This is a genomic window from Streptococcus sp. SO4, assembly GCF_030440055.1.
In the GTDB taxonomy this organism is placed as follows: domain Bacteria; phylum Bacillota; class Bacilli; order Lactobacillales; family Streptococcaceae; genus Streptococcus; species Streptococcus nidrosiense.
Window position 1 is genome coordinate 1 of the sequence record NZ_JAQFJI010000002.1, and the last position, 57,671, is coordinate 57,671.

At 41.2% G+C, this 57,671-nt stretch carries 53 protein-coding genes, 1 tRNA gene, 1 rRNA gene and 1 pseudogene (1 of these 56 running past the window's edge); 10 read left to right on the forward strand and 46 right to left on the reverse strand.

Going from position 1 to position 57,671, the window contains the following annotated elements; translation table 11 throughout:
* The 10 genes from PCY08_RS01190 to PCY08_RS01235 form a co-directional block, all read right to left on the reverse strand.
* A 16S ribosomal RNA gene (locus PCY08_RS01190) occupies positions 1-79 on the reverse strand; the annotation flags it as partial.
* Between the two features lie 241 nt (positions 80-320).
* Positions 321-392, reverse strand: a tRNA-Glu gene (locus PCY08_RS01195).
* 72 nt (positions 393-464) lie between these two features.
* Positions 465-929, reverse strand: coding sequence for a sigma-70 family RNA polymerase sigma factor (locus PCY08_RS01200; RefSeq protein ID WP_301559173.1), 465 nt, complete (start codon positions 927-929; stop codon positions 465-467).
* A gap of 205 nt (positions 930-1,134) precedes the next feature.
* The gene (gene rpsD / locus PCY08_RS01205) at positions 1,135-1,746 is read right to left on the reverse strand and encodes a 30S ribosomal protein S4 (protein ID WP_000092756.1); all 612 of its coding nucleotides are present in this window, start codon (positions 1,744-1,746) and stop codon (positions 1,135-1,137) included.
* Positions 1,747-1,940: 194 nt separating this feature from the next.
* Positions 1,941-2,993, reverse strand: coding sequence for a cell wall metabolism sensor histidine kinase WalK (locus PCY08_RS01210; RefSeq protein WP_301559174.1), 1,053 nt, complete (start codon positions 2,991-2,993; stop codon positions 1,941-1,943).
* Positions 2,990-3,688 carry a response regulator transcription factor gene (locus PCY08_RS01215; protein WP_301559175.1) on the reverse strand — a complete coding sequence of 233 codons (699 nt, stop codon included), beginning with the start codon at positions 3,686-3,688 and terminating at the stop codon, positions 2,990-2,992. The genes PCY08_RS01210 and PCY08_RS01215 overlap by 4 nt, the downstream gene beginning before the upstream one ends.
* Before the next feature lie 123 nt (positions 3,689-3,811).
* Positions 3,812-6,040 (reverse strand): fibronectin-binding SSURE repeat-containing protein, encoded by a 2,229-nt coding sequence (locus PCY08_RS01220; RefSeq protein WP_301559176.1) that lies wholly within the window; start codon positions 6,038-6,040, stop codon positions 3,812-3,814.
* 157 nt (positions 6,041-6,197) lie between these two features.
* The gene (locus PCY08_RS01225; RefSeq protein ID WP_301559177.1) at positions 6,198-6,863 is read right to left on the reverse strand and encodes a TrkA family potassium uptake protein; all 666 of its coding nucleotides are present in this window, start codon (positions 6,861-6,863) and stop codon (positions 6,198-6,200) included.
* Between the two features lie 13 nt (positions 6,864-6,876).
* Positions 6,877-8,256 carry a TrkH family potassium uptake protein gene (locus PCY08_RS01230; RefSeq protein WP_045762638.1) on the reverse strand — a complete coding sequence of 460 codons (1,380 nt, stop codon included), beginning with the start codon at positions 8,254-8,256 and terminating at the stop codon, positions 6,877-6,879.
* A 32-nt stretch (positions 8,257-8,288) separates the two neighbouring features.
* Entirely contained in the window at positions 8,289-9,053 is a 765-nt protein-coding gene (locus PCY08_RS01235) for a nucleoside phosphorylase (RefSeq protein WP_301559178.1), read from the reverse strand.
* A 97-nt stretch (positions 9,054-9,150) separates the two neighbouring features.
* On the opposite strand from PCY08_RS01235, the gene PCY08_RS01240 reads away from it, so the two are divergent.
* Complete coding sequence (locus tag PCY08_RS01240; protein WP_241768466.1) at positions 9,151-9,285, forward strand: HAD family hydrolase; 135 nt, start codon at positions 9,151-9,153, stop codon at positions 9,283-9,285.
* 214 nt (positions 9,286-9,499) lie between these two features.
* On the opposite strand, the gene mprF is transcribed toward PCY08_RS01240, so the two are convergent.
* From mprF to PCY08_RS01255, 3 genes are all read right to left on the reverse strand, one after another.
* A complete protein-coding gene (gene mprF, locus PCY08_RS01245) occupies positions 9,500-12,025 on the reverse strand; it encodes a bifunctional lysylphosphatidylglycerol flippase/synthetase MprF (protein WP_080936291.1) in 2,526 nt (841 codons plus the stop codon).
* A gap of 18 nt (positions 12,026-12,043) precedes the next feature.
* A complete protein-coding gene (locus PCY08_RS01250) occupies positions 12,044-12,991 on the reverse strand; it encodes an AEC family transporter (protein ID WP_045762622.1) in 948 nt (315 codons plus the stop codon).
* A gap of 83 nt (positions 12,992-13,074) precedes the next feature.
* A complete protein-coding gene (locus PCY08_RS01255; RefSeq protein WP_045762637.1) occupies positions 13,075-14,700 on the reverse strand; it encodes a malolactic enzyme in 1,626 nt (541 codons plus the stop codon).
* A 323-nt stretch (positions 14,701-15,023) separates the two neighbouring features.
* Between PCY08_RS01255 and PCY08_RS01260 the strand changes: the two genes are divergently transcribed.
* The 3 genes from PCY08_RS01260 to PCY08_RS01270 all read left to right on the forward strand — a co-directional run bounded on the left by PCY08_RS01260 (position 15,024) and on the right by PCY08_RS01270 (position 16,808).
* Positions 15,024-15,374, forward strand: a complete 351-nt coding sequence (locus PCY08_RS01260; protein ID WP_045762636.1) for a helix-turn-helix domain-containing protein — start codon at positions 15,024-15,026, stop codon at positions 15,372-15,374.
* Positions 15,375-15,485: 111 nt separating this feature from the next.
* A complete protein-coding gene (locus PCY08_RS01265; RefSeq protein WP_045762621.1) occupies positions 15,486-16,361 on the forward strand; it encodes a LysR family transcriptional regulator in 876 nt (291 codons plus the stop codon).
* A 297-nt stretch (positions 16,362-16,658) separates the two neighbouring features.
* On the forward strand, positions 16,659-16,808 hold the full coding sequence (locus PCY08_RS01270; RefSeq protein WP_241768464.1) for a hypothetical protein: 150 nt from the start codon (positions 16,659-16,661) through the stop codon (positions 16,806-16,808).
* A gap of 39 nt (positions 16,809-16,847) precedes the next feature.
* On the opposite strand, the gene PCY08_RS01275 is transcribed toward PCY08_RS01270, so the two are convergent.
* Complete coding sequence (locus PCY08_RS01275) at positions 16,848-18,095, reverse strand: carbohydrate-binding domain-containing protein (RefSeq protein ID WP_301559179.1); 1,248 nt, start codon at positions 18,093-18,095, stop codon at positions 16,848-16,850.
* Between the two features lie 206 nt (positions 18,096-18,301).
* On the opposite strand from PCY08_RS01275, the gene PCY08_RS01280 reads away from it, so the two are divergent.
* Both PCY08_RS01280 and PCY08_RS01285 read left to right on the forward strand, forming a co-directional pair.
* Positions 18,302-19,078: a polyphosphate polymerase domain-containing protein gene (locus PCY08_RS01280; RefSeq protein WP_045762620.1), complete on the forward strand. Its 777-nt coding sequence runs from the start codon at positions 18,302-18,304 to the stop codon at positions 19,076-19,078.
* Positions 19,071-19,754, forward strand: a complete 684-nt coding sequence (locus tag PCY08_RS01285) for a DUF4956 domain-containing protein (RefSeq protein WP_301559180.1) — start codon at positions 19,071-19,073, stop codon at positions 19,752-19,754. Before PCY08_RS01280 ends, PCY08_RS01285 begins: the two co-directional genes overlap by 8 nt.
* A 137-nt stretch (positions 19,755-19,891) precedes the next feature.
* Here PCY08_RS01285 and PCY08_RS01290 read toward each other — a convergent pair whose 3' ends face one another.
* From PCY08_RS01290 to PCY08_RS01300, 3 genes are all read right to left on the reverse strand, one after another.
* Complete coding sequence (locus tag PCY08_RS01290; RefSeq protein WP_223140257.1) at positions 19,892-20,455, reverse strand: sugar O-acetyltransferase; 564 nt, start codon at positions 20,453-20,455, stop codon at positions 19,892-19,894.
* A 250-nt stretch (positions 20,456-20,705) separates the two neighbouring features.
* Complete coding sequence (gene rpoC / locus PCY08_RS01295) at positions 20,706-24,377, reverse strand: DNA-directed RNA polymerase subunit beta' (RefSeq protein WP_301559181.1); 3,672 nt, start codon at positions 24,375-24,377, stop codon at positions 20,706-20,708.
* A gap of 32 nt (positions 24,378-24,409) precedes the next feature.
* Entirely contained in the window at positions 24,410-28,012 is a 3,603-nt protein-coding gene (locus PCY08_RS01300; RefSeq protein ID WP_301559182.1) for a DNA-directed RNA polymerase subunit beta, read from the reverse strand.
* A gap of 429 nt (positions 28,013-28,441) precedes the next feature.
* On the opposite strand from PCY08_RS01300, the gene PCY08_RS01305 reads away from it, so the two are divergent.
* Positions 28,442-29,299 (forward strand): 5'-nucleotidase, lipoprotein e(P4) family, encoded by an 858-nt coding sequence (locus PCY08_RS01305; protein ID WP_045762615.1) that lies wholly within the window; start codon positions 28,442-28,444, stop codon positions 29,297-29,299.
* 142 nt (positions 29,300-29,441) lie between these two features.
* Here the strand turns inward: PCY08_RS01305 and PCY08_RS01310 are convergent, their stop codons facing one another.
* The 10 genes from PCY08_RS01310 to PCY08_RS01355 all read right to left on the reverse strand — a co-directional run bounded on the left by PCY08_RS01310 (position 29,442) and on the right by PCY08_RS01355 (position 39,822).
* A complete protein-coding gene (locus tag PCY08_RS01310) occupies positions 29,442-30,944 on the reverse strand; it encodes a zinc ABC transporter substrate-binding protein AdcA (RefSeq protein ID WP_223140260.1) in 1,503 nt (500 codons plus the stop codon).
* Positions 30,945-30,953: 9 nt separating this feature from the next.
* Positions 30,954-31,760, reverse strand: a complete 807-nt coding sequence (locus PCY08_RS01315; protein WP_223140261.1) for a metal ABC transporter permease — start codon at positions 31,758-31,760, stop codon at positions 30,954-30,956.
* Positions 31,753-32,457, reverse strand: a complete 705-nt coding sequence (locus PCY08_RS01320) for a metal ABC transporter ATP-binding protein (RefSeq protein ID WP_045762612.1) — start codon at positions 32,455-32,457, stop codon at positions 31,753-31,755. Before PCY08_RS01320 ends, PCY08_RS01315 begins: the two co-directional genes overlap by 8 nt.
* On the reverse strand, positions 32,457-32,897 hold the full coding sequence (gene adcR / locus PCY08_RS01325) for a zinc-dependent transcriptional regulator AdcR (protein WP_001249315.1): 441 nt from the start codon (positions 32,895-32,897) through the stop codon (positions 32,457-32,459). Before adcR ends, PCY08_RS01320 begins: the two co-directional genes overlap by 1 nt.
* 138 nt (positions 32,898-33,035) lie before the next feature.
* A complete protein-coding gene (nt5e, locus tag PCY08_RS01330) occupies positions 33,036-35,225 on the reverse strand; it encodes a cell surface ecto-5'-nucleotidase Nt5e (RefSeq protein ID WP_301559183.1) in 2,190 nt (729 codons plus the stop codon).
* A gap of 139 nt (positions 35,226-35,364) precedes the next feature.
* Entirely contained in the window at positions 35,365-36,633 is a 1,269-nt protein-coding gene (gene dltD / locus PCY08_RS01335) for a D-alanyl-lipoteichoic acid biosynthesis protein DltD (protein WP_045762610.1), read from the reverse strand.
* Entirely contained in the window at positions 36,626-36,865 is a 240-nt protein-coding gene (gene dltC / locus PCY08_RS01340) for a D-alanine--poly(phosphoribitol) ligase subunit DltC (RefSeq protein WP_036757952.1), read from the reverse strand. Before dltC ends, dltD begins: the two co-directional genes overlap by 8 nt.
* Positions 36,866-36,878: 13 nt before the next feature.
* Positions 36,879-38,123, reverse strand: a complete 1,245-nt coding sequence (gene dltB, locus PCY08_RS01345; RefSeq protein WP_045762609.1) for a D-alanyl-lipoteichoic acid biosynthesis protein DltB — start codon at positions 38,121-38,123, stop codon at positions 36,879-36,881.
* Positions 38,120-39,670, reverse strand: a complete 1,551-nt coding sequence (dltA, locus tag PCY08_RS01350) for a D-alanine--poly(phosphoribitol) ligase subunit DltA (RefSeq protein ID WP_301559184.1) — start codon at positions 39,668-39,670, stop codon at positions 38,120-38,122. The genes dltB and dltA overlap by 4 nt, the downstream gene beginning before the upstream one ends.
* Positions 39,671-39,690: 20 nt before the next feature.
* Positions 39,691-39,822 carry a teichoic acid D-Ala incorporation-associated protein DltX gene (locus PCY08_RS01355; RefSeq protein WP_000358457.1) on the reverse strand — a complete coding sequence of 44 codons (132 nt, stop codon included), beginning with the start codon at positions 39,820-39,822 and terminating at the stop codon, positions 39,691-39,693.
* Positions 39,823-40,060: 238 nt separating this feature from the next.
* On the opposite strand from PCY08_RS01355, the gene hslO reads away from it, so the two are divergent.
* Positions 40,061-40,933 carry an Hsp33 family molecular chaperone HslO gene (gene hslO / locus PCY08_RS01360; RefSeq protein ID WP_301559185.1) on the forward strand — a complete coding sequence of 291 codons (873 nt, stop codon included), beginning with the start codon at positions 40,061-40,063 and terminating at the stop codon, positions 40,931-40,933.
* Entirely contained in the window at positions 40,920-41,900 is a 981-nt protein-coding gene (gene dusB / locus PCY08_RS01365; RefSeq protein ID WP_000183319.1) for a tRNA dihydrouridine synthase DusB, read from the forward strand. Before hslO ends, dusB begins: the two co-directional genes overlap by 14 nt.
* A gap of 247 nt (positions 41,901-42,147) precedes the next feature.
* Here dusB and tnpA read toward each other — a convergent pair.
* The 17 genes and pseudogenes from tnpA to PCY08_RS01450 form a co-directional block, all read right to left on the reverse strand.
* A pseudogene (gene tnpA / locus PCY08_RS01370) lies at positions 42,148-42,662 on the reverse strand (IS200/IS605 family transposase).
* 205 nt (positions 42,663-42,867) lie between these two features.
* Positions 42,868-43,467, reverse strand: a complete 600-nt coding sequence (locus tag PCY08_RS01375; protein WP_000866708.1) for a response regulator transcription factor — start codon at positions 43,465-43,467, stop codon at positions 42,868-42,870.
* Positions 43,468-44,565 carry a sensor histidine kinase gene (locus PCY08_RS01380; protein ID WP_301559186.1) on the reverse strand — a complete coding sequence of 366 codons (1,098 nt, stop codon included), beginning with the start codon at positions 44,563-44,565 and terminating at the stop codon, positions 43,468-43,470.
* Complete coding sequence (locus PCY08_RS01385) at positions 44,565-45,302, reverse strand: ABC transporter permease (protein ID WP_301559187.1); 738 nt, start codon at positions 45,300-45,302, stop codon at positions 44,565-44,567. The genes PCY08_RS01380 and PCY08_RS01385 overlap by 1 nt, the downstream gene beginning before the upstream one ends.
* A gap of 1 nt (position 45,303) precedes the next feature.
* A complete protein-coding gene (locus tag PCY08_RS01390; protein WP_301559188.1) occupies positions 45,304-46,188 on the reverse strand; it encodes an ABC transporter ATP-binding protein in 885 nt (294 codons plus the stop codon).
* Complete coding sequence (locus tag PCY08_RS01395; RefSeq protein ID WP_301559189.1) at positions 46,175-46,369, reverse strand: hypothetical protein; 195 nt, start codon at positions 46,367-46,369, stop codon at positions 46,175-46,177. Before PCY08_RS01395 ends, PCY08_RS01390 begins: the two co-directional genes overlap by 14 nt.
* A complete protein-coding gene (locus tag PCY08_RS01400) occupies positions 46,366-46,572 on the reverse strand; it encodes a hypothetical protein (RefSeq protein WP_025170070.1) in 207 nt (68 codons plus the stop codon). The genes PCY08_RS01395 and PCY08_RS01400 overlap by 4 nt, the downstream gene beginning before the upstream one ends.
* Positions 46,573-46,736: 164 nt before the next feature.
* Positions 46,737-48,404 carry a DAK2 domain-containing protein gene (locus PCY08_RS01405; RefSeq protein WP_301559190.1) on the reverse strand — a complete coding sequence of 556 codons (1,668 nt, stop codon included), beginning with the start codon at positions 48,402-48,404 and terminating at the stop codon, positions 46,737-46,739.
* 2 nt (positions 48,405-48,406) lie between these two features.
* Positions 48,407-48,772: an Asp23/Gls24 family envelope stress response protein gene (locus PCY08_RS01410; protein ID WP_000216431.1), complete on the reverse strand. Its 366-nt coding sequence runs from the start codon at positions 48,770-48,772 to the stop codon at positions 48,407-48,409.
* 150 nt (positions 48,773-48,922) lie between these two features.
* On the reverse strand, positions 48,923-49,111 hold the full coding sequence (rpmB, locus tag PCY08_RS01415) for a 50S ribosomal protein L28 (RefSeq protein WP_001140948.1): 189 nt from the start codon (positions 49,109-49,111) through the stop codon (positions 48,923-48,925).
* A gap of 106 nt (positions 49,112-49,217) precedes the next feature.
* Positions 49,218-49,892 (reverse strand): hypothetical protein, encoded by a 675-nt coding sequence (locus tag PCY08_RS01420; protein WP_301559191.1) that lies wholly within the window; start codon positions 49,890-49,892, stop codon positions 49,218-49,220.
* A gap of 4 nt (positions 49,893-49,896) precedes the next feature.
* The gene (locus PCY08_RS01425; RefSeq protein ID WP_301559192.1) at positions 49,897-50,343 is read right to left on the reverse strand and encodes a LytTR family DNA-binding domain-containing protein; all 447 of its coding nucleotides are present in this window, start codon (positions 50,341-50,343) and stop codon (positions 49,897-49,899) included.
* A gap of 118 nt (positions 50,344-50,461) precedes the next feature.
* Positions 50,462-50,965, reverse strand: coding sequence for a phosphatase PAP2 family protein (locus tag PCY08_RS01430; RefSeq protein ID WP_301559193.1), 504 nt, complete (start codon positions 50,963-50,965; stop codon positions 50,462-50,464).
* A 2-nt stretch (positions 50,966-50,967) separates the two neighbouring features.
* The gene (locus PCY08_RS01435; RefSeq protein ID WP_301559194.1) at positions 50,968-51,324 is read right to left on the reverse strand and encodes a DUF2200 family protein; all 357 of its coding nucleotides are present in this window, start codon (positions 51,322-51,324) and stop codon (positions 50,968-50,970) included.
* A gap of 67 nt (positions 51,325-51,391) precedes the next feature.
* Positions 51,392-53,152, reverse strand: coding sequence for an ABC transporter ATP-binding protein (locus PCY08_RS01440; protein WP_301559195.1), 1,761 nt, complete (start codon positions 53,150-53,152; stop codon positions 51,392-51,394).
* Positions 53,142-54,911: an ABC transporter ATP-binding protein gene (locus PCY08_RS01445; protein ID WP_301559196.1), complete on the reverse strand. Its 1,770-nt coding sequence runs from the start codon at positions 54,909-54,911 to the stop codon at positions 53,142-53,144. The genes PCY08_RS01440 and PCY08_RS01445 overlap by 11 nt, the downstream gene beginning before the upstream one ends.
* A complete protein-coding gene (locus PCY08_RS01450; protein ID WP_301559197.1) occupies positions 54,895-55,356 on the reverse strand; it encodes a MarR family winged helix-turn-helix transcriptional regulator in 462 nt (153 codons plus the stop codon). Before PCY08_RS01450 ends, PCY08_RS01445 begins: the two co-directional genes overlap by 17 nt.
* Before the next feature lie 207 nt (positions 55,357-55,563).
* Between PCY08_RS01450 and PCY08_RS01455 the strand changes: the two genes are divergently transcribed.
* Positions 55,564-56,238, forward strand: a complete 675-nt coding sequence (locus tag PCY08_RS01455) for a CD20-like domain-containing protein (RefSeq protein ID WP_301559198.1) — start codon at positions 55,564-55,566, stop codon at positions 56,236-56,238.
* Positions 56,239-56,459: 221 nt separating this feature from the next.
* On the opposite strand, the gene PCY08_RS01460 is transcribed toward PCY08_RS01455, so the two are convergent.
* Both PCY08_RS01460 and PCY08_RS01465 read right to left on the reverse strand, forming a co-directional pair.
* A complete protein-coding gene (locus tag PCY08_RS01460) occupies positions 56,460-57,176 on the reverse strand; it encodes a YebC/PmpR family DNA-binding transcriptional regulator (protein ID WP_045762594.1) in 717 nt (238 codons plus the stop codon).
* Between the two features lie 96 nt (positions 57,177-57,272).
* Positions 57,273-57,671, reverse strand: partial view of an MATE family efflux transporter gene (locus PCY08_RS01465; protein WP_301559199.1) — the 3' end only. 972 nt of this gene lie beyond the right edge of the window; 399 of the gene's 1,371 nt are visible here — the last part of the coding sequence; its start codon lies off the right edge, out of view; the stop codon is at positions 57,273-57,275.

Here is a 57,671-nt window from a genome sequence, read left to right on the forward strand (position 1 = left end):
TCCTCCTTCAGCGTTCTACTTGCATGTATTAGGCACGCCGCCAGCGTTCGTCCTGAGCCAGGATCAAACTCTCATTAAAAGTTTGAGTTCTCACTCATTTCTGTCACTGACAGATTTATTGTTTTTTCATTGTTCAGTACTACAACTTCAGTTGTAGTGCCCTGCACATTGGTTCGTCTTGTTCAGTTTTCAAAGGTCTTTGTCACTCGCTTCTCTCAAGTGACAACTATATTAGTATATCACAGCCGCTTTCGCTTGTCAACACTTTTTTGAAACTTTTTTTAATTTTTTTCATCTAGTGTTCCATCTGCTTCATACTATAGTCCGTACGGGATTCGAACCCGTGTTACCGCCGTGAAAAGGCGGTGTCTTAACCCCTTGACCAACGGACCAGAGTTGTTATTTTCAACTCTTACTATTATACCGACTTTTCTTACTTTGTCAACACCTTTTTTTAATTTTTTTTAGAAGTCTTGTAATCTTTCCTTCAGCTCTCTGAGAAGGGCTTTGCGACCTTTAAATCGTTCGTCTGCCCAGAGGCGTTCATAAGCTTCTTGCTTATCTTCTGGTAATTTTCTTCTATAAGTATTCAACAATTCATGAAGGGCGTAGTAATCATCCAACCACAATCCTCCTTCTGGTAGGCGATGGCTAATCTCCCCTACTTCTTCGTAGGCCATCCGGTCTAGGCGACGCTTTTGACTCTCTTGTTTTCTGACGCTATCAAGGATTCGATTGCGAAATTTTGTTTTGAAGTAGACGTAGAGTTTCTTTTCTTCTTCCACCAGTTCTGGATGGTGTTCTAAAAGTTCATGAAGACAGATCATGCCTTCTTGGTCCCAATCTTCTTTCTCCCACAGGTGGAGGTAGTAATCTTTTCTACATTTATGAACAATTCCTTTTACCTTCTCATAGTACTTCTCAAGCATTTGCTTTCCCCCTTTCTCTGCTTGTAGTATAGCAGAGAAAGGGGGAAAGAAGGGCCATCGTTCCTATCTTGTGTTTTTTCAAGTCTGTAATGTTATGGATTATGAGTTTGTAATTCACATAAAGCTTGCTAGTTTTTCATGGTCTAATTTTCAGACAAAGCAAAAAGCCCACCGTTGTAGGCTTTTTGTAAAACAAATCTTAAAATTAAAGCATTTTGTTGTAGAATTCAACGACAAGTGCTTCGTTGATTTCTGGGTTGATTTCATCGCGTTCTGGCAAGCGAGTCAATGAACCTTCCAATTTTTCAGCGTCGAATGATACGAATGCTGGACGTCCAAGAGTTGCTTCTACTGCTTCAAGGATAGCTGGAACTTTCAATGATTTTTCACGAACTGAGATCACTTGACCTGGGGTTACACGGTATGATGGGATATCAACGCGTTTTCCGTCAACAAGGATGTGGCCGTGGTTTACGAATTGACGAGCTTGACGACGAGTAGTCGCAAGACCAAGACGGTAAACAACGTTATCCAAACGACGTTCCAAAAGAAGCATGAAGTTGAAACCTAGGATTCCGCCTTTGATTTTTGTAGCTTGTACGAACAAGTTACGGAATTGTTTTTCACCTACACCGTAAGTGAAACGAAGTTTTTGTTTTTCAGCCAATTGCAAACCGTATTCTGACAATTTAGAACGGTTGTTTGGTCCGTGTTGTCCTGGTACGTAGTTACGACGTGCCAATTCTTTACCTGTACCTGTAAGTGAAAGGCCAAGGCGACGAGCTTGTTTCCAAGATGGTCCTGTATAACGTGACATGTGAATGTCCTCCTGATATAAATAATATTTCGGTGGAAATAGTCACTTAGAAAGCCCTGATTCGTGCAGATGCCCTTCGCCTAAACAGCCAAGGTTACTTATTATAAGACACCTGTTGACGAGCTTCATGCTTTCCTGCTGATATTTCACACAAAATCCATTTTACCATGAATCGCTGGATTTGTAAAGGGGGGTTAAGCTTTATTTTCACTACCAGAAAGGTTGAGAAGGAGGGTAAAGGTGCTTCCTAGGCCGTACTGGCTGGTAACTGTGATTTCTCCACCTAATTGATGGGCCAATTCACGCGCAATCGCAAGGCCTAAGCCATGACCACCTGTTTTCATATTACGCGAAGTTTCGACACGATAAAGGCGTTTGAAAATATTCTCCAAGTCCTCTGGGGCAATCCCCTGTCCCTCATCCTTCACACTGATTGAAAGCTGGCTCTTCTCCAGTTTAGCTACCACCTCCAGCTTGGTTCCTGGTGCAGAGTATTTAAAAGCGTTATTAACCAGATTAACCAAGATACGAGAAAGTTTGGCATAATCTCCTTCAATCCGTGCAGACTCAGGAATCACTTGCAAGTGGACATCTCTCTCCTCCTGCTCAATCAAAAATTGAAATTCACTCATGCACTCAATCAAGAGCTGATCCAGAAAAATGCTGTCTTTTCCAGTCGTCTTCTCCTGATTTCTAGTTGTATTAAGGGTTAAAAAATTCAACTCTTCAACCAGTTTATTAAGCCGTTCTGTCTGGCGTCCAATGGTTGCTAGATAATGGGCTTGTTCTCCTTCCTTGATAACCCCGTCCAAAATCCCTTCTACCGTCGCTTGGATCGAAGTGATGGGAGTCTTGATATCATGCGATAATTGGGCAATCATCAAGCCCTTTTCCCGTTCGCTTTCTTCCAAGGAATCAAAGGTCGCCTGTAAATCATGAGACATTTCATTGAAAGCTTGCCCTAACTGCTGAAATTCTACAGGCCCTTGAACCTCCAGATTTGAAGGAAAATCCTTGTCCGCTACTCGCTTAGCATGTTCCTTGAGTTTGTCCAATGAAGTAAAGACTGGTGATAGGAGAAAGAGACTAATCCCAGCACCGACAAAACTTGCCATGAGAGTCATACCCACTAGGAAATAAATCTCTCTTTCGTCAATTAACATTCGCTGGACGGCCCAAAAAACCACGATAATCGTTAGGAGTGTTGAAATGATATAACCTACTAGAATATAATTTTTTAATTTCATTGACTACCTCGTGCTTTCTCAATTTTGTAGCCCAAACCCCAGACGGTTTTGATGGTGGGCGTTTCTGGACTGGCATATTTAGCCAACTCCTGCCTCAATGCATGAATATGAACATTCAAGGTATTGGTATCATCCACATAGTCTTCTTGCCAGACCTTTTCATAGAGATCTGTCTTAGAGAAAACCCGCTTTGGATTGCTGGCTAAAAGCCATAAAAGCTCGAAGGATTTGACTGTCAAATCAAGTGCTACATCTCCGACTTGGACCTCATGACTACCGTGATTCATCCGTAAATCCCCGAGACTGACGACTTCTGTCTCACCTCCACGATGAAGGCGACGCAAGATATTGTGGACACGCAAAACCAGCTCACGAGGGCTAAAGGGCTTGGCAATAAAGTCATCTGCCCCTAAGCTCAGGCCATAAATCTTGTCCTGCTCGCTAGTCTTAGCTGTGATAAAGAGAAAAGGCTGATCTTGAGATTGATACTGGACCTCACTAATCAAATCATAACCATCCATCCGAGGCATCATGATATCTGTAATAATCAAATCAATCGCTTTTCGCTTGAAAATTTCCAAGGCCTCTACTCCATCATGAGCTACCAAAACCTGATATCCTGCCTGAACCAGATAGCGTTGATGAATATCTGTGATTTCTACCTCGTCGTCAACGAGTAAAATTGTCTTTCCCATCTGTCTCTCCTTTGAAAAAAACAGTGCTATACCACAATAGTATAACACTATTTTAATCTCTTTACGAACATTCTAATCGCTATCTGGATTTTTTAAATCCTAGATAGAAAGTCTGTAGCTAGACTAGTCATTATCCTCTTTTTTAGCTTTCAAACCGAGACCACCTAGCAGTCCGGCCAAGGCGAGTCCAAAGAAACCAAGAGTAGCCATTGAGGTTTGGGCTTCACCAGTATATGGAAGCATGTCTTTTTGCTCTTTCATTTGATCAGCCATCATTGGACTTGATACCTTATTATTAGATGCCATCTTGCCTTCATCAGACATTTTGCTTGAGGCTGCTGGAACTTTGTCTTGCTTCATACTTGGAGTTGCCATTAGCTGACTAACATTCATGGTTTTGTCTCGCTCTTTGTTAGGCATCATCTTATCCCGGCTAGCAGCTGGCATTTGAGCTTTCATATTAGAAGCACCTTGATGACTATTCATCATTGGAGTCGGCATAGCTGAACCATTAGAAGATGGAACGAAACCTGACTGCATCGGAATAAGAGACTGATGTCCATTCAAGTTCACTGTCAAATCCTTAGTCGCTACGAGGTTAGTCAAATCGGCCTTGCCATCTTTCGCACCGTACACTTTAATAGTAGCTTTATAGATTTGAGTGCCGTTTTGTTTTAACAAGTCAAGCAACTCTTTGTCAGATTTGCCTTGGGTACCTGCCAAGTCTACTTCGTAGAAGTAAAGGCCTTTGCCCAATTTCTCTACTGGTGGGATAGCAGAATTTTTGGCTGAGCCGTTGTCGGACCATGGGGCTTTGTCTGAGGCTTTCAAGATAAGGCGAGTCAACATGCCGTCGCCGGCGAAGAATTCGTATGGAATGACTTGGTTAACTCCGGCTGTGAATGGGCCTGGGAAGTTAGCCTTGTCCAAGTAAGAAGATGGGACATCTACTGTGTCTTTGGTGTTGTCGGCCACACCTTTTTGAACTTCAGTAGGGGTGGTCAAGCCGTTCAAGTTGACATCCAAATCCTTAGTCGCTACGAGGTTGCTCAAATCTGCTTTGCCATCTTTCGCACCGTACACTTTAATAGTAGCTTTATAGCTTTGAGTGCCGTTTTGTTTTAACAAATCAAGCAACTCTTTATCTGATTTACCTTGAGTACCTGCCAAGTCTACTTCATAGAAGTAAAGGCCTTTGCCCAATTTCTCTACTGGTGGAAGGGCCGGATTTTTGGCTGAGCCGTTGTCTGACCATGGGGCCTTATCGGATGCTTTTAAGATGAGGCGGGTCAACATGCCGTCGCCAGCGAAGAATTCGTATGGAATCACTTGGTTGACTCCGGCTGTGAATGGGCCAGGGAAATTAGCCTTGTCCAAGTAAGTAGCTGGAACATCAACTGTGTCTTTGGTATTATCAGTCACGCCTTTTTGAACTTCAGCCGGGGTGGTTAAGCCGTTCAAGTTGACATCCAAATTTTTAGTGGCTACAAGATTAGTTAAGTCAGCTTTGCCATCTTTCGCACCATACACTTTAATAGTTGCTTTATAGCTTTGTGTGCCGTTTTGTTTTAACAAGTCAAGCAACTCTTTGTCAGATTTGCCTTGGGTACCTGCCAAGTCTACTTCATAGAAGTAAAGGCCTTTGCCCAATTTCTCTACTGGTGGAAGAGCAGGATTTTTAGCTGAACCGTTGTCTGACCATGGAGCCTTGTCTGAGGCTTTCAAGATAAGGCGAGTCAACATGCCGTCGCCAGCGAAGAATTCGTATGGAATGACTTGGTTAACACCGGCTGTGAATGGACCAGGGAAATTGGCTTTATCCAAGTATGTAGCTGGGACGTCTACCGTGTCTTTAGTGTTGTCGGCTACACCTTTTTGCACTTCGGCTGGAGTGGTTGCTGGTTGATCTTCACTTGCTTCACGGTCTTGTCCAGTAACTGCAGGCGCAGGATTTGTCGCAGGTTTAACCACATCTTCTGTTTCTTTCTTAGATTCAGGTTTTGCTTGCACTTCTTCTTTTGGCGCTACCACTTGGTCTTTAGCAGCTACATCCGCTTTTTCTGGTGAGCTTGTAGTATCCAAGCTTGCTTTAGGTGCTGAGTCTGCCTGCTCTGAAGGAAGAGCTGTATCGACTGCTTCTTTGAGAAGTTCTGCTGGTAAGTCGCTCTTTGCACTCACCGAATCTGTATCTGGCACGACTTGAGCAGGGGTCGGATTGACCACATCGGCACGTGCAGAACTTGGTTGCCCGACTAGGACAAAGAAGCCACTGGCCACAACAACTGAGGCAACACCGACACTAAGACGGCGAATAGACCAACGAGTATATCTTTGATTTGGATTGAATTTCATAGGATTCTCCTTAGAGTTTTTCTTTATTTGATGACTCTAGTATAATCTCCTAAAATTAAAAAGGATTAAGAAAAAGTTAAAATTTTTCTTAAATCCCTCTTATAAAATACTTATATTGACTCAATAGTCATTGAAAAAAAGAATAGTCATTCCTCTTCTACTCACTGAGGCTTGCTAGGGTATCCAAATATTGGTTATTGATCACTGCCATGATATAGGAGTCAGCTTTCAATAGATCATTTGGTCCAAACTGTACATCCAAAGGAGCATTTTCGTAGTCACGAAAACCGAGGATATTGAGATTGTACCGTCCTCTAAGATTTAATTGGCTAAGGCTCTTTCCTACCCACGATACAGGAACTTTCATTTCTACAATTGAGACATTCTTGTCTAACTGAAAGACATCTACACTATTATGGAAGAGAATCGTCTGTGCCAAAGAGCGTCCCATCTCAAACTCTGGTGAAATGACTGAGTCTGCACCTATTTTTTCAAGGACTTTTTTTGCTGTATGGCTTTTAACCTTAGCAATAACAGTCGATACACCCAGACTCTTGCAATGCATGACTGCTAGAACACTAGACTCTAGATTTTCACCAGTTGCGACGACTACTGTATCACAAGTATCAATCCCCGCTGATAGCAAGAGGTCCTCATCTGTGATGTCACCAACAACGCCACGCGCTAAGACCGGTTCAAATTGATTGATTCGTTCCTCATGGTCGTCAATGGCTATGATATTTACATCATGCTTAGCGAGAGCAGCCAGAACACTACTCCCAAAAATACCCAAACCTAAAATTCCGATTGTCCGATCTGACATAGTTTATCCTTTCTTATCCTATGGTTATATCTGCTTTCATATAGTGAATCATATCTTTCTTATCTGGTCGATACTCAGCCAAACTGACTAATAGCGTCAGTGGCCCAATTCGTCCGATAAACATCAGTAGCATGACAATGCTGAGAGCTAATTTGCCTAATTCTGGTGTCAAATTAGCAGTTACTCCAACCGTGGCAAGCGCTGAAATTGTTTCAAACATCAGATAGATAAATTTCGGATTCCCTTCTGCTGTTATTCCTAGTAAAATCAAGCCAACCAGAAAAGTCAATAAAAAAATAATGAAGACACTGAATGATTTTTGGACTGTCCGAGGTTCAATCGTTCTCTGTGCTACATTGGCATGAGGTAACCCTAAAAGTTCACTGCGTGCGAATACCAACAAGACAAAGAAGGTTGTGATTTTTAGTCCCCCTGCTGTACCGCCAGGTGCCCCACCCAGAAACATCTGCAAAATATAGATCATCAAGGTAACAGGACTAGCCTGAGTAAAATCAATAGACGCAAATCCTGCCGTCCGCATGCTGACAGTTTGGAAGAAACTAACCAGCAATTTATCTGGGAAGCTGAGATTGCCAATCGTTCCCGAATTGTTCCACTCTATCAAGAGGGTTGAAACTGTTCCAGCAAATAAAATCCCCGCTGTTAAGAAGAGGACTAGCTTAGTATGGAAACGTAGACGACGCTTTTTCTTCTTTCCTAATTGGGTAGCCAAGTCGAACCAAACCATGAAACCTAGACCACCCGTAATAATCAAGCCTGCTATCACTAAATTAATCAAAGGATCAGTTTGAAAAGCTACTAAACTTGTACTTCCAAAATTATCAAATCCAGCATTACAGAAAGCTGAAATTGCTACGAAAATGGAAGTAAAAATTCCTCGGCCCCAACCAAACTCGGGGACAAAACGAAAACTCAGTAGAAAGGCTCCTAAACCTTCTACTAAAAAAGTCGTCAAAAAGATGGAACGTAGGAAATCCTTCAAAGACTGAGTTTCTTCAAAACTAAAACTCTCCAGAATCGTTTCACGACCTCGAAGACTTAGCTTTTGCTTGCTTTGAATATAGAAGACTCCTATAAAGGTCATGAGCCCCAAACCACCAATCTGAATCAAGACCATACAAATCAGCTGCCCCCAAACATTGTAGGTAGAAGCGACAGGTAAGGTAAACAGTCCTGTCACACAGACCATGGATACAGCTGTAAACAAATGATCAAAATAACCGGCATGAGATGTTGGAGCTTGTACGAGTGGTAGACTCAACAGGAGGGAACCTAGAAAAATAACCAAAGCAAAGCTTAAAAAGATTCGCCGAGCAGGTGATAAACGCCCCAAAGTGGTATTTATTTTTTCAACAATTAATTTTAATAACATAGCTACATTGTACCACAAAAAGCTGAGAATACTCACATATGACTAACGATCTCAAGACAGAGTTCTAGCGCCTTTTCAAAAGCTTCCGCACCCCAATCGCGCTGGTCATAGTTATCAAGATCTGCCAATGAATCAGCCGTAAACAGCAACTCACCCCAGATAACTCCACGAAGTTGAGCCACTGCCGCTAGAGCTGCACACTCCATCTCTACAACTGCACAGCCTTCTTCCTTGCGATAGGCAACTTTTTCAGTGGTTTCTCGGTAAAATCCGTCTGTCGACCAGGTCATGACTTCTTCGTAAGGGACACCTAGTTGTTCCAAGACTTGCTCGATGGCAGAAACAGCTTCTACATGAACATCCATATAACGAGATGGTGGCGCATAATGGTAGCTGGCTCCTTCATCACGCAATGCTCTGACTGGAACTAGAAAGGCATTTTCTTCTATATTAGTAAGCACCCCACAAGTACCGGTGGAAATGATTTTCTCCACACCGTAGCCAATCAACCAATCCATAAACTGGGCTGCTGGTGCAGAACCAACAGGAGCCTGGGCCAAACACACTTTTTCACCTTTGTAGTCCATAACATAAACAGGATAGGTTTTAGTGGCAGAAATGAACTCCCCAACGCACTCTGCTCCCACTTCCTGAGCATAGCGGTCAATTTCCTCCTCCAAAAACGCATAAATACACTTCTTTGGCAACTGTAAATCTAAACCTTCATGGTTGGGCATAATGACTGCCTGAGGATTGTCATCAAACTCTAAAATAGGAATAGCGTGTTTCTGAATCATAGAATACCTCCTCTAAATTTTTACTATTATATCAAAAGCAGAAAGAAAGTCAAAGTGAAGTCTAAATAAAAAACTTATCTTAAGGCAATGACCCCCTATGCTCAAAAAAACTGGAATTGGTGTTGCCATGGGCAACGCTCCTCAAGAATTGAAAGATGGAGTAGCCTTTGTGACAAAGACCAACAATGAAAACGGGGCTAGACAAGCTGTTGAAACCTATGTCCGGATTTAGAAACTATTTAAAATAGACACATAAAGGAAAACTGCACCCTACAGTTAAGCTAAAAATTCTAACTGTGAGGTGCAGTTTATTTTTGCAAAGGTTCAAATCATATTTGACCGAAAATCTGCTATTACTGTTTCAATAAGATTATAAAGACTTAAACTAAGTGCCTAGTCATGCAAAAAATCGAAAGTCATCATATACTGTTTAAAACTAATAGTTATTACGATAATCTCTTTACTTTTCGATTATCAACTCTATAAATGGCTAGCATATCTAGTATCAACCATGTATCACGGGGGTATGCAACATAGCGCGATTCCCAGATTGGATTAAACTTTTGTTTATATTGTCTAAGACCACTAAAGGAATAAAAGCGATTGGTAAAAGCATAGATGAGATAAGCCACTTTTTCCTGTAAGAAACTATGTTTCTCAGTTCCTACATTTGACAAGGGTGCCATACCTAAATCAAAGAAGATAACTCCTTCTTCTTTAAAATAAAGTAATAAGTTTACAAAAAGATAATCCATGATACCATCAGGGGCTGTCCTTAAGTGGTAGCGCATCAAATCAATACTGGCTTCTTCAGGTCCGTTACTTGCTAAAAAAGTAACAAAAGCCTGAACGTTATCATCCTTATCCCTTACAAGTGCGATCGGTGCTAGTTGAATATACTTTTCATCAAAGTAACCAAGTGAAAAACCTTTTTCTTGGCGGCCATCTAACCAGCTATCCGATATTTCTTTAAGGACGCTTAGCAAATCCTCATCAAAGGGAGGTTCTAAAACTTGAAATTGATATCCCTTATTCTCCAACTTATTAACAATCGTTCTAAATTTCTTCCCATGTTTCCCTTCGATTGTAAATCTCTCTAATGGCACCTGAGCAGTCTCGCCAAACTTCATAAAGTCATACCCATATTCATGAAGCAAGAGCGTCGTTTCTTGATTAACTTCATAGAAAATAACAGCTACATTTGCAGCCTCTGCATCTTCTAAAAACTGTGATAAGCCTTTTTCTAAATAGCCCGACTGCGCTAGTGGATCCGACATGACAACATACTTGTTGTTTTCAATTGCAAATTGGAACACCACTTTGTCTTGGCCATACTCTTGGTACCAATATAAGTATTTATCACCTAAAAAAGCTAAGGCCGCATCTAAATTGAGATTTGGTATTGTACTAACAAAATCTTGATAACGTTGCTTATCAAAGCTTTCTCCAATTTCCCCTTTGAATTGATTACTTTTACGAAGAAGCAACACATATAGAGACACCAAAACAAGGGACACACTAAGAAGATAAAGCCAATGTGTCATTACGTGAGAGAAATGGTTTAACTGAAACACATGATGAGGATTCAAATGCCCTAGCAAAACTAGTGTCAAAAAGAGCGTTCCACCAATATAAATAATATCTTTGCAACAATCTTCCCAAACATAGATATAATGCCTGCGAACAAATGTATCTTTCTTCCACCAAATGAGAGATAAAAGTTTGATTAAGAAAATACTACTTATTAAAGAAAAAGAACCAATATTCAAATAAACAAGGCTAACCAAACCTAGTCCAGTCGTAAGTGCTAAGGTAAATTTCAATCGTCGTTTGACTATTCTTGCTAGCAGAAAGAATAGAACACCGAGAAGGATACTAGGAAGTTGAAAAACAAACTGACCAGTACTAGTTGCAAGATCTTTAAGCAAAGGAAGATGCTCTAATTCTTGAGGAACTATAGCTGAAACGATAAAAAAGAAGCCAAAAAGTCGTAACCCCCAAACTAATACAATAGTGGATAAAGTCTCAATGACCTTGTGTGGAATTCCTAAATACTTCTCATTAAGTCGTCCACCCATATTTTTCAAGAATAGAACAACTCCTAAACCAAAAGGAAGAATATAATAGAATAACCTAAATAAAAGTAACCAACTTAGTGCCTGAGTCTTATCAATCCCAAGGCCAACTAAACCAGATACCATAATTAAATCAAAACTACCTAGACTACCAGGAATCATTGACATAATCCCGATTGTAATCGCAATCATAAAAAGGGGGATGATGTCATAAATCGGTAAATGAAACCCTAAAACAGATCCAACTAAAAGGAAAAAACCAATGATGCTAGCCCAATCAAGAGCTGAAGCCAATACTAATGATAAAATTGTTCTTCCACTCAGCTGACCAAAATAAGCCCAATTTTTTCTATTTGAAACAAATAGTACAATTGGAAGATAGAGACTAGCTCCTAAAAGAGCTGGCCAATACTGTTTAATCCCAATTGATACAGGGAATAACCCTGTTAAAACTAAGCTGATTAGAGCAAACAGTGAGAATCCACTCATGAAATAAGGAATGACACGAGAAATCCCCTGCATACTTTTTTCAGGTCGTTCTTCATCTCCATAGAAAGAATATCGTAAACCAACATCCACCAAACCGGCAAAACCAATCATATTATTCAAGCTATTAATAGTCCAGCTAGTTTCGAGTAAGTAAGAAATTTTTTGTTTTTGATGAAGCTCTTGATTTAAGATTCTATCATAGATGATCATTGGCGCAACGGCCATAAAACCAAACAATGCTAAACAGATGACATTTAGTGGAGACAGTCCTCCCAGTATTTCTTTAATCTTATCAAACGAAATTGTTTTAAAAAGTCTAGTTATCTCTACAATAACTAGACTAGTAATAGACAGAAATAAAACGAGTTTGATAAGTGTTTGCCATTTTTTAAGCCAATTCAAAAGCATTTGCAAACTCTACTCCTTTTATCCTAATAATGTCTGTAGAATCGGAACCACAATTACAAATAAAACCGTACTGAGAGTGACCACATTCGTTGAAAACTCAACATCGCCTTTTCCTTGATTGGCAAGGATAGGAAGAACCGCTAAAGCAGGTGTTGCTGATTGAATCATAAAGGTTCTAAATTCTGATGCTACCATATTTGGAGAGAAGAACTTCAAAACTAGGAGCATGATGACCGGCGCAAGGATAAAACGACCAACCAGTGTGATAATGGTATCCTTATCAAAGCGAATGGTCTTAAGTCCCGCCTTCGCTAGAACGATACCAATATAGACAAGTGATAATGGCGTTGTTAAACTACCAATATAGGTCAAGGTACTTTCCGCAAAACTTGGAACAGGCAGACGGAGCACTAAAAAGGCGAGGGCTACGAGAAAACCTAATAAAGGAGCAGGGAAGAGCTTCTTCCAATTAAATTTTTGAGTCTGTTTTGAAGCCCCTTCTTTGCTATCAGAAGTCATCAGATAGACACCTAAGGTCCAAGTAGAGATAGTATTTGTAATATAATATACCAAGAAGTAAGGAAGGGCTTGATCCCCAAACAGAGCGATATTTAAAGGCAAACCAATGAAAATAGTATTGGCATTGACAAAGGTATTAATCATGGTTCCTCGGCGTCCTGAGCGCACTTTAAAAACTTTCACCGCAATAAAGGCCGCTAGATAACCAAGAATGAAGGCGATAAACGTATAGAGCAAACCACCAGACAAGCTAATCAGCTTATCTAAGGTTAAATATTTAAGAACAGAGGTAAAAATTGCCACAGGCATAGCCACATTCATAATGAGTTTAGATAAGTCATTTCCAAAACTCTCTTGGAACCAACCACGGACTTGCAAGAAATAACCAAGAATGATGATGACGATAATGGGTACAATACTCTGAATTGACGTTATAAAGATTTCCATAGTCTCCCTTTCTTTATAATAGGACATATAGCAAAAGGGATACGAGGCATCCAGTCGCACTCGTACACCCCATTTCCATTTACTTATTTATATTCTGGATACCATTTCAAATCACGGACCGCTTTAGCCATATCTGTTTCTTGAGCACGTGCAAGACCTTGTTCTTGTGCTTTTTTAGCAACTGCTTCCGCTACTTTGATGGAAACATCGGCTACATACTTAAACGGAGGTAAGACTGGTGCTCCAGGTTGACCTGGATTGACAATCCCACTCAATGAATGTGCAGCGGCACCAATCATTTCATCTGTCAAGAGACTCGCTTCAGAGGCCAACATACCAAGTCCAAGACCTGGATAGATCAACGCATTGTTCGCTTGACCAATCACGTAGTCTACTCCTTTATAGGAAACTGTACCAGCTGGAATTCCTGTTGCAACAAACGCTTTTCCATCTGACCATTCAATCAAATCTTTGGCACTTGCTTCTGCGAGCTTCGTAGGATTAGACAATGGGAAGATCATTGGACGTTCAGTATTTTCACACATAGCCTCTACGATTTCTTTAGTGAAGGTATTTGGCTGAGTTGAAGTTCCCACAAGAATGGTTGGCTTAACCGTCTTCACTACTTCAAGAAGGTCCGTTAACTTATCCGCATTGGCAAAATCAGAGCGTTTCTTAGCAAATGGTTTTTGTTCTGGAGTTAGGTCGTCCATGTCATCAAAGAGGAGACCTTGTTTATCTACCATAAAGAAGCGTTTATAGGCTTCTTCTTCAGGCAGACCTTCACTAACCATTTCGCGAAGCACACGAGAGGCAATCCCTGCACCAGCAGTTCCACCACCATAGCAGAGGTAAACTTGATCCGTTAATTTTTCATCTGTAATATCCAGTGAACCAAAGATACCACCCAAGGTCACGATACCAGTTCCTTGGATATCATCGTTAAAGGTTGGAATTTGCTTCCGGTATTTTTCAAGAATGTTGGCAGCATTTAAGCGACCGAAATCTTCCCAGTGAAGGTAGAGTTTAGGGAAAAGACGTTCTGCAGTTTGGACAAATTGATCGATAAAATCATAGTAACGATCACCACGTACACGTTCGTGACGATTTCCTAAGTAATTAGGATTGTTACGCAATTCTTCACGGTTGGTACCTGCATCAATGACTAAAGGAAGCACCATGGAAGGATCAATTCCTGCAGCTCCAGTATAGACCATCAATTTCCCAACAGAAATATCGACACCATTTGTACCCCAGTCACCAATACCGAGAATACCTTCTGCATCTGTCACAACAATAAGACGAATTTCACGATCACCCGCTGCATTTTTCAAAGTTGTTTCGATATTTTCAGGGTGATTGATGTCAAGATAGGCCGCATATTGTGGATCTACAAAGAGGTCGCTATAACCCTCAATGGTATCAGCAATGGTTGGGTCATAGACAATGGGATTAAATTCTTCCAAATGTTGAGCAAACAGGTAATAGAAAAGGGTACGGTTGGTATTAAAAATTTCCATCAAGAATAAACGTTTTTCCAAATCGTTAACCTTTGTTTGCATTTGCGCATAAGTTTGTGCTGCTTGTTCTTCAATGGTTTGAACGTAAGGTGGCAGAAGGCCAATGAGACCTAGTTTCTGACGTTCCTCCAAGGTAAAGGCAGTTCCTTTGTTAAGGAAGGGGTTGTTTAAAATATCATGTGCAGTCATCATGTGACCTCCTTATTAGTTTATTCTATTATAACACTTTTTTGCTTTATATGACACTTTGTTCTATATATGATACAATATGAATGAGTCACTAAATGAAAATTTAGACGACGCACCCTAAAATGACGGAACTTCAAGCAATAACAAGATAATAGATTTATCCATTCCTTACTAAATCGTCCTGATCATCTTTTTAAAAAGCGAGATCCTTTCCACGTTTTTAGAAGGTTATTCCCATCAAAAATTAAAAATATGTTTCTTATAGCATACTTTGTTTTGTTTAAGGTGTTAATTTTGTTATTTAAAACTTGTATTCTGGTTACATGAAAACAAAACATTATTTACAACGGTATATAGCGCAAAAAGTCAAATATTTGCGAAATAAACAGAACATGAGTCAAGAGGAGCTGTCGGAACGGGCAGACCTTGGATTAAAATACATCAATCAATTGGAAAATCAAAATGTGAATCTGACCATTCACAGTCTTGAAAAAGTCATTTCTGCTCTTGAGTTAACTCCTGAAGAATTCTTCAATTTTGATTCACTCGAAGCATCTTCAGATCCTACCGATAGCCTTTCACTTAAGAGAGTAAATATGAAAATCAAACAACTTCCAGTTGGAAAAAGGGAGAAGTTCCTAAAGATTTTCGAAGATCTTTTAGATAGCCTTTAATTGTCCTCTGACTCACCTTAGATTGTAACAAACAAAAAATCATATAGTCAAATTAGCTATCACGGATAATTTTTTCTTATCCATTTCTGTCTATTTAGAAGAGGGAGCCCAATGAATCTTAAGGACTTTTATTATTTTTTTGATCTTAGTCAACAGCAATCCTTTACTGGGGTTGCGCAAAAACACGGGATCAGTCAACCATCCGTTTCCTATGCGATTAAACGACTAGAAAAGGAATTTCACTGCCAATTAATTGTGCACGATCCTTCTCACCGTACTTTCAAATTGACGCCCCAAGGAGAAATCTTGCTACGACATATTCAAAAGGTCTTACCTGAGATTCAAGGGGCAAAAAAAGAGATTCTACGGAGTCTCTCTCAATTCAATACGATTGGTTTCCCACCAATCATCATTGACTATCTTGTCCGAAAACAACCCGCCTTTATCAGTAATGTTGCAGCTCTTCAAAGTATCCATCCTGTTCAAGAAGGATCTGTCGAACTGTTGGAATTACTTTCCAAAGGAGAGCTAGATGCTAGTTTTTTGGGGAGTTTGGAACCGATTAAAGACCATCGCTTCCAGGTAAGAGAAATGGCCAAACGAGATCTCTTCTATATCCTTCATCACAACCATCCACTAGCCTCAAAAAAGATATTACAATTTTCAGACGTCATCAATGAAGATTTTATCATTCCAGATGAGCACTTTGTTCATTTAAAAGCCTTTGAACAGTTGAATGAGCGTTATCACCATAAGGCTACTCCCTTCTTTCAGACGGATGATATTCAGCTTCTAAAACAACTCCTTCGGAAACAAGTTGGAATTAGCTTACTAGCAGATCTTGCACTAACAGATGGTGAAGAAGAACTGATCGCGATTCCGATGGCAGAAAATGAACGGATTAGTTTTTACGTTTCATTAGTTGAACCGAAGGAAAGTAATCTCAAACCGGAGGTCATCCAATTCTTTGAAAAATTACTAAACTAGTCGCCATCTTTGTTCTTAGTGCTAATGTAGAAGCATAAATAAAGTAACTAGCTAGTATTTTTTACGTATAAAAATAAAGTAGAAACACCGATAAAATAAGGATTCCTGCAAATTTGTAGGAATCCTATTTTTTTCGTGAGTTTTGTGTATTTAAATTATTTCAGGTATATTTTTCTTGTTCGGTTTTTTATTAATAACTAGAGATATGAAAAGTCCAAAAGCCTTGATTAATATATCGTTGATAAGTTTTTAAAAACCGGTATCAGAGAAAATAGTTTATTAAAAAGGGGACGTATTTTGAAAAAATATACTATTTTACGTAAACAAACTCTAACCTTAGCTTCCGTTGTTTTAGGAACTGTCTTCACAGGAACTACTATTGCTTCTGCTGATGACGTCACACCTGCAACAACCCAAGCTGCTCCTGCAGCTTTTCCCAAAAATTGAAAAAAATCTCCCTTCTCTTTCGAGAAAGGAGATTTTCTTTTATGGGTGACCACCAGGTGCACCACCACCAGGGCCATCATTTCCTTGAGGGCCACCGCCAGGTGCTCCTCCGCCTCCAGGCATGGAATTGACGATTTCAGTTTGTTTTTCACCATTGAGGTAGATGTCTCCACCTGTGTAGGTCGCTGTTCCGTCAAAGTCAAAACCAGATTGACCTGTCATTTTGATGGTTCCTCCATTAACTGTAATATTACCGTTTGAATCAATTGGATCCGTGTCTCCTTGGCCAACTTCAACTGTTAAGTTCCCTCCATTCATGGTGAAGAAAATTTCACTTTGTTGGGCATTTTTGTTGGCTGCATTGACACCATCATCTGTCGCGTAAATAGTAATGTCCCCACCGTTGATGGTGATAGACTTACCTTCAAGCCCTTCTGTAGAGTTCTTGACTGTATAGGTTCCACTATCGATAACCAAATCACCTGAGGCATGGATACCATCATCACCTGCAGTAACGGTTATAGTGTTATCAGAGAGATACATGGTTCCAACAGATGTATCCTCATCATTGTCGACCTTGACACCATCTTCCTTAGCATCGATAGTCATTGTCGTTCCAGTAATGTTGAGTTCATCATTAACATTAAAGGCGTCTCCAACTGCTGTGATATTGTAGGTTCCGCCAGTGATGTGAAGTGTATCGTTGGCCTTAATACCATTGTTTTTCTTACCATCTACATTGAGAGTTCCTTTACCATTGATGGTCAAGTCCACTTTAGAGAAGAGGGCCGCGTCAGCCTTGTCATCACTATTTGAAGCTGAATCTGAGAGGCTATTGGTTGTCCCATCTGCTAGAGTTAAGTAAACATGGCCAGCTGATGTAGCAGAAATAGCTGCATTGGTATTGGTCATGGTGACACCATTTAGAACGATGTGTACGTCATCTGAACTTCCAGCTTCGATCTTGATTTGAACTCCATCAGATTGACCAGAAATCACATAGGTACCTGACTTAGAGATTGTAACGGTAGATCCTGATACGGCCACTCCGTCACCTGATACCGTCGCCGTTGATCCTGACAAAGTTACAGTTGCAGCTGTTTTTTCATCATAAGAAGTATCATAGTCCTTATCTGTAAAGTAACTAGATGTTTTCTTATTGGTAGTTACTGTTGTCGTTGCAGTACTATTGCTAGCTGTTGTATTTGAGGTTGACTGGGTACATGCTGTTACCAGTGCTAGAGTTGTTATACTTGTTAATAGGAATGTCCATTTTTTTGCTTTCATGCTCGTTTCCTCGTCTTTCATTTTACATGCTCTTAGTCTACGGGTCTTTCCTAAAAGAAGCCTAAACTTTTTCTGAAAGTTTTCTTAAGTTTAGTTTCAATTAAGTTAAATTTAACAAAAGTTTTAGAAACCCCCTCTAGAATTGTAGACAAGCAAGTTCACCTTGTTTAAAAATAGTATAACTGAAAGCAAGAGGAGAAAGACTTATGAAACCATTAGAAACAACTTTCAAACGGATTGAAACCAAATATATTGTCTCCAAAGATAAAATAGACAAACTCATCCAAGATTTAAAAGAATATTTAGTAGAAGACGACTATCCAATTTCAACTATTTCAAATATCTACTTTGATACGGAAGATTTTGATGTGCTCCAAGATGATGATTTTGGAAATAATCGAAAAGAAAAGGTTCGGATGCGGACCTATCTCAGTCAACCCAAAGCAGATAGTCAAGTATTTTTAGAAATCAAAACCAAGGATCAAGAAGGAGTTGGTCGCAAATTTAGACTACTCTCAACTCCTATTTCTATTCTTAATTTTATGACAAAAGGGCACCTGGATGCTAGCATTACTGATACAGTCGTCATTGAAAAAGTGAAAAAACTTCATCAGGATTACAAGCAGGCTATCCAGCCTCGTATGTACATCTACTACGATCGTTATTCATTAAAAGAAAAAAAATACATCGAGGGCTACGACTATAATAAAATTCGTATCACAATTGACCAAAATCTAGTCTATAGAGATGAAAATGTCAGTCTTTTCGCTGGAAACCATGGAGATGCTTTACTAGATGACAATACTGTAATTATGGAGATTAAGGCTCCTGGAAACAAACCCCAGTGGTTACAAAACATCCTAGACAAGTATGGTTTGATGGAGCACAAATTTTCAAAATACAGTTGTGCTTACCACAAATCTCAAGGGCTTCCTTATACACCACGTCCCAGTATAGAAAGCGCAGGTACTGCTTATGCTTAATCTATTTAATTCAATTTTCAACAATGCCACTGCAAGTGCTGATCCCTTCCAACTACTGCTGGCACTTCTAGTCAGTCTAGTCCTCGGTTTGGCACTTACTTGGACCTACAAATATCGGACCCTCTACACCAGAGAATTTGCTATCAGCTTGACTCTGCTTCCCTGCCTTATGACCTTAGTTATTTTTCTGGTCAATGGAAGCTTGGGAACTTCAATTGCTGTAGCAGGAACTTTTAGTTTGATTCGTTTCCGTTCTGCAACTAGTGGTTCAAGAGAACTGATTGCAATTTTCCTAGCCATGATTATCGGTCTGGCTTGTGGAACAGGCTATCTCTTCCTAGCAATTCTCTTCACGCTCTTTATCTTGGGCGTTTGGTTCCTTTTGGAAAATCAACAAGTCAAAACTGACAATCAACGTCGTAGACTTTTGACAATCACGGTAGCTAATCAATATAAGGTACAAGAAGCTATCCAATCAGCTCTTGACCAATTCTGCTCAGAAATTGACATGATTACGATCAATAGCACAAATGCAGGGGACAACCTTAGTATTGTCTATGAAGTCGAGCTAAAAACAGAGGTCGATGATTTCCAAGTGACTAGCTATCTTACACAAAATATTGATCAATGCGATGTGGTATTGACTAAAAAAGCTAAAAAGAGAAAGAATCTCTAAAAACGAAAAACGAGGCTGGGATAAAAATTCCGACCTCGTTTTTTGCTAGCAATAGGTTTTTGAAACTGAGACTGATTAGGCTTTCCAATTCCAAAGAGCTCTTGTGAAAAAGACTTCACTTTCTCTTTCTACAACCTTTAGTTTCCTTTAACTGGAATCTCTTTGATAACTCGTGCTGGATTTCCTGCTAGAACTACGTTGTCACCAAAGGATTTTGTAATGACCGCTCCTGCTCCTGCAACGACATTATCACCTAAAGTAACACCCGGTAGGACAATGACACCACCACCTGCCCAAAAATTCTTACCAATCGTGATGGGTTTGCCAAATTCTAGTCCCGAGTTTCGTTCGTCGGGGTCCAGTGGGTGAAGGGGTGTTAAAAATTGACAGTTGGGACCAATCATAGCATTGTCACCGATGGTTATAGGACAAACATCTAGCATAGTTAAATTCCAATTGGAATAAAAATTTTCTCCCAGATGAATATTGACCCCGTAATCTACCACCAATCGAGGATTGACATAGAGGTTTTGACCCGTAGAGCCAAACCATCCTTTGATGATTTCCATACCTTTTACTGGATCAACTTCTTCATTAAAAGCAGCTTGCTTTTGTCGCGCTGTTTGTGCTAGAGAACGGAGTTCTGGGTCGAATGGGTGATAGGGTTCCCCCACAATCATTTTTTGGTATTCAGTTTTCATATCTTGATGTCCTTGCTTTTTTAGATGATTGTAGCATAGTATTGTATCTCGAGCAAGTTAAAATAAGTCGCTCTTTATGAATTGAAAATGTGAGTAGAACGCAAACCTAACATTAAATACAAAAAGCGAGCAAAGCTAGTTTTCTGACAATCAGAATTCTGCCTTGTTCGCTTTTTTATCTAGTGGATCCTTCTTAAGAATCTATAGTGAATGATTAATCTTTTCATCTCAGATCTTAAGTAACACCTACTTATTCACTTACTTCAACAGTCTCAACGACTTCTTCTACAGTCGTATCTGTCGTATCTACTGAAGCTTCTTCTTGAGAAGATGCTAGGTAAGACTCTTCATTGATAGCTTGTGGTTCAAGGTTACGGTAACGTGCCATACCTGTACCAGCTGGGATAATCTTACCAATGATAACATTTTCCTTAAGGCCAAGGAGATGGTCTTTCTTACCACGGATAGCTGCATCTGTAAGGACACGAGTTGTTTCCTGGAAGGAAGCCGCTGATAAGAAACTATTTGTTTCAAGTGAGGCTTTGGTGATTCCCATAAGGACTGGACGACCTGTCGCTGGCACTCCACCTGCGATAAGAACATCCTTGTTAGCATCTGTAAAGTCGTTGATGTCCATAAGTGTTCCCATGAGAAGATCTGTGTCTCCTGGATCCATAACTCGAACTTTACGGATCATTTGACGAACCATTACCTCGATGTGTTTGTCACCGATTTCTACCCCTTGGCTACGGTAAACTTTTTGTACTTCACCGAGGAGGTAAGTTTCAACTGATAAGACATCACGTACAGCAAGGAGACGTTTTGGTTGGATAGAACCTTCTGTCAATGCTGCACCACGAGAGACTTGGTCCCCAACTTCAACACGCATACGAGCTGTAAATGGTACCACATATTCTCCTTCTCCAGTTTCACCTTTAACGAAGACTTTCTTAGTACGAGTTGAAGCATCTTCTTCGATAGCAGTAACTTGTCCTTTGACCTCTGTGATAACCGCTTCCCCTTTAGGATTGCGGGCTTCAAAGATTTCTTGGACACGAGGAAGACCCTGAGTGATATCGGTATTTGAGGCAACCCCACCCGTGTGGAAGGTACGCATTGTAAGCTGTGTACCAGGTTCCCCGATAGATTGAGCAGCGATTGTACCAACTGCTTCACCAACTTCAACCGCATCACCAGTCGCCAAGTTGATACCATAACAGTGACGGCAGACACCATGACGAGTGTTACATGTAAATACAGAGCGGATAGTCACTTCTTCAACACCAGCATTGACGATTTCACGTGCCTTGTCTTCTGTGATCAATTCATTTGGACCAATGATAACTGCACCAGTTTCTGGGTGTTTAACAGTTTTCTTAGTGTAACGACCATTGAGACGTTCTTCAAGAGACTCAATCATCTCTTTACCTTCAGTAATAGAACGGATCAAGAGACCACGGTCTGTTCCACAGTCATCCTCACGGATGATCACGTCTTGGGCAACGTCAACCAAACGACGAGTCAAGTAACCTGAGTCGGCTGTCTTAAGGGCCGTATCGGTCATACCTTTACGAGCACCGTGAGTTGAGAAGAACATTTCCAATACAGACAAACCTTCACGGAAGTTTGAAAGGATTGGCAATTCCATGATACGTCCATTCGGAGCAGCCATCAGACCACGCATACCGGCAAGCTGTGAGAAGTTTGAGATGTTCCCACGGGCTCCAGAGTCCATCATCATAACGATTGGGTTCTTAGGATCTTGGTTGGCAATCAAGCGTTTCTCCAATTTTTCACGGGCAGCACGCCATTCAGCTGTTACAGCATTGTAACGTTCGTCGTCTGTGATCATACCACGACGGAATTGTTTAGTGATTTGTTCTACACGTTTGTGTGATTCTTCAATGATTTCAGCCTTGTCTTCAACAACTGGGATATCGGCAATACCCACTGTCAATCCTGCAAGAGTTGAGTGGTGGTAACCGAGGTTCTTCATACGGTCAAGTAGGGCAGAAGTTTCTGTCGTACGGAAACGTTTGAAGATTTCAGCGATGATATTTCCAAGGTTTTTCTTCTTGAATGGAGGGTTAAGCTCAAGTTTGCTGATAGCTTCCTTGATATCTCCACCTAGTGGCAAGAAGTATTTGTCTGGAACACCTTCTGTCAAGTTGGCGTTATTTGGCTCTTGCAAGTAAGGTAGACCTTCTGGCATGATATCGTTGAAGAGAATCTTACCAACAGTTGTAAGCAAGACTTTATGTTTTTGCTCTTCTGTCCATGGTTTGTTGAGGCTGTCTGTTGCAATACCTACACGTGAGTGAAGGTGAACATAACCATTGCGGTAAGCCATGACAGCTTCGTCACGGTCTTTGAAGACCATGCCTTCACCTTCACGACCAGCTTCTTCCATAGTCAAGTAGTAGTTACCCAAAACCATGTCCTGAGATGGAGTAACAACTGGTTTACCATCTTTAGGGTTCAAGATGTGCTCAGCCGCAAGCATCAAGATACGCGCTTCTGCTTGAGCTTCTTCTGAAAGCGGTACGTGGATGGCCATTTGGTCCCCGTCGAAGTCGGCATTGTAGGCCTCACAGACAAGTGGGTGCAAGCGAAGAGCTTTACCGTCAATCAAGACAGGTTCAAAGGCTTGGATACCCAAACGGTGAAGGGTCGGTGCGCGGTTCAAAAGCACTGGGTGTTCTTTGATCACTTCTTCAAGGATATCCCAGATGCGTTCGTCTCCACGTTCTACCAAGCGTTTGGCCGCTTTAACGTTTTGCACGATATCACGCGCTACGATTTCACGCATAACGAATGGTTTAAAGAGCTCGATAGCCATTTCACGTGGCACACCACATTGGTACATCTTAAGAGTTGGACCAACGGCGATAACGGAACGTCCTGAGAAGTCAACACGTTTACCGAGCAAGTTTTGACGGAAGCGTCCTTGTTTACCTTTAAGCATGTGGCTCAATGATTTAAGTGGACGGCTACCTGGTCCTGTGATTGGACGACCACGACGACCATTGTCAATCAAAGCGTCAACCGCTTCTTGAAGCATACGCTTCTCATTTTGAACGATGATACCTGGTGCATTCAACTCAAGCAAGCGAGCCAAACGGTTGTTACGGTTGATAACACGACGGTAAAGGTCGTTCAAGTCAGATGAGGCAAAACGGCCACCATCCAACTGCAACATTGGACGAAGATCTGGTGGAATAACTGGAAGAATGTTAAGAATCATCCATTCAGGTTTATTTCCAGACTTGTAAAAGGCATCCAAAACATCCAAACGACGGATGGCTTTGATACGTTTTTGCCCAGTTGCTGTCTTCAATTCTTCTTTAAGCTCAGCAATTTCTTTTTCAAGATCTACTTGTTTCAAGAGGTCTTGGATAGCTTCGGCACCCATTTTAGCAACGAATGATCCGTAGCCATATTCACGCAAGCGCTCACGATATTCACGCTCTGTCATGATAGATTTGTGCTCAAGTGGTGTATCCTTTGGATCAATCACCACGTAAGCAGCAAAGTAGATTACTTCCTCGAGGGCACGAGGACTCATATCAAGGGTCAAGCCCATACGGCTTGGAATTCCCTTGAAATACCAGATATGAGATACAGGAGCTTTCAACTCGATGTGTCCCATACGTTCACGACGAACTTTTGTACGCGTTACTTCAACACCACAACGGTCACAAACAATCCCTCTGTAACGAATGCGTTTGTACTTACCACAAGCACATTCCCAGTCTTTTGTAGGACCAAAGATGACTTCGTCAAATAGTCCTTCACGTTCTGGTTTCAACGTACGGTAATTGATTGTTTCAGGTTTTTTGACTTCTCCATAAGACCATGAACGGACTTTACTTGGAGAAGCTAGTGTGATTTGCATACTTTTAAAACGATTTACGTCAACCACTATTTCTTCCCTTTCTATTCTAAGTGAGCTACTTATTCTTGTTCAGTAGCTTCTTCTGTTGCTTCCGCTTTTGCACCTTCTTCAGCTTCAAAAGCAGCTTTTGCTTCTTCAGCAGCTTTTTTACGTGCTTTTTCAAGGTCATCTACGTGGATGACATCTTCGTCCATGCCCTCATCAAGATCACGAAGTTCAACTTCTTGATCATCTTCGTCAAGGACACGCATGTCAAGACCAAGTGATTGCAATTCTTTAACAAGAACTCGGAAGGATTCTGGAACACCTGGTTTTGGAATTGGTTTTCCTTTTGTAATAGCTTCATAAGCTTTCAAACGTCCGTTGATATCGTCAGACTTGTAAGTCAAGATTTCTTGAAGGACATTTGATGCACCATAGGCTTCAAGCGCCCAAACCTCCATCTCACCGAAACGTTGTCCACCAAACTGAGCTTTACCTCCGAGTGGTTGTTGCGTAACGGTTGAGTATGGTCCGACTGAACGAGCGTGCAATTTATCATCAACCATGTGGTGGAGTTTGATCATGTACATGACACCAACTGACACACGGTTATCAAATGGTTCACCAGTACGTCCATCGTAAAGGATAGTCTTAGCATCGCTATCCATACCTGCTTCCTTAACAGTTGACCAAAGATCTTCTGAACTTGCTCCGTCAAAGACTGGTGTTGCGATGTGGATACCAAGAGTACGAGCTGCCATACCAAGGTGAAGTTCCATTACCTGACCGATATTCATACGTGACGGCACCCCAAGTGGGTTCAACATGATATCAACTGGAGTTCCGTCTGGAAGGTAAGGCATGTCTTCTACAGGAACGATACGAGAAACAACCCCTTTGTTTCCGTGACGTCCGGCCATCTTATCTCCGACCTTAATCTTACGTTTTTGAGCGATGTAAACACGAACCAGCATGTTAACACCTGATTGCAACTCATCACCGTTTGCACGTGTAAAGATCTTCACATCACGAACGACACCATCGGCACCGTGTGGTACACGAAGAGAAGTGTCACGAACTTCACGAGATTTGTCTCCGAAGATAGCGTGCAAGAGGCGTTCTTCAGCAGAAAGATCTTTTTCACCCTTAGGTGTTACTTTACCTACAAGGATATCCCCTTCTTTAACCTCAGCACCAATACGGATGATACCCATTTCGTCAAGGTCTTTAAGAGCATCTTCACCAACGTTTGGAATTTCACGAGTGATTTCTTCAGGCCCAAGCTTTGTATCGCGTGTTTCTGATTCGTATTCTTCAAGGTGGACAGATGTATAGACATCGTCTTTCACCAAGCGTTCGCTCATGATAACGGCGTCCTCGAAGTTGTAACCTTCCCATGTCATGTAGGCAACGATTGGGTTTTGTCCAAGCGCCATTTCTCCATTTTCCATAGAAGGTCCATCTGCAATAAAGTCGCCTTTTTCTACAAGATCACCAACTTTAACAAGCGTACGTTGGTTGTAGGCAGTACCTGAGTTTGAACGACGGAATTTTTGGATATGGTAAACATCCAATGAGCCGTCTTCACGACGAACTTCTACCTTGTCAGCATCGGCATAAGTAACTTTACCATCATACTGAGCAATTACAGCCGCTCCAGAGTCGTGGGCTGCTTGATATTCCATACCAGTACCAACGTAAGGTGCTTTTGGATCAATCAATGGTACAGCCTGACGTTGCATGTTGGCACCCATGAGGGCACGGTTGGAGTCATCGTTTTCCAAGAAAGGAATACATGCTGTCGCAACAGCAACTACCTGTTTAGGAGAAACGTCCATGTAATCAACACTTGAAGCTGGGTATTCTTGGTTAACCCCTTGGTGACGTCCCATGACAACTTTTTCAGCAAAAGTGCCATCTGCGTTCAATTTAGAGTTAGCCTGTGCTACTGTGTACTCATCTTCTTCATCAGCAGTCAACCAAACGATTTCGTTAGTTACTTTTCCAGTTTCACGATCAACCTTACGATATGGTGTTTGAATGAAACCATACTTATTGAGGTGTCCGTATGAAGACAAGTTGTTGATCAAACCGATGTTTGGTCCCTCAGGTGTCTCGATTGGACACATACGACCATAGTGAGTGTAGTGCACGTCACGCACTTCATATCCAGCGCGGTCACGTGTCAAACCACCAGGTCCTAAGGCAGACAAACGACGTTTGTGTGACAACTCAGAAAGCGGGTTGTGTTGGTCCATGAACTGTGACAATTGAGAAGAACCAAAGAATTCTTTGATTGCTGCAGTTACTGGACGGATATTGATAATTTGTTGTGGTGTTAGTACTTCGTTATCTTGAACAGACATACGTTCACGAACGTTACGTTCCATACGTGAAAGTCCAAGACGCACTTGGTTGGCAAGCAATTCACCAACAGCACGAATACGACGATTTCCAAGGTGGTCGATATCATCCACACGACCAATACCTTCTGCTAAGTTGAGGAAGTAGCTCATCTCAGCCAAGATATCTGCAGGCGTTACGATACGAACCTTGTCATCTGGATTTGCATTACCGATGATAGTTACAACACGGTCTGGATCAGTTGGTGCAACAACCTTGAATTTTTGAAGAACAACTGGCTCTGTTACTACAGCAGCATCATTTGGAATGTAGACAATCTTGTTCAAATCGCCATCCAAATGGCTTTCAATGCTCTCAATCACGCTACGAGTCATGATTGTTCCAGCTTCTACCAAGATTTCACCTGTTTCAGGGTCTACCAATGGTTCAGCAATAGTTTGGTTGAGCAAACGTGTTTTAACATTGAGTTTTTTATTGATCTTGTAACGACCAACTGCAGCCAAGTCATAACGACGTGGGTCAAAGAAACGAGCTACAAGCAAGCTACGTGAGCTTTCAGCAGTCTTAGGCTCACCTGGACGAAGGCGTTCGTAAATTTCCTTCAAAGCTTCGTCTGTACGAGAGTCCATTGGGTTCTTGTGAATATCTTTTTCAACAGTGTTACGAACAAGATCACTGTCACCAAAGATATCAAAGATTTCATCATCACCTGAGAAACCAAGCGCACGAACCAAGGTCGTAAATGGAATCTTACGAGTACGGTCGATACGAGTGTAGGCGATGTCTTTTGAGTCGCTTTCAAGTTCCAACCAAGCTCCACGGTTAGGGATAACAGTTGAACCGTAACCCACTTTACCATTTTTGTCTACCTTGTCATTAAAGTAAACACCTGGAGAACGCACCAACTGTGATACGATGATACGTTCACCACCGTTGATGATAAAGGTTCCCATCTCAGTCATGATTGGGAAATCACCAAAGAATACTTCCTGTGTCTTGATTTCGCCAGTTTCTTTGTTAATCAAGCGGAAGGTTACAAAGATAGGTGCTGAGTAGCTGGCATCGTGGATACGAGCTTCTTCAAGCGTATATTTAGGTTCTTTGATTTCGTAGCCAACAAATTCCAACTCCATTGTGTCTGTGAAGTTTGAAATTGGCAATACATCTTCAAACACTTCCTTCAGACCATGGTCTAGGAAATCTTTGAATGAATCAGTTTGAATTTCAATCAAATTTGGTAAGTCAAGAACTTCTTTGATTCTTGAAAAACTACGACGGGTACGATGTTTCCCGTATTGAACGTCATGTCCTGCCAAGATGATTCTCCTTTTTAAATAAAGTTCCAAGCTTAGTGATCTAAGCTAGTAATTATCGTTAGATGGTTCTAAAAACCCTATCAACTTATCCCCCTCGACTAATTTTCAGAATCTTTAAATCTTTGTTACAAAGGCCGAAAAACCTGAAAAAAAGCACAAAAAGAGCAGCTAAATCCGACTTTTTCAGGAGATTTAACTGCTGTGAGCCTTGTCCGGACAATATTTCAGACAAAACCTACGACAAATGATTATTTATATTATACCCTATTTAGCTAGATTTTTCAAGGTTTTAAAATATTTTTCTCTTCCTCTAATCCGTTAATTATCTACATCTTTCTTTGGAAAATCAAGTCCATATTTAGGAAAACGCTTGCCTTAACTATTCCCTCATGCTATACTGTTATTGAAATTATAGACAGGAGACATTTTATGAAAACAGCTAAAACCACTGTTACAATCGTTTCTGCACTTGCATCTGTCATCTTATTGACCAGCTGCGCCACAAAATCCACAGAAACACAAACATCCGCTAATAACTCATCTGACAATCAGATTACAATGACTTACGACCAACTACGGTCTAGAGAAAATACCATGTCAACTCTCTGGTATCAAAAAGCGGCCGAAACAAAAGCCTTGTATCTACAAGGTTATAATGTTGCTACAGATCGTCTAAAGGAATTACTGAAAACAGAATCAGACAAGCCTTATTCGATTGTTTTGGACTTGGACGAAACGGTCCTAGATAACAGTCCTTATCAAGTTCAAAATGTCAAAGATGGAACAGCATTCACACCTGAAAATTGGGATGTTTGGGTCCAAAAAGCTGCAGCAAAAGCCGTCCCAGGTGCTAAAGATTTTCTTCAGTTTGCCGATCAAAACGGTGTCCAAATCTACTATATTTCTGACCGTTCAGTCGACCAAGTAGATGCTACCATTAAAAATCTAGAAAGCGAAGGTATTCCTGTACAAGGACGTGATCACCTCATGTTCCTAGAAAGTGGTGTGAAATCCAAAGAAGGTCGTCGACAAGCGGTTCAAGAAAAGACAAATCTTGTGTTACTATTTGGTGATAACCTTGTAGACTTTGCAGAATTTTCTAAGACTTCTGAAGCTGATCGTGACAAACAACTTGAAGAATTGCAAAAAGAATTTGGTGAAAAATTCATCATCTTCCCAAATCCAATGTATGGATCATGGGAAACAGCAGTTTACGGTGGTAATAAACTAGATGCCAAGGGACAAGTAGAAGAACGCGAAAAGGCTTTACAAGGCTTTGACAAGTAATGAAAACTTGGTATTCAATAAGGCCATAAGTACAAGAAGAAGTGCAAAAGCTCTTTAACTGACAAAACTCAAAAAAGCGGACAAGAGAGGATTCTGATAACCAGAAAACTTTCCTGTTCGCTTTTATCATGTGAATCGTATCTTAATGAGCCAGCATTTCTTGGGCGATTTCTTGACCAGATAAGCCATCTGGATAGTAGGTTGGCCAGTTATCCATTTCTTCAAAGAGGGCTTCTTGGCTAGTACCACCAAAGAAGATATGGAAGTGCCCAGTCTTAACTGGTGCGATATTGTGGTCGCTAAATTGAACATACTTGAATTGTCCAGCATCCGCGTCTGTCGCTTCAAAGAGATAACGAACTCCTCGATTCCCTTTCTTATAAGTCAAAATTTTCTTGCCGACATACTTGTATGTATATTTCTTACTTTGGTCACCTTGGATGAATTCCATAGTATTATCCGTGATATTAATCTTAGATACATCAGTTTGATAGCCTTTTTGATAGTAGGCTTTGTATTCATCCTTGGTCATTTTGCCAGTCAATTTAGCCTTGTAGTCAAAGACTTGATCTAGAGTTCCATTTTCAAGGAAAGGATAGACTGACTGCCAGTTGCCAGCATAGTCACTCAAGGTACGATCCTTGACATCGGCATCTTCAAAGTAACCATTTTGAACGGTTTTAGTCTCCTCTGCTTTTTCTGGCTCAATTTCTGCTCCTGCTTGGTCCGTTGTTTGCTTGAGGGCCTTGAGATTTTTCTCCATGACAGAGATATAGTTTTCACCGGCCTTCATGTCCTCTTCGGTCAAGCTTTCTAGAGGATTCAGAACGTCTAACTTAACTCCTGTTTCTTTTGAAAGAGTATTAGCTAGAGCTTGAGAGGCATTTTCTTCAAAGTAGATATAAGAAATCTTGTTTTTCTTGATGTACTCGGTCAATTCTGCCAAGCGACTTGCTGAAGGCTCCGCATCTGGGGAAAGACCTGAGATAGAAACTTGATTGAGTCCGTAATCTAAAGCTAGATAACGGAAGGCCGCGTGTTGAGTCACAAAACTCTTTTGTTTAGCACTAGAAAGTCCTTCACTATAGGCCTTGTCCAAGGCTTGTAGTTTTTCGATATAGGCTGCTGCATTTTGTTCAAAAGTCGCCTTCTTATCTGGATAGTCAGCTGATAAACTGTCACGAATGTGCTCTACAAGCTTAATGGCACGCGCAGGAGACAACCATACATGAGGGTCATACTCGTGATGATGGCCTTCTTCACCATGGTCATGGTCTTCCTCTTCCTCACTACCTGGAAGAAGCAACATATCTCCAGTAGCCTTGATTGTTTTTACTTTTTTCGCATCTAGTGAATCTAAAAGCTTGGGAACCCATGTTTCCATGTTCTCATTTTCATAAACGAAGGCATCAGCGTCTTGGATTTTAGCAACTGCCTTAGGCGATGGTTCATAATCATGTGGTTCTGTCCCTGCCCCAATCAAGAGCTCGACATTGGCTGTGTCGCCTGCTACTTGTTTGGTAAATTCGTAAACAGGGTAGAATGTTGTGACGATATTTAATTTTCCGTCTGCCTGTTTTTGATTGGAACAAGCCACTAAGAATACCGTCACAAGACTTGCCAAAAGTAGGCCTAGTTTTTTCATTTTTTTCTCCTATTTGATAAAACGTTTGAGTAAGCTGACTAACAAAAAGACAACTACAAAGATAATGGTAATACTTGCACTCGGTGGTGTCTCTGCATAGTAGGAGATATAAAGCCCTGCTACCATACCTAGAAAACCAATAACGCTGGCAAGAATCATCACCGAACTAAAGTTCTTCCCTAGACGTAAAGCGATACTAGCTGGTAGGACCATGATGGTCGACACCAAGAGTGCTCCTGCAGCTGGAATCATGAGAGCGATAGCTACACCCGTTACCATGTTAAAGAGAATGGACATAGTACGCACTGGAAGGCCATCTACAAAAGCTGTATCCTCGTCAAAAGTTAAGATGTACATAGGTCTTAAAAAGAGGAAGGTTAAGACCAATACAACTGCTGCAATGATAAAGAGTCCAATTACCTGCTCTTGACTGATGGTCACAATAGAACCAAACAGATATTGATCCAAACTCATCGAACTCGAGCTCTTACCCTTACTCATAACAATTAAGGACACTGCAAGTCCTGTAGACATGAGGATGGCTGTTCCAATCTCCATAAAGCTCTTGTAAACCGTACGTAGATATTCAAGAAAGACCGCCGCAATCAAGACAATAGCAATAGTCGAGATGGTCGGAGAAATCCCTAAAACCAAACCAAAGGCCACACCTGATAGCGAGACGTGACTTAGAGTATCACTCATAAGGCTCTGACGACGCAAGATTAGGAAGGTTCCCAGTACTGGCGAAAAGAGACTCATGGCAATAACAGCCAAAAAGGCCCGCTGCATAAAATCATAAGACAATAGATTAAACATGGTCCACCTCCTGATCATTTTCATGGACATTGAAACAACGCCATGGCGAATCTTGGTCACGGACAAGGTGGATATTGCGATCTGCGTAATCCTTGACTTCTTCAGGATCGTGAGTAATCATCAAAACAGCCTTGCCATGATGGTGGGCACTATGGTGCATGAGTTCATAAAATTCATTCTTGGTACCTGCATCCATCCCTGTTGTCGGCTCATCCAAGATAAAGATATCTGGATCTGAAGCAAACATACGTGCAATGACCGCTCTTTGCTTTTGCCCACCAGAGAGAGAGCCAATGCGTTTATCCCGATGTTCCCACATGCCAACTGAGTTTAAACTAGCCTTGATGTGTTCTTCGTCGTGAGCATTCAAACGACGGAACCAGCCCTTTCTTGGGTAGCGACCTGATTTGACAAATTCATAAACGGTACTTGGAAAGCCCGCATTAAAACTGGCGATCTGCTGGGGAAGATAGGCGATTCTTAGCTTTTTCCCATGAATATTTGTCTTTGAGATGGTTACTTTCCCAATTCGTGGTTGAAGAATTCCAAGACTAGCCTTGATTAGCGTTGTCTTGGCTGCTCCATTTTCCCCAGTAAGGGTGACAAATTCCCCACTATCAACACTGTAATTGATATGCTCAAGCACAGGTTCCTTGTCATAATAGAAGGACAAATCCTCTACTGTGATGTATCTCATTACTTGATTTCTCCTACTAAAGCAGTTAAAAACCGCTGGATAATTTTTTGTTCGTTTGGTGTAAACTGAGTGGCAACCTGCTCATAAGTTGAGAGGGTATGTTCATGATGATGGTGGTGTTCCTCAGCAATAGGTCGAGCCAAGTCTGTCAATTGATAGAAGACAACGCGAGCATCCTTAGGGTCCTTAGACGTTTCTAACATTCCCTCCTTAACCAGGGATTTGATAGCCTTTGTAACGGCAGCTTGACTGACATTGAGACGACGCGCCAACTCAGAGTTGGTGAGCGACTCCTCTGATAAAAGCATGAGAATATGCTCCTGGGTATTGGTCAAGGCTACATCACTGGTACAATGACCAATGAGAATTTCATGCTGATTTTCAGCTTTTAGGATAATCTCATTTAAAAATTGATCGATATCTTTTGCCAACTGTCTCATGATTTGCTCCTTTCTCAGAACAGAATTTCTATAAATACAAGGTTTCCACACCATTCCTTTACTAGTTAAGTATATCACATCCAAGCAAGGAGTCAAGAAAAAAGATGAAAACACCTGATATGTTTTCATCTTGTAGAATTATTTTTCTTGTTTACGACTAGTCCAGAGGGCAGTCACTCCAAGAATCATACCCAATAGCATCATGAAAATAGATTGTTCACTACCCGTATTTGGAAGTAATTTTTCTGATACAACTGTCTTGTTAGCAAACTGATCTGCAACCTTATAATCAACTTTTACAGTAGATGTTTGAGCAGGAGTTGTTCCCTGATTTTTCCCTGATGGAGTTGTTTTTGTTGCTGAATCTTGCTCCGATTTAACTGGAGTTGTCTCTTGAGTTTTTCCTGGCTTAGTTGCATCATTTCCTGATTTAGCCGGAGTTGTTCCCTGATTTTTTCCTGGTTGAGTAGGAGTTATTGCTGTATCTTTTTCTGGTTTAGCTGGATCTTGCTCTTTACCTTGATCTTCTGGCAGTTTAAATGTTTTTGAATCCACAGAAATCGTGCGTGAATTTGGATTTACCTTTTCATACTGAGTCAAATCAGCTGTTTTGAGATAGTCTTCAAAGGCAGCATCCATTGAAGGACCTTCTTCTCTAGCACCACCAAGCATGGTATAACCGTCACCACCTGCTGCAAGGAAGTCATTGGTTGCTAGGTAGTAGATTTTCGCCAAATCTAGTTTTTCATAAAGACCAGTTGCACGATTCTTCACTTGAATAGCCAAGACGCGTTTACCTGCGACTAGGTTTGTATCGTAGTAGACCTTGGCTCCTGAAATCTGTAAGAATCCACCACTTGGTTCTAGCAATGGTTGACCATTTTCATCCAAGACAGTTTTTCCTGCCTTATCAACCTGCAAGATAGAGCCGAGAGATTTTTCAAACATATCCAGAACTTGCTGACCAGTTACTTGAATTTGTGAGATTGTGTTTCCAAATGGCAAGACTGCAATGACATTTCCTTTTGTAATTGGCTTATCTTTGGAAATCGTTTCACGCAAGCCACCACCATTTGTCACAGCGATATCTGTTGGATGACTAAATCCTGTTTGACCATACTGGTAGAGAGAATCCGCTACGACATTTCCAAGGTTTGTCTCGCGGACACGGACATTTTCACGATCACCGTTCAATTCAACTGGGCTATTTGAAACAACTTCTATAGCATTTTCAGCGTCATACTTTTGTTTGATATCCTTGACAAGTTTTTCAATTTTTGGATTAGCTTCCAATTTCTTAGCATCTGCAGCTGCAATGAGTGAAGGATTTCCCAATAATTGGCGAGATTTGTAAGTGATTTTACCAACGTTATGGAGATAGCTTCCTGTCTGGTTGTAGGTTACATTGTCACCATAAGTAGTCGATTCTACTGTATGAGAGTGACCATCAATAACAGTGACACGCTTACCTTTCAAAAGAGGATTTTTTGAAAGTGCTTCTGCAAGTGTTGAACCGCGCCATTCTACTGGCGTTGTTGTATCAACTCCCAAGTGAGCAAGGACAACATAGTGTTTGTAGTCTTTGCCTTCTGCCAAGGCTTTAGCTTGAATTTCTTCGATAACCTTGTTAACCTCTGCAATAGGTTCTGTAAAGGTTACACCTTTGACATTTTTAGGGTGGGTCTTGGTAGCTGTTTCAGGCGTTGTCACACCGATAACGACAAATTCATCACCTGCAACATCCTTGTTCTTATCAACAATTGTTGCCGCTTCAAATAGACGAGCGCCATTGACATAAGTGTTTGAGCTGAGCAATGGGAAGTTCAAAATTTCTTTGTATTTTTTAACTTCATCAAGTCCAAAGTCGAACTCATGATTTCCTACAGCCATAGCATCATAACCCATCTCGTTTAAGATTTTGGCACGTGCTTCACCCTTTGTAGAGTTTGAAATCGGTAAACCTTGGAAGGCATCGCCTGCATCTACTACTAGAGTCGTTTGATCGCTCTTTTCTCGCTCCTTCTCAATAACCGTTGCGAGTTTGGCATCTCCGATTACTCCCTTTTCTTCTACAATACGACCATGCACGTCATTAGTATGCAAGATAACAGTATCTGCTTCTTCTTTTTGAGGTGCAGCCTCTTCAACTGGCGTTGCCGGACTTGTAACAACCTCAGGAGTCGCTGTCACTACTGGTGCTTCTGTAGTGCTCACAACTTCTGTAGCTTCTGAAGAACTAGTATTTTCTTCAGCATAGACTTGTCCAGCTAAAAAGGCTGGAGCTAATAGGGCTGTCGATAGCACAGGCAACAAAAAACGTTTATTCATATTGAAATCCCTTTCTCTTCTTTCTTTTACCATTATACGCTATTTAGCATCATTTTTAAACTTTTAACCTTTTTGAAGGTAACCTATCCGACATTTCATAAAAAAAGTCTGAACAAAAAGTTCAAACTCCTTTTCTATATTATTGAAAATCTTGGATATTTCCGTCATAGGTTGCCCAATCTTGACTAAAGAAACGGTCATTCATTTGGTAATCAGGCGCTGTTGTTGGATTGCTCAAAAAAGGATTTACAACCTTATCAAATGCTAACCAGCCTAACCAACCGATATGAATCGTATCCTTAACAAAGTAGGGATCTCCACCGTTTTTTGAAAAGTCAGCGATATTGGTGAAGCCTTGACTTTCCAACTGGTAACGAATTTTTTCAACTGTGTGTTGATACATCTCCTCACTTAACCCGGTATAATCCATCCATTTTTTATTGACAGGTTGAAAGACAAAGAGCACATTGACCTTAGATTTTGCAAATTGATCGAGCACTAACTGCAAATCATTGTACTCAGGTGATTTGAGAAAGTTAAAATTCTTTTGAGATCCTTCCCATTTTTTCAAATCTTTCTTTAATTTAGTATTGTAAAAATGATTATCTACTCCCAAATCATTATTGGTCGTATTTTCTTCTGCATCCTTACGTGCAATATTTTCCAATTCTTCATAAGAAAATTGATCTGGGAGACTACTCAAATATTTCTCAACGTTATCTTTGTACCTTAAGCGTCCACGAATGGAGAATTGTCCAAAAAGAGCTGATTGTTTCTCATTTAATTGCGACGAAATATTAATCATACTTTGGTCGAACTCTGATAATTTTTCTCCTTTAGCTAATTTCTCAACGATGCTCTTCATAGAAACACCAGGATTTTGCTTTAAGAGTCTATTGGCAGCATACTGAGAGGCTGCATCCCCAGATTGATTCTCTAAAAAGGCAGTCAACTGGTCATTGTTAAAATAAGTTTGGAAAATAGTTGGGTCATGATCTTCTTTTGTAAACCACTGTGGAGAAATGACAAATACCGCTTGCTTATTTTCAAGTTCGGATGTAATTTGTTGTATTCCAAAATACTGACTGAGGGTAGCTGCTCCTGCCTGTCCCATAAAGTAAGGACGATAAGAACGGTCATACTTTTCAGCCAGTACTGCTGGATGCATACTATCAAAACGCATCCACTCACTAGATCCAAAAAAAGGCACAAAACGCATATCAGGATCCGTAAGAGCTCTTACTTTTTGACTTCTTTCCTTAAAGCTTTCTGCGCTTATTGAAGCGGCAGAGTATTTTTCCTCCATGAGATTATGACTTGGGCTACTTGGATAGAAACAGATAAGAAGGCACACCAACAAGCCCGCTAGAAAGACAGGCCCGAAAATCAGCCACAAGCGTTTAAGCATTCTTTAACTCCGCAATTCCTGCTACGATTTTATTAGCTGTATTCCAGTCATCACGACCAAATTCTGTAACTGGGACACGAATATCAAAGCGGTTTTCGATTTCCACGATTAATTCAACTGTCCCCATACTATCCAAGACACCTGCATCAAAAAGATCTTCATCCATCATGTCAGAAACATCTTCCATAAACAATTCATCAATAATTTCAATAACTTCTGATTTGATATCCATTTTTTAATTCCTTTTATTTTTTAAACCATAAATCATTCAAAAATCCAGAGAAGATTAAGAATGAAATCATCACGACATGGAAGGTTATCACCATGCCAAGCAACTGAACCCAGCGATTCTCAGGCAAGGGAGCTTGCCCTGCTTTCTTACGTTCTTTATTGAGCGTTTTTTTCTTTCGAACCCAAGCATCATTAATGACTAAGCCCACTCCATGAAAGAGTCCGTAGGCGATGTAAAACCAAGTTATCCCATGCCAGAACCCCATAAGGAGCATGTTCAGGATATAGGCGACACTTGAGGTCACATTTCGATTCTTAAAAAGCTTCTTTCTCGTCATCACCATGACCATGCGCATAAAGACAAAGTCACGGAACCAGAATGATAAACTCATGTGCCAACGATTCCAAAATTCCTTCAAATCCCTTGATAAAAAGGGTTTGTTGAAGTTGATCGGACTACGAATCCCCATCAGATTTGAAATAGCTAGAGCAAACATAGAGTAACCTGCAAAGTCAAAGAAGAGCTCCAAACCAAATGTGTACATGATGGCCACTACATAATAGTTAAAGACGCCACCTGTTTGTAGAGCTAAATTCTTTAGCGGTGGTAATAAAATCTCGCCTAAAATATGAGCTAGGATAAATTTATACAGAAATCCCCACATGATATACCGAACGGACTCGGCTAGCATATCTAGCAACTCATCACGCTCTGGTATCGTCTTATAATTTTCATTAAAACGTTTGAAACGATCAATAGGACCACTTGAAAATGTCGGCATAAAGAGAAGAAAACGCAAATACTCCCACATCTTCAAATCCTTAATGACTCCATCTCTAAGTTCGATGATGATTCCCACCGAACGAAATGTCAAATAAGAAATTCCGATAAAACCCAGCAAGGATTGTGTTCCGTTAATGGCTGTTTGCGCCTTTACAAATATGATTGGAAGCAAAGACAACAGACTAACGAGATAGAAAATCCATTTGCCATCTCGAATTTTTCGATACTGCTTGTAAAAAAGAACCAACAAGATTTGCCAGATTAGATAGATCCCTAAGGCAGCCAATTGATTGGTCTTGCCACCCGTCAACATGGTAACGATAAAGAAGAGACTAACCAGTATTTCATACCAGGCAAAGCGTTTTTTGAAAAAAAGTCCGATAAAGATTGGCAAGGTAGCAGTAATCACGTACAAAAAGTACTGCGGATTCCCATACGGCTCAATATGAGGCAGCTGTTTCAGGAAATCCATCATCTATTATTCACCTCGTTAATTAATCCTTTGATATCAATCTTGCCATTTGGAGTCAGTGGCAATTCCTTTCTGTAAAGGAACTTAGACGGCATCATGTAAGACATCATAATATCTTCCAAGTCTTCCTTGATAGCTTTCGTGATATCAATTTCGCGCTCAAATTGTTCTTTGACGCCATCTTTTAAGATAACATAGGCCAAGAGATTTTGGACCTTGTGGTCTTTGTTGTAACGTGGAACTGCAACAGCAGATTCAACATACTTGGATTTGTTCAAGTTTTGAGAGACATCCTCTAGTTCAATACGATAGCCATTAAACTTGATCTGGAAGTCCATCCGTCCACCGTAAAGAAGAAGACCTTCATCCGTCATGCTTCCGACATCTCCCGTATGGTAGGCTGGCAGACCTTCAAATTCGAAGAAAGCTTCAGCTGTTTTTTCAGGATTGTTCATGTAGCCTTTTGAAACAGCTGGACCAGATACGATGATCTCCCCTTGTTCTCCATTTGGCAGTTTATTGCCCTCTTCATCGATGATAAAGGTTGGTGAATCAGGTTTCGTGTAACCAATCGGAAGACGTTTCAAGGTTACCAACATCTCATCTGTAACAGCAACTGCTGACAAAGCAACTGTTGCTTCCGTTGGACCGTAAGCATTGATGATACGCGCATTTGGAAAACGCTCGCGCAATTTCTGAGCAGTTTTAACTGTCAACTCTTCCCCATCAAAGTAAAAATGGGTAATGCCTGGCAGCTTTTCAGCATTGAAATCTTCAGACAACATGGCCATATCTGCAAAAGATGGTGTTGAAGTCCAGATAGCAATCGGAAGAGAAAAGATGGTCGCAAAGAGTTGCTTAAAGTCTTGAGTAATGGCTGATGGGAGGGCAAAAAGCGTTCCTCCAAGAGCCAAGGTCGGTGCCCAATACATGACAGACAAGTCAAAAGAATAGGGTGGTTGCGCCAACATTTGTGGACGATCTGGCGTCGCAAATTCCTTGTCCGTAATCATCCAGTTGGTAAAGCTGAGCAGATTATCATGCGAAATTTGCACCCCTTTTGGTTTACCAGTTGTCCCTGAAGTAAAGATGATGTAGTAGTTATCATCCCCCTTGACCGGATGCTGTAAATCATAAGCTTTTTGAGCCGCATAAGCTTCACGCACCTGCTCCAAGGACATGATTGGAGCAGCTGGGGTTTCGATTGGAAACTCTGAAATAGCAATGATCAAGCTTGGCTCAGCCACTTCAAGAATGGCAGACACGCGCTCCAAGGCCGAATGGCTATCGATTGGAATATAGGCATGGCCAGATTTTGTCAAGGCAACAAAGGTAGCCAACATTTCATACTCCTGACCACCAAAAACGACTACTGGAGATTTTTCAGGTAATCCTAGCTGATCAATGGTTGCAGCCAAACTATCCGAATCAGCCTTCAAATCACCATAAGTGTGCTCTTGCCCTAAGACATTGTATACTGGAAAGGTAGGTTGAGTTTGGGCGAAATATTCAATCGCTTCAATCATATCTTTTATCGGCTTATTAGACACGATGATTTTTCTCCTTTAAACTAAAATTCATTGTAAATAAAGCTTCCCTGACTTTGTCCTAGGTAACTAAAAAAGTAAAGCAAACCAAGTAGAACAATAAAATACAGGACCGTTTGCCCTAAAAAAACATAGATTGGTTTCTTTTTATCCATAATTAACTTCTTTTTGTAAATTTTCAATAATTTTATGCAAATATACAATTACTATTTTTTCTTGTTCCCATTTTACCACTTTAGTCTCTTCATTTTCAACTGTTTACCATTTTTAAAGAGCACATTTTAGCCTATTTTAGTTCTTTCTTCATAATTTCACTGATGTAAACAGATCACTTTAAAACGATAGTAGACACCCCACTCCCCCTTTGGGCATTTTTATGCTAAAATAGTAGCTATGGATAAAATTATTAAAACTATATCAGAAAGCGGGGCCTTTCGTGCTTATGTTCTTGATAGCACTGAAACCGTCCGCACTGCTCAAGAAAAACATCAAACCCAAGCTAGCTCAACTGTAGCACTTGGTCGCACCCTTATTGCTAGCCAGATTCTCGCAGCCAATGAAAAAGGAAATACCAAGCTAACGGTTAAAGTTCTTGGAACTAGCTCTCTAGGTGCCATCATCACCGTAGCTGATACCAAGGGGAACGTCAAAGGTTACGTTCAAAATCCTGGTGTTGACATCAAAAAGACTGCAACTGGTGAAGTTCTAGTCGGACCTTTTATCGGCAATGGTCAATTTCTCGTTATCACAGACTACGGCACTGGAAATCCTTATAACTCTATGACTCCGCTTATCTCTGGAGAAATCGGAGAAGATCTTGCCTTCTATTTGACAGAAAGCCAGCAAACTCCGTCAGCAGTTGGACTCAATGTCCTTTTGGACGAAGAAGACAAGGTCAAAGTAGCAGGCGGTTTCCTTGTTCAAGTTTTGCCAGGAGCCAAGGAAGAAGAGATTGCTCGCTTTGAAAAACGCATCCAAGAAATGCCAGCTATCTCAACCCTTCTCGAGAGTGAAGACCATATTGAAGCTCTTCTTAAAGCCATCTATGGTGACGAGCCATACAAACGCTTGTCTGAAGAAGAGATTCGTTTTCAATGTGACTGCAGCAAAGAACGTTTTATGAAGGCTCTTTCTAGTCTTCCAAGCTCAGACTTGCAGGAAATGAAGGACCAAGACCACGGGGCAGAAATCACTTGTCAATTCTGCCAAACTACTTATAATTTTGATGAAAACGACCTGGAGGAACTCATTCGTGACAAATCTTAATACCCCCTTTATGATTGGCAATGTTGAGATTCCCAATCGTACCGTTTTAGCACCCATGGCCGGTGTGACCAACTCAGCCTTCCGTACCATTGCAAAAGAGCTTGGAGCTGGGCTCGTTGTCATGGAAATGGTCTCTGACAAGGGAATCCAATACAACAACGAAAAAACTCTTCACATGCTTCATATCGATGAAGGCGAAAACCCAGTCTCTATCCAACTTTTTGGTAGCGATGAAGACAGCCTAGCACGCGCAGCAGAATTCATCCAAGAAAACACCAAGACCGATATCGTCGATATCAACATGGGCTGTCCAGTTAACAAAATCGTGAAAAACGAAGCTGGCGCTATGTGGCTCAAGGACCCTGATAAGATCTACTCTATTATTAACAAAGTTCAATCAGTCCTTGATATCCCTCTCACTGTCAAAATGCGTACAGGCTGGTCTGATCCATCTCTAGCTGTGGAAAATGCCCTCGCTGCGGAAGCTGCAGGTGTCTCTGCTCTTGCTATGCACGGTCGTACTCGTGAACAAATGTACACTGGGCATGCAGATTTGGAGACTCTCCACAAGGTTGCACAAGCTCTGACAAAAATTCCATTTATCGCTAACGGTGACATTCGCACTGTCCAAGAAGCTAAACAACGCATCGAAGAAGTCGGTGCTGATGCCGTTATGATTGGACGCGCAGCCATGGGAAATCCTTACCTCTTCAATCAAATCAATCACTACTTTGAAACTGGAGAAATCCTTCCTGATTTAACCTTTGAAGATAAGATGAACATCGCCTACGAGCATTTGAAACGCTTAATCAACCTCAAGGGAGAAAAGGTTGCGGTCCGTGAATTCCGTGGACTCGCTCCTCACTACCTCCGTGGAACATCAGGTGCAGCTAAACTTCGTGGAGCTATCTCACAAGCAAGCACACTGGCTGAGATTGAAGCACTATTGCAATTAGATAAGGCTTAAACTTCTATACTACCTTTCGAGTAAGGGTTGATTTCTCGCCCATCTCACACCACCATACGTATCGTTCGGCATACGGCGTTTTAACGTATAGCATTCAAGGTAACAATCCAACCCCCCCGTCTAACGGGTGGTTTGCACCAGGGCTATAAGCCCAAATTACCAGCCAGCGCCTAAAGACGCTGGCTTTCACCTTGTTCAAGCCTCATTGCTCTTGACTCGTCACTTGCCTCTTAAAGAGGCGTGAGTATTACTTACCACTATCCCTAAAGGGATCCTCATATTCTTTTACACTCAATTTATCTAGTGCTATATCATGCTTTACTCGTTCTCAAATTTTTATACTCGTGAAGAAATCATCCACTGGATAATTTCTTTAATCTTGAATATATTTCTTGATTGTGGCTTCATTAAGCCCTACTGCACTAACATAATAACCTTCCGCCCAGAAATGCCGATTCCCAAACTTGTACTTGAGGTTGGCGTGTTTGTCAATCATCATAAGTGCACTTTCACCTTTTAAATACCCCATGAAACTAGGAACACTTATCCTTGGTGGGATACTTACTAACATATGTACATGGTCTGGCATTAAGTGACCCTCGATAATTTCAACTCCTTTATAACTACACAAGCGATGAAATATTTCGCCTAAACTACTTCGATATTGATTATAAATGACTTTTCGTCTATACTTAGGGGTGAACACAAAGTGATAGAACACATCCACTTTGTGTGTGATAAACTGTGAGACTTTTGTACCATGGTTTTCTCCTTTCGCTTTACAATTGGCTTGAACACCCTTATTGTATCGCGTTTGGAGTTTTTTGGGTATAACCTTCGATGCGCACCCGCAATAGCGGGTGGTTTATTTGTCTCGCACCTCACGGAGTGAGACGAACTAATAATCACATAACACCAAAAATCTCTTAGATTCATTTCTAAGAGATTTTTTCTTACTTCTCTCCCCTCACAACCAGCCTTCTTCTTCGGCGGTTTTGGCCGCTTCGGTTCGGTTGCTGGCACCTAGTTTGGAGAGGATGTTGGTCATGTAATTACGGACGGTGCCGTTTGAGAGGTAGAGCTTGTCCGCAATTTCTTGGTTGGACAGCCCCTGTGCTACTCCATGTAAAACAGCGACTTCCTGCTCGGTCAAGGGATTGGGATGAGTCATCATGACTTCCATCAGCTCTGGAGAATACTCCTTGCGTCCCTCTAACACCGTATGCAGGGTTTGCATGAGCTCAGCGATGCTTCGCTCTTTCAAGACATAGGCATCGACTCCTGCTTTGACAGCTCGTTCAAAATAGCCTGGGCGTTTAAAGGTCGTGACGATAACCACCTTTGTTTCAGGCACTTCTTGTTTGATCCACTCGAGCGCTTCTAGTCCTGTCTTTACTGGCATTTCGACGTCAAGTATGGCAATATCTACTGCTTCTTTCTCCAAAACCTCGATAGCCTCGGCTCCATTTTTCGCCTGCAGAACAGTCTCCACATCTGGTTGAAAGCTCAAGAGCTGGCACATGGCGTCTCTAAGCATACTTTGATCTTCTGCGACTAATACTTTCATCTACTTTCTCTCCTTATAAGGCAGATGCACGCGCACCTCTGTTGGATGTTTCAAACTGACCAGTTCTACTTGACCTGAGAAGGCTGCAGCACGGTCTCGAACTGTATGAAGTTCATTTCCTTTTACAGTTGCAAAACCTTTCCCATCATCTCTGACCGTCAATAGCAATTCCTGATCTGTACGTTCCAGTTTTAGATAAGTTTTATTAGCGTTGGCATGCTTGATAATATTGGTCGCCAGTTCTAACAAAATCATAGCAGCCGTCGACTCCACATCCTGAGTCAGGCTAGCCTTGTCCAATTGATTGTCAACCTCAACTTCAATTCCAGCAATCTCCAGCATCTTTTTGACAGTCTCAAGCTCTGATGCTAAAGTCCGTGATTTCAGATTTTCCACAATAGTTCGCACTTCATTCATGGAATCTTTGCTGATCTGGTGAATTTCTTTTAATTCCTTCTCCACCTGTGGATAAGCCTCCATCTGAAATAACTGCAGGGCCAGATCTGTCTTGACACTCAGCATAGCAAAGGTATGCCCCAGACTATCATGCAAATCCTGACCGATACGACTGCGTTCATTTTCAGCAAGCAATAGATTTATCTGGGCATTTTGCTTAGCCTGGGCTTCTTTCAAATCCTCCACAATCCGAATCCGAACCAAACCAAAAGTCATCAAATCCACAAAAGTAAGAATTCCAAGCAGATAGACTAGAAATTCAACTTCGATTCTCTGAATAATCAAAAGTTGACCTACAACAAGGACTTGAGTAAGGAGAAAAGTCCAGACATGTAAAGACTTTAAACTACGTACACCAAAATGATAAATTAAGAGATTGGAAAGGAAAAAGAAAAACCAGATATAATTCGCAGCAACAAAGGCAGTATACCCAGCTACATAGACCAGCATGATGCCCCAGAAAAGCCAAGAAAGGCGCTGGTTCTTAGTTATTAAAACACCCAAATATGCCACTACAAATAGAATATCAATCAATAAATGCCAGACAGGAAGCTCCCCAGTCACTACAGGAATGATGGAAAAAAACATAAAAATCAAACTGGCCCAATACATATAGTCTATGCTTTTCAGTCTTTCAAGCATTAAGCATTCTCCTTATGACCTTGAAGGTAAATGGTCAAACCAAATAAAACTGCTGAAAAAACAAGTAGATAAACTGTAGCTGATAGATTGATGCCATCCTCGTTTAAGAAGGTCTTGAGCAACTCCATCAACTGATAAGTTGGTAGGCACTTCCCGATTGCTTGCATCCAGTCTGGAAATAAAGAGATAGGCATCCAGAGTCCGCCTAAAACAGCCAATCCTAGATAGAGAAGATTGCCCACGACAGACATCAACTGACTAGAAGGCAAGAGTGTCAAGGTCAAGCCAAGCGCTACAAAAGCTACACTTCCCACAATCAGCAAGAACGCAGCCCCAATCCAGCTTCCTAGAGGCATATCCACACCTCTGACCAAGTGCCCAACTGAGAAAACAACCAGGATTGAAACCAGATAATCAACCATCATACTTGTTATCTTTGATAGATAATATTCTACCATATTTACTGGAGTATGGCGTAATGTTTTCTGCCAGTTGTTGATCTTATCGGTATGTAAAACGGCTGGGAATGAAAACATCGCTGTCGACATCATGGAAAAGGCTGTCATGGAGATGAGGTAATCACGCATAAAATTATCTGGTCCACCGGGTGTATCCTGGTACATGCCTGAAAAGAATAAATAGAAGGCTGTCGGCATCCCTACGGATAATAGATAATAGACTAATTGTCGTTTGGTCAATAGAAATTCTATCTTGTTTAGTGCGATCCATCGTTTCATCTTAGTCATCTCCCTTTTGTGTTTCTTCAAAGATTGTATCCAACAAGCTACGATTATTGACTTCAATTTCTTGTATCCTACAGCCTGCCTGAACTAACCGTTCCCAGAAAGCATCTGCTTCACGTGTGACTACTTGCAGGGCATCTTGTTTTTGTGACCAGTTTTCAACCAAGTTAGACTGTTCGACAACTTCCTTATAAGCCAGAGGTAGGATAAAATGCTTTTCAATCTCCTCACTACGCATGGCTAGAGGTGTCGTATCACGAATCAACTCTCCCTTATTTAAGACCAAAATCCGGTCCGCTGTATGCTCTACTTCCTCAATATAATGAGACGAATAGAGAATGGTGACTCCTTGGGATTTTAGATCTTGGACAATTTCCCAAAAACGTTGACGGGTTGAAGTATCCATGGCCGCAGTTGGCTCATCTAAAAAGACAAGCTTTGGTCGCCCAATCAAGGTCAAGATAAATGAAAAGAGACGCTTTTGCCCACCTGACAATTTTTCTGCCAATTGTTCTTTTTGTTGCTTGTCAAACTGCAATAGTTGATCGATCTCCTGATTGCTCAAGGGATTTGGATAAATGCTTTGAAAGAAAGCAATCAACTCTTTGACCTTTAATTTCTGAACAATGACATTTTCTTGAGGCAGATAGCCTCTAATATAGTCTAACTGAGAACTCGTCACTGGCAAACCTTGGATAGATACTTGACCGCTGGTGACTAGCTTATCTCCAAGCAAACAATCCAAGAGTGTTGTCTTACCGGCACCATTTGGACCAACCAAGGCGACACATTCACCTTCAGCCACCTCAAAGGAAATATCCTTCAAAATAGCCTTGCCCTTGATGTTTTTATTTAGGCTTTCTACCTTAATCATGTTCATGAAATTCTCCTTTCAGCCACTCCTTTCCCATCGGAAAGGCGATAAAAATCATAAATCCTAGTCCCCAGGCACCACGTATGACTTGGTGAAGAAAGGCTTGATCAAACCAACCTGTAAACATTTCTACCAACCATACCACTAGTGATAGTCCAATAAAGAGATAGAGAATCGCTTTTTTCATTTTTCAAACTCCTTTTTCACATCTGAAACCAATTTCAAACCTTCTCGGATCAACCAAGACATCATGCCAAATCCTGCAAATAACTCCCAAGGAAAATGATAGAAGCCTTCGTCCAATCCTGAAAACATGAGATAAGTCATGACTCCTGCTGCTACTAAACTCATTGCGACAATTACTTTATGTTTCATTTTTTCTTCCTCCATTTGATACATCTATTATAATTCTTTGAAGCATGTGCCACTAGAAGCTTCTGTCATGAGGAGATATGACAAATGTCACAAAAAGTCTACTCAGCTATGAAAATAGAATTCTTTCCAAAACGAAAAAGGTCGGGAAATCCCGACCTCTTTCGTTTTCTATTTAATCTTTATTCCACACTGAAAAGATATGGATATACTGGTTGTTGACCTTGGTGAATTTCTACTTCTACATCTTCGAATTCTTCTGCGATTTCTTGGGCGATTTGGTTAGCCAATTCTTCACTTCCGTCTTCTCCAATATAGAAGGTTACGATTTCACTGTCTTCATCCAACATATGTTTCAATGTTTCAGTCAGAGTTTGGTGCATATCAGGGTTTGATACGAGGATCTTACCATCTACCATACCAAGATTGTCATTTTCATGAATTTCCAAACCATCGATAGTCGTATCACGGACAGCTGTTGTTACACTACCGCTGACTACATCACCAAGAGCTGCAGTCATGCGTTCTTTATTTTCTTCGATAGACTTGCTTGGATCGAAGGCAAGAAGACTGGTCAATCCTTGAGGAAGGGTACGAGCTTCTACCACTACTGCTGGTTGTTCCAACACTTCAGCTGCAGATTGAGCTGCCATGAAGATGTTTTTGTTGTTCGGCAAGAAGATAATGTTGCGAGCATTGACTTGCTCAACGGCCTTGATAAAGTCTTCTGTTGAAGGGTTCATGGTTTGTCCACCTTCGATGACATAGTCCACACCTTGAGCACGGAAGATGTCTGCCAAGCCTTGTCCAGCTACTACTGCGATAAGGGCATATTCTTTTTCTTCAGCTGGTTTGCTGACTTGAGCTGCTTCTTTTTCCACTTGTGCTTCGTGTTGGTTACGCATGTTATCGACTTTAACCTTAACCAAGCTACCATATTTGAGACCTTCTTGCATAACAAGACCTGGATCTTCTGTATGGACGTGAACTTTAACGATTTCATCGTCATTGACAACAAGAAGTGAATCCCCAAGTTCGTTCAAGTAGTTACGGAATTCTTCGTAGTCAAACTCTTTAGCATAAGTTGGGCCTTGTTTAAGGGCAACCATGATTTCTGTACAGTAACCAAAGGTGATGTCTTCTGTTGCCACATGTCCGGCTACAGACTTATGGTGTTCAGCATTGATCATTTCACTCATGTTGGCTGGAGTCGCTACAAAGTCTTCAGAAGCGCTATATTCACCAGTAAGAGCTGAAAGGAAGCCTTCATAGATGAAGACCAAACCTTGACCACCTGAGTCTACAACTCCAACTTCCTTCAATACTGGAAGCATTTCAGGAGTTTTAGCAAGAGCCGCTTTAGCTCCATCCAAGGCTGCACGCATAACCTCGATAGCATCGTCTGTCTGCTCTGCTTTTTTCTTAGCACCGATGGCAGCACCACGTGATACAGTCAAGATTGTTCCTTCAACTGGCTTCATAACAGCCTTGTAGGCTACTTCAACTCCTGATTGGAAGGCACGAGCTAGATCTTTCCCTGTTAATTCATCTTTTTCCTTGATAGCTTGCGAAAATCCTCGGAAAAGCTGAGAAGTGATAACTCCTGAGTTCCCACGCGCACCCATCAAAAGACCTTTAGCCAAGATACTTGCGGCCTCACCAACTGTTGAAGCTGGTTTGTCTGCTACTTCTTTAGCACCATTTTCGATAGTCATTCCCATGTTTGTTCCTGTATCTCCATCTGGAACTGGGAAGACGTTCAATGAGTTGACATATTCGGCTTGCTTGTTCAAACGAGTAGATGCAGCCTGTACCATTTCTTGAAATAAGCTTGTAGTAATATTTGACACGATTATTCTCCTACAACTTTGATATTTTGAATGTAGACATTCACAGTTTGAGCAGTGATGCCAAGTTGGTTTTCCAAACTAAAGCGTACACGCTCTTGGATGTTTTTTGAGACTTCACTGATTTTTGTTCCGTAGCTCAACACGGTATATACATCAACTGCAATGCTACCATCTTCGGCCGCTTTTACAACGACACCTTTAGAATAATTTTCCTTCCCAAGGAGGGCTTGGAAATTATCTTTGAGGGCTTTCTTACTTGCCATACCGACCACACCAAAAATCTCAGTTGCTGCACCGCCTACAACGGTAGCAATCACTTCATCTGTTAGTTCGATTTGACCATCTTTTGTATTAATTTTTACAGTCATTTTTTCTACCTCAACTAGTTGATACTCTATTTTATCATATTTCAAGCCAAGTGTAAAAGCAGAATACTGTATCGGCTGATATTTGCTCCTTTGACGAGGCTTTTTGAACTCAGAGCAAAAGAAAAAGACCTGATGGCCTTTTACTCTTTATTAAACGCGTTCTACTTTACCTGATTTCAAAGCACGAGCTGAAGCCCAAACTTTTTTAGGTTTACCATCGATAAGTACAGTAACTTTTTGAAGGTTTGGTTTTACGGCACGTTTTGTTTGGTTCATCGCGTGTGAACGGTTGTTTCCTGATACAGTCTTACGACCTGTAAAGTAACATACTTTAGCCATTTGTGTTTTCCTCCTATTAGATCTAATATAGCGGATGTGCTAGCACCACATACTGTACTATGTTATCACACTTTCTCTTTTTTGGCAAGGGGATTGGAATATTTTTTTATTTAACGTAAACAACTCCTAGTTTCCCAAAAGCTACATCTCCACGGATAATCAAAGTTTTGCTGGTTGGGGCTACAGGGGCATCTGCCTTGGCTGCACCACAAAAAGTTTCCACCTTCAAGTCCACTCTCCAGTGTTGGGGCACATAGATAACTGCATTCCCAAATCCGACTTCTATCTTCAAGGTTGCGCTATCTCCTAACATCTCTGCATTGTCATAATAGATTTTGGCATTCCCAAATCCGACTTCAAACTCATCTTCTACTAATTCTTGATCTTGCTTGTAAAATGTACCCGCCCCAAAAGCGACTTCCTTGTCTGTCAGAATGGTCTTTTCACCGTCATACCACCATTTTTTTCCATTCCAAGTTCTGTTAGTATGAGTCAGCATACTTACTCCAAGCACGATGAGAACACTCGCCCAGAACAGTGATTGATTGGGAATCGGTAAAATGTCATAAAAATGATTGGCTATCATCAAAGCTACTAGAGCTGTAAAAGTGGCTGAAGTTAAGTGGCGACGCAACAAAGCCTCAACTGATTGGTAGGCAAAAAATCCAATACCGATCAAGGGCCAAATGTGCCCTCCCAGAGAAGGGATTCCAAAATTTCCCTGTAACAATACTAAAGCTGCCAATACTAGCAATACAATACCAAATGCTTTCTTTTTCATCTTCTTACCTCATGTTTCTTAGATTTTCTTTTAGGAGGGATTGGTAGTGTCGTGACACGTGTACCTCCTTGTGGGTCTGATAAAAGGAAATAGTGCCTGTACCCGAGAAGGACTTGTCCACCGAGTAAACCTGCCGGATATTGGCAATGGTCGACTTGGATACCCGACTGAAATAACGAGGGAGAATGGACTCCAACTCATAAAGCTTGAGTCGAACCTCGTAGGCGTCTTTCTGGGTATGGGCGTAAATCTTGCTACCTTCTGTCTCAAAAAAGAGAATTTCTGCCAAGTCCAGATAATACTCACCCGTCCCCTTATAAAAAATCAACCTAGGAGCTTTGATTTCTTGCAAGAGTCGTTGCAAGTCAGCTATTTCATCTGTCAGGGCTGCAGCCTTGATGACAATCTCTGTCTCAGTTAATTCACTATCAATCTCGATTCGTAACCTCATCCTATCTCCTTTCTGCATCTACTATACCAAAGGCCAGAAGACTTTACAAGGGCAAAAAAGCAAGTGGTCACTTTTGACTCGTAAGTGGTTACGAGGCCAGGCCCACTTGCTTTGCTTTTTACAAAATAAAGAAGAGAATTCCCCAGATGAGCCCACAGGCATAGCCAACCAGAACATCCTTGGGATAATGAACGCCTCCTAAGACTCGCACAAGACCGAGAAGAGCTGATAAGACCAATAAAATCAACCCTGCAGGCAGATTTGCATGCACACAAGCCATGGAAATAATGGTTGCTGAAAAGACGTGGCGACTAGGCATTGAATTCCCAGAGCTGTCCTTGTCTAATAGTGGGACAATTCCCCAAGTTTCATAGGGACGCGGTTGATTAATCCACTTACGAACTAGCGTCAATAGGACAAAGCCAGAAGCTGGCACTAAGATATAGGTGGCAAATTCTTTCCCCAATCCCTTGCTCATAAAGCTTGTCCCCAACAAGGCCATGTAGGCTAGGGGCATCAGAACTGTCATCATGCGATTAAAAACTCGCATCAATTGTAATAGCTGTGGATGTTGAAGGAGACTTGATTTCCTTTTATCGTACCACTCTTGATAGTTTTTCATGTCTATTTCTCATACTTTTCTAGGACCTGCTGGGCTGTTTTCCCCTTGGCAAGCCAGTCCACTAATTTGTCCAGACGGCGGATTTCCTGCATCAGAGGATCGTCAATTTCCTCAATACGAATCCCACAAACCTTCCCTGTTGTCGCAATCCGTTCAGGCGCATAAGACGGTGCCTGTCGAAAAAAATCTCCGTAGGTAAGGTCCCTATCCAGACAAGCAAGGATGTCAATCACCTCATAACCTGTCAGCCAACTGGTCACTTGGTGAACGGACTCTGCCCTTCCACCCTTTCGCTCAACCTTTGCAATCAAGGCTGGATAGACCGCAGAAAATTTCATATTGTATAATTTCTGACTCATACATTCCTCTTTCTATTATACCAGTATAAAGAAGAAAAAGAAGGCCGTCAAGCCTTCTTTGGGTTTATTATTCTTCTGCTTCGTCTTCTGTAAATTGACTATTGTAGAGGTCGGCATAGAAACCACCCTGAGCCATAAGCTCCTCATGATTTCCTTGTTCGATGATATTTCCATCTTTCATGACAAGAATCAAATCAGCATTACGAATAGTTGACAAACGATGGGCAATAACAAAGGATGTGCGTCCCTCCATCAAACGGTCCATGGCTTTCTGAATCAACTCCTCTGTACGTGTGTCGACTGAAGATGTCGCTTCGTCCAGAATCAAGAGTGGAGAATCTTTGAGAAGGGCACGAGCGATGGTCAAGAGCTGTTTCTGTCCGACTGACAGGGTCACTGTATCATCCAAAACAGTATCGTAACCATCTGGTAGGGTCATGATAAAGTGGTGGATTCCGACTGCTTTTGCTGCTTCGATCATTCGTTCATCACTAATCTCAGTTTGATTATAGATGAGATTGTCTCGAATGGTTCCTTCAAAGAGCCAGGTATCCTGCAAGACCATTGAAAAGGCATCGTGTACTTCTGAACGTTTCATCTTCTTGGTATCCACACCATCAATGCGAATGCTTCCCTTATCAATCTCATAAAATTTCATCAAGAGATTAACAATAGTCGTCTTCCCAGCTCCAGTCGGCCCGACAATAGCAACTTTTTGCCCTGCATGAGCTGTCGCAGAAAAGTCATGAATGATGGTTCGCTCAGGTGTGTAACCAAAGGAAACTTGATCAAAAACTACTTCACCCTTCATACCAGACAATTGTGTTTCCTTATGAGATTCATCTTCCATCTCAGCTTCTCCTAGAAACTCAAAAACACGTGTCATAGCTGCACTAGCCTGTTGCAAGCTGGTAATCCCTTGAGCAATTTGTGATAAGGGTTGTGAGAAGGTACGAACATAAACCATAAAAGCTACGATAATCCCAATACTGATATGGCCTTCAAGAGCCAAGGCAGCACCGACGATAACAACCAAAACATAACTAAAGTTTCCGACAAAGAACATAGCAGGCATCATGATGCCAGAAATAAACTGAGATTTCCAGATACTATCATGTAGATTTTGATTCAATCCTGCGAATGTTTCTTTAGTAGTATCCACAGCATTATAGCTGGTCACAACATTGTGGCCAGAGTACATTTCTTCCACATAACCATTGACAGCTGCTAGATTGTTTTGTTGGGCTTTAAAGTAACCCTGTGACTTAGCCATAATGACTGAAACCGCCGCAAATCCAACAAGAGTTGAAACAACGGTTACCAGTGCCAAAATCCAGTTCATGCCAAACATGGTAATCAAAACAGCAATTAGTAAAAAGCTAGCTGAGATCACTGTTCCCAAACTTTGGTTGAGAGATTGAGCTGCTGTATCAACGTCATTGGTAACACGAGAAAGGGTGTCCCCTTGAGAATGACGGTCAAAATAAGCAAGTGGCAAGCGATTGATTTTCTCAGCAATAGCTGTCCGCAAACGTTTTGAGAAATGTTGGATACTAGTTGAAAAAATGTAGGCTTGCGTATAGTTCAGGATAATCCCAAGCACATAAAGGATAACCAAAAAGCTAGCAATACTTGAGACAGCCTCTAGGTCAATCTCTGTCATTAACCCATCTGAAATCAAATTGGTAATTTCTTTGATTTTAGTTGGTCCATAAACCGTGATAATACTTGAACAGATAGCCGCCACAACTGCGATTAGTAGGGGAAGTTGGAGACCTGCTAGAAAAGGTTTACACTGTTTCCATAAGGACATTTTCTTATTTTCCATGTTCCAATTCCTCCTTCGATAGTTGTGAATAGGCAATTTCTTGGTAAACTTCATTGTTTGCAAGAAGTTCCTTGTGGGTGCCTTGTCCCACGACTTTACCTTGATCCAAGACTAAGATCAGGTCTGCATCCATAATGGTTGAAATGCGTTGGGCAACGATTAACTTGGTCATGGATTGTGTTTTTTCAGCTAATACTTGACGCAAGATACGATCTGTCTTGTAGTCCAAGGCTGAGAATGAATCATCAAAAATGAGAATTTCTGGCTTCCGAGCCAAGGCGCGTGCAATAGCCAGACGTTGCCTCTGTCCACCTGAGAAATTGGTCCCGCCTTGAGCTACTTCTGAAGCTATACCCGCTTCCTTATCTTCTATAAAGTTTTTAGATTGAGCCAATTCCAGAGCTTGCCACATGGCCGTCTCACTTAGTGGCGTTTCTTGACTCTTACCAAAGTCGAGATTGCCCTTAACATCTCCAGAAAAGAGCACAGCTTTTTGAGGAATATAGCCAACTTTATTACGCAAATCTTCTAAGTCATAATTCTGAACATTGACGCCGTCTACTAGAATTTCTCCCTCTGACACATCATAAAAACGGGGTAAGAGGTTCACAAGCGTAGATTTACCAGAACCAGTTGAACCGATAAAAGCAATGGTTTGCCCTGCTTCTGCCTTGAAGCTGACATGTTCCACAACTGCTTCTGAATTTTTAGAATAGCGGAAGGTTACGTCACGGTATTCCACTTGACCAACCACAGAAGAGTTTGCTGTCTGTGGGTGACTAGGGTTTTCAATAGTGGAATGAAGGTCTAGCACTTGATTGATACGCCCTGCAGAAACCAAGGTACGAGGAAGAACGATAAAGAGAGCACCCATGAGCAAGAAGCCCATTACGACTTGCATGGCATAGGACATAAAGACTACCATATCACTAAATAGTGGTAGACGCTCTGTCAAACTAGCATCGTTGATAAGATAAGCACCAATCCAGTAAATGGCAAGGATCAAGCCGCTAGAAATCGCCATCATAATAGGATTCATAATGGCCATTAAGCGACTGACAAAGAGATTGAGTCGTGTGACTTCATCATTGGCTTCTTCGAATTTCTTATCTTGATATTCCTCAGCATTGTAAGCACGAACAACCCGAATCCCAGTCAAACTTTCACGGGTGATGCTATTGAGTTTATCTGTCAATTTTTGGATGACAGATTGTTTAGGAAAGGCAAGAGTCATGAGAACAGTTGTCATCAGAACATTGACGATAACGGCCACCACTACTGCCCAGATCCAGTATTCTGACTTGCCAAGGATTTTCCCAATAGCCCAAATAGCCATGATTGGTCCGCGAGTGACTACCTGAAGTCCCATGGTAAAGAGCATCTGAATCTGCGTGATATCATTGGTCGTCCGAGTCAAAAGACTAGGAATAGAGAAACGTTTGATCTCTGTCTGAGAGTAATCCAAGACACGATTAAAAATATCACTACGCAGATGAGCCGTGTAGGATGCTGCAACGCGAGCTGCAAAAAATCCAACTGTCACAGATGATAGAAAAGCCAAAAGCGACAAACCCATCATCTTAATAGCTGGTGACCAAAGTGCATCCAACTGTGTCCCTGGCGTTCCTATCAATGCAGTAATTTCTGAAATGTAAGTCGGTACTTCTAACTCTAGATAGACCGAGCAACAGGTAAAGAGAACAGTCACTATGATCATACCCCACTCTTTTCCTGTAATACGCTTAGCGAGTTTCTTCATTCTTACCTCCAATTTTTTCTACATTAGCTTGAAGTCGTTCCAGAACTTCTTCAAAAATAGCGAGTTTTTCTTCGGAAACACCTTCAAGTAAGCTGCGGTCAATTCGATTAAAGAAAGACTTGACCTGCTTCATTTGAGAGCGAGATTTTTCAGTCAAATGAACAAATTTTGCTCGTTTATCACTTGGACTTGCCTCCAACTCTACCAAACCATTTTGCACCATGCGCTTGACTAAATTACTAGCAACTGACTTGGTGACATTGAGTTCTTGTTCAATATCCTTAATGAGCGTCAACTCTTGATCATGCTCACGACGATCTAAAAAACGGAGGACCTGTCCTTGCGGTCCACCCATAAATTCAATACCACAACGCTTGGCTTCCTTTTGCACCATGAGGTGAACCTGATGCCCAAAACGTTTAAAGACCAACATCGGTTTATCCATGCTTTCTCCCTTCCAAATAAAAATAGTTCTCTTGCGAACAATTAAGTTTTCATGAGAACTATTTTATCATTTTCAAATAGGATGTCAAGAAAAAAGTTTCCTTGAGAACTATCTAAGCAGAAATTGACATAAGCTCTTATTTTATCTATAATAAACACTATCTCACAAAGATACGAATCCAGTTTACTAGAAATGAGAAATTCACACATGAAACAAAAAGAACAGAAACTCTTAGGAATCCTTGCCATCATCTTTGGAGCCCTGGCGCTTCTTGGTTCTTGGATACCTATCGTCAACATCCTATCATTTTTCCTTGCCATTGCCACTTTGATTTTAGGAGTTTTTGGCATCGCCCTCAATCTCAGAAACCGTAAAACATTGGCTATCATCGGGACAACCTTAGGTCTTATTTCCATTGTCCTTGTTTTAATAACTCAAGTTCTATCTACTAATGTCTTTACTGATTTCGCCAGAACCTTTAGTCACCCCTATAGAAACATCACTTCTTCAACTGATACTGAGGATTATGGTGAACTTCCTGATAGTAATACAGACGAGGGGGATGACGAGGAGGATACTGAATTCTTCACTTGGAGTCAGGAACAGTTCGATGCCTTGGTAGAAGGTGATACTTCTGATAGCGGGAAAGGTGGCAGCAACTACAAAGATATTATCAGGAAACACGGAATCCCAGATTCAGAAACAGATTCAGTTATGGGAGACTATGAAATAAAAAGAATCACCTATCTCTCCATCAGTTCAGATCCTAAGACAGTTGTGCTCACGTTTGTTAAGCAGGAAAATGGCCAGTTTCTTCTAATCCGTAAATTTGCTGTCGGACTGGACCGAAAAGAACAATCTGATTCTGGAGTGAAAGTTTAACATAACTAAAAAGGTGCCGGGAATAGCAATCGGTAGACCAAGTCTCGATTTCTAAATCCCAACACCACGATATTTTTACAATCCATTGGATTATGGACAATTATAGATTACTAATAACGTTTTGAGCAAAAGAAATCTTTGTCTCTTTCCTACCCTTTTGTTATCACAAGATAAACAAACCCCTTGAAAACACTGAATTTTCAAAGGGGTTATTTTTATTCTTAGAATCCGTCTACGTTTGTGTAGATTTTTTGTACGTCTTCGTCGTCTTCAAGGACTCCGTAGAGTTTTTCAAATGTTTCCAAATCTTCACCTGACAACTCAACTTCTGATTGAGGAATCATTTCCAATTCAGTTACTTGGAATTCTTCAATACCAGATTCACGCAAAGCAACGATAGCCTTGTGAAGATCAGTTGGAGCTGTGTAAACAGTGATTGTTCCTTCTTCTGCTTCTACATCGTCTACATCGACATCTGCTTCAAGCAAGAGTTCAAAGATAGCATCAGCATCTTCACCTGCAAAGACGATAACACCTTTGTTGTCAAAGAGATAAGATACAGAACCTGAAGCTCCCATGTTTCCACCGTTTTTACCAAAAGCAGCACGAACATTCGCAGCTGTACGGTTGACGTTTGAAGTCAAGGTATCAACGATCAACATGGAACCATTTGGCCCAAATCCTTCGTAACGTCCTTCTGTAAAGGTTTCATCTGTATTCCCTTTTGCTTTATCGATAGCCTTATCAATAACGTGTTTTGGCACTTGCGCTTGTTTGGCACGATCGATAACGAATTTCAAAGCAGTGTTTAGTTCTGGATCTGGTTCACCTTTTTTAGCGGCTACATAGATTTCTACACCAAATTTTGCATATACTTTAGAGTTAGCTCCATCTTTAGCCGTTTTCTTGGCTACGATATTGGCCCATTTACGTCCCATTAGGAATCTCCTTTTTTCACATTTTAATCTTTCTTATTATAACACAAGTCTAGCTGATTTTCACTAGAGGAAATGGATTTTCTTTTGTAAAGCAAGCTAGGATTTCCCGCCGGCTGCCAAGATTTTCTTGCCTTCTTTTATCCAAGGGTGTTGGGAGAGCGAGAAGTAAAGCTGGGCAGTCATAATTAGCCAAAGAAGGGGCTCACATAGAATCACACCTGTATAACCTGTCCAAGGAATAATCCAAGCCACGAAAATAATTTTACCAAAAAACTCGATAAAGCTTGATACAAGTGGCAAGAATTTTTGACCGAGACCCTGCAAGCTATTTCTATAGATCAATAAAAGACTCAAAAACGGATAGAATACAGAACTGATGCATAGGTACAAAGCCCCATTTTCAATCAAGTAACCGTCTGTCGAACTTGCCAGGAAAGAAACTAGGCTAGGGCTTGCAAAAAATAGGAATACACAAACAAAGGTCGCCCAAGACAT

Coding starts and splice junctions, on each gene's coding strand:
- PCY08_RS01200 (WP_301559173.1), bottom strand. CDS start 929: ATGCTTGAGAAGTACTATGAGAAGGTAAAAGGAATTGTTCATAAATGT.
- rpsD (WP_000092756.1), bottom strand. CDS start 1,746: ATGTCACGTTATACAGGACCATCTTGGAAACAAGCTCGTCGCCTTGGC.
- PCY08_RS01210 (WP_301559174.1), bottom strand. CDS start 2,993: ATGAAATTAAAAAATTATATTCTAGTAGGTTATATCATTTCAACACTC.
- PCY08_RS01215 (WP_301559175.1), bottom strand. CDS start 3,688: ATGGGAAAGACAATTTTACTCGTTGACGACGAGGTAGAAATCACAGAT.
- PCY08_RS01220 (WP_301559176.1), bottom strand. CDS start 6,040: ATGAAATTCAATCCAAATCAAAGATATACTCGTTGGTCTATTCGCCGT.
- PCY08_RS01225 (WP_301559177.1), bottom strand. CDS start 6,863: ATGTCAGATCGGACAATCGGAATTTTAGGTTTGGGTATTTTTGGGAGT.
- PCY08_RS01230 (WP_045762638.1), bottom strand. CDS start 8,256: ATGTTATTAAAATTAATTGTTGAAAAAATAAATACCACTTTGGGGCGT.
- PCY08_RS01235 (WP_301559178.1), bottom strand. CDS start 9,053: ATGATTCAGAAACACGCTATTCCTATTTTAGAGTTTGATGACAATCCT.
- PCY08_RS01240 (WP_241768466.1), top strand. CDS start 9,151: ATGCTCAAAAAAACTGGAATTGGTGTTGCCATGGGCAACGCTCCTCAA.
- mprF (WP_080936291.1), bottom strand. CDS start 12,025: ATGCTTTTGAATTGGCTTAAAAAATGGCAAACACTTATCAAACTCGTT.
- PCY08_RS01250 (WP_045762622.1), bottom strand. CDS start 12,991: ATGGAAATCTTTATAACGTCAATTCAGAGTATTGTACCCATTATCGTC.
- PCY08_RS01255 (WP_045762637.1), bottom strand. CDS start 14,700: ATGACTGCACATGATATTTTAAACAACCCCTTCCTTAACAAAGGAACT.
- PCY08_RS01260 (WP_045762636.1), top strand. CDS start 15,024: ATGAAAACAAAACATTATTTACAACGGTATATAGCGCAAAAAGTCAAA.
- PCY08_RS01265 (WP_045762621.1), top strand. CDS start 15,486: ATGAATCTTAAGGACTTTTATTATTTTTTTGATCTTAGTCAACAGCAA.
- PCY08_RS01275 (WP_301559179.1), bottom strand. CDS start 18,095: ATGAAAGCAAAAAAATGGACATTCCTATTAACAAGTATAACAACTCTA.
- PCY08_RS01280 (WP_045762620.1), top strand. CDS start 18,302: ATGAAACCATTAGAAACAACTTTCAAACGGATTGAAACCAAATATATT.
- PCY08_RS01285 (WP_301559180.1), top strand. CDS start 19,071: ATGCTTAATCTATTTAATTCAATTTTCAACAATGCCACTGCAAGTGCT.
- PCY08_RS01290 (WP_223140257.1), bottom strand. CDS start 20,455: ATGAAAACTGAATACCAAAAAATGATTGTGGGGGAACCCTATCACCCA.
- PCY08_RS01305 (WP_045762615.1), top strand. CDS start 28,442: ATGAAAACAGCTAAAACCACTGTTACAATCGTTTCTGCACTTGCATCT.
- PCY08_RS01310 (WP_223140260.1), bottom strand. CDS start 30,944: ATGAAAAAACTAGGCCTACTTTTGGCAAGTCTTGTGACGGTATTCTTA.
- PCY08_RS01315 (WP_223140261.1), bottom strand. CDS start 31,760: ATGTTTAATCTATTGTCTTATGATTTTATGCAGCGGGCCTTTTTGGCT.
- PCY08_RS01320 (WP_045762612.1), bottom strand. CDS start 32,457: ATGAGATACATCACAGTAGAGGATTTGTCCTTCTATTATGACAAGGAA.
- adcR (WP_001249315.1), bottom strand. CDS start 32,897: ATGAGACAGTTGGCAAAAGATATCGATCAATTTTTAAATGAGATTATC.
- nt5e (WP_301559183.1), bottom strand. CDS start 35,225: ATGAATAAACGTTTTTTGTTGCCTGTGCTATCGACAGCCCTATTAGCT.
- dltD (WP_045762610.1), bottom strand. CDS start 36,633: ATGCTTAAACGCTTGTGGCTGATTTTCGGGCCTGTCTTTCTAGCGGGC.
- dltC (WP_036757952.1), bottom strand. CDS start 36,865: ATGGATATCAAATCAGAAGTTATTGAAATTATTGATGAATTGTTTATG.
- dltB (WP_045762609.1), bottom strand. CDS start 38,123: ATGATGGATTTCCTGAAACAGCTGCCTCATATTGAGCCGTATGGGAAT.
- PCY08_RS01355 (WP_000358457.1), bottom strand. CDS start 39,822: ATGGATAAAAAGAAACCAATCTATGTTTTTTTAGGGCAAACGGTCCTG.
- hslO (WP_301559185.1), top strand. CDS start 40,061: ATGGATAAAATTATTAAAACTATATCAGAAAGCGGGGCCTTTCGTGCT.
- PCY08_RS01375 (WP_000866708.1), bottom strand. CDS start 43,467: ATGAAAGTATTAGTCGCAGAAGATCAAAGTATGCTTAGAGACGCCATG.
- PCY08_RS01380 (WP_301559186.1), bottom strand. CDS start 44,565: ATGCTTGAAAGACTGAAAAGCATAGACTATATGTATTGGGCCAGTTTG.
- PCY08_RS01385 (WP_301559187.1), bottom strand. CDS start 45,302: ATGAAACGATGGATCGCACTAAACAAGATAGAATTTCTATTGACCAAA.
- PCY08_RS01390 (WP_301559188.1), bottom strand. CDS start 46,188: ATGAACATGATTAAGGTAGAAAGCCTAAATAAAAACATCAAGGGCAAG.
- PCY08_RS01395 (WP_301559189.1), bottom strand. CDS start 46,369: ATGAAAAAAGCGATTCTCTATCTCTTTATTGGACTATCACTAGTGGTA.
- PCY08_RS01400 (WP_025170070.1), bottom strand. CDS start 46,572: ATGGAGGAAGAAAAAATGAAACATAAAGTAATTGTCGCAATGAGTTTA.
- PCY08_RS01410 (WP_000216431.1), bottom strand. CDS start 48,772: ATGACTGTAAAAATTAATACAAAAGATGGTCAAATCGAACTAACAGAT.
- rpmB (WP_001140948.1), bottom strand. CDS start 49,111: ATGGCTAAAGTATGTTACTTTACAGGTCGTAAGACTGTATCAGGAAAC.
- PCY08_RS01420 (WP_301559191.1), bottom strand. CDS start 49,892: ATGAAAAAGAAAGCATTTGGTATTGTATTGCTAGTATTGGCAGCTTTA.
- PCY08_RS01425 (WP_301559192.1), bottom strand. CDS start 50,343: ATGAGGTTACGAATCGAGATTGATAGTGAATTAACTGAGACAGAGATT.
- PCY08_RS01430 (WP_301559193.1), bottom strand. CDS start 50,965: ATGAAAAACTATCAAGAGTGGTACGATAAAAGGAAATCAAGTCTCCTT.
- PCY08_RS01435 (WP_301559194.1), bottom strand. CDS start 51,324: ATGAGTCAGAAATTATACAATATGAAATTTTCTGCGGTCTATCCAGCC.
- PCY08_RS01440 (WP_301559195.1), bottom strand. CDS start 53,152: ATGGAAAATAAGAAAATGTCCTTATGGAAACAGTGTAAACCTTTTCTA.
- PCY08_RS01445 (WP_301559196.1), bottom strand. CDS start 54,911: ATGAAGAAACTCGCTAAGCGTATTACAGGAAAAGAGTGGGGTATGATC.
- PCY08_RS01450 (WP_301559197.1), bottom strand. CDS start 55,356: ATGGATAAACCGATGTTGGTCTTTAAACGTTTTGGGCATCAGGTTCAC.
- PCY08_RS01455 (WP_301559198.1), top strand. CDS start 55,564: ATGAAACAAAAAGAACAGAAACTCTTAGGAATCCTTGCCATCATCTTT.
- PCY08_RS01460 (WP_045762594.1), bottom strand. CDS start 57,176: ATGGGACGTAAATGGGCCAATATCGTAGCCAAGAAAACGGCTAAAGAT.